Below are 57,671 nucleotides of genomic sequence, written 5' to 3' on the forward strand. Positions count from 1 at the left end.
CAGCACCAGGCATGCCGCATGCTGCTTGAACTCCGGGGAAAACGTACGTCTCTGCTTGCTCATCAAACACCTCTCCATGGCGAGCATTCTCGCCTAAATCAGTGTCCGGGTACATTAAACCACTACACTGGAATTAACATCGCCTATGTATCCTTTATCGGAGGGGTGGAGCACTGTTAACTTTGGCACTGCCGAAACCGGCGGATTCGGCTTTACGACCATTACACCAGTAGAAGCGGGCCAAAACGGATTTGGCGCTTTCTTTTTTCAAGGTCGCTTTGGTTTCTTTTTCTTTGTTAATAAGGAAAAAGGGATATGCGAAACACTAACTGCAAAGGCAGGTTCCGCTGAAAGCTTCATGGAGGTACTTGAGTTGGAAGTTGGCTTTAAGGTCGAACATTGCGGCTCTTTAGGCTAATGTCTTTAGCTGGACAGTCAAAGACGACATGCCCGACAGGCGGCTTAGGGGCGGGTTCCACATCGCAGTGACAAACCATGAACTTCTTATAAAAGCAATGGTGCTATCCTGACCATCTTCAGCGACTTCCGGCCAGCAGCAGACGGATACGTACATATTTGCATGGTTATAGAAATGCGCATACGCTTAAATAACGGATTTGATGCAGAAATTACTGGCGAAGGTACTCAGCTGGAACTTTTCTCACCCGATGGTAGCCATGTATTCACAGCCAAGCCTCCTGATTTCAGCACCTTCGTTGACTTTGCAGAGCACGCAATCAAGGGGATGTGTCCTCTCATTTCCTTTGCGCCAGGGCACCAAAAAAATGGATGGATTGGTTTTGTGAGATAGACTTTAAATCGCAATCTGCCAACTTGCTCAATCCATGGCGATAGAAGAATGTGCGGTGTGGCGCCGAATTTTGCAGTGCCTGACAGTAATCGGCCACAAGCCGCCGCTCGCAACTTTAGATGATTGACGATGATGAAAGTGCAGGTCAATAGCATCACTGTTTTGATTATTTCACTTGAATAGCTGGGAGCGCTGTTAAACGAGTGTGACCTTGAACCAGAATTTGAGCAGTGGGTAACGGCGGAGCCATTTCCCTCAATGTACATGCTCCGAAATAGAGAACATGCTTGGCTGATGCATATGCGGAATAAAGACGATTCAGCCCACTCAATTAGTAGGTACTCTGGAGACAGTGTTTTTAGCTTTAGATTGGCGAATGGACAGATGAATGAGTACCCGCTTTCCTGGTGCATCGAGGTCGAGCAATTCTACAAGGCTATCGCTTATTTTTATGTGAACCGGGAAGCTGCTCCCGGATGGATAATGGAATTAGTGGCACACCGAATTCGGCCATTAACAGCAATTTGCGAAATCCGCTTCTCGCTTTACATCTATTATTCTTAGTCGATGCTTCAGGTGAAATTTTGTTGGTCAACGTTTAATAATAAATAGATGAAATCACCGGTGCAGTCGACAGTAGCATCTTTACTCGGAATGAGAAAATACGCCCACGTTACAATAGCAATTATCCTAATTATTTTTGGGACAGTACTTATAGCTCAAGATTCAGCAACTGGCTTTTGGCCGTGTGGCGCTGCCTTAGTAGTTGCTCTTCACAGGAAAGTTACAGGACAACCCAAGGCGACAAACGGTTGGTGGCGGCAGTTCGGTTTTGCATTGTTGATGTTAATCTGCACTGCCGGGATTTGGTATGCTGTTGCAACGTCACCTAGTCAGTGCGGGTTTCAGCACCTACAGCTTCGTTTTTTCAGCTGCGCACTAACCTTTAGCGTAGGCTTTACAAGCGTCCTGACTATTTGGGTGGTCGGCATATGCATACTATGTAATTTTCCAAATTCAGAAGACACGAAGGATTTGTATCATTCGACACCATCTTGGGCCGCAATCAAGGAAAGCGGTTGCATATTCCCGACGGCTGATGGGCGAATCTATTTTCTCGACAGGGATGAGAAGCTTGGAAAAAAGGCAGCCGACGGCAAGGATATCAAACTGATTTTTAGCGCAGCTAAGGAAAAGGGTATAGCGAAAAAAGCAGGATTCGGCCCGTTTATGTATTTACGCTTTAAAACTGGTCGAGGAGAGTGGCTTGCTGATCCTTATCACTACTTAACTATTGATCGTTTTTTTGAATGCGTAAATTCAAGCAGCGTCATTATTGATGACTACACGTTGAAGAAGGCAACGGGAAGAGCGAGGTGGCTGTTGCAAATTCGACGATGGTCCGCTCTAATTTTCATTTCCCCGATATTCGTTTCATCATTAATAGGCGCCTTGATTTTTGAAAAAAATTTCGCTGGACGCTTGAATTGGTACAATTTATGGATGTTGTGGATTATTGTCATTGTTGTGTTTTTTGTTGTGGTTGCGTATTTTCTTCAAAACCTTTACAACAAAATTGTATTTAATTCATTAAAAATATAAATGGCGCACTCAAGGGGTGGGCTAAGCCACAACCACTAGGCTTGTGATTTCATTAAATAGTTACGATGCAATTGGCTAAGAATGAAGGTCCGTAACGGGGCGGTAGCGGCCTTTCAGAACTCGGACTCATCTGACAGTTCGTCAGATCAAGGCTGTTCAACGGCCGGCGAGGGCGTTTGCTTAGTCTTGCGCGGTCAATGCCTGAGTGGCGAAGTCGCGGTACTTTGAAATTGCGCCGCGGTACCTGACGCGCCTCCGCCAACAGCTGCCTTCGTCTCATTCACCCTTACCAGACCGTCTGGGATGTCGCCTCACGAGGACAAACTATGAATTGCCGTGCCGCAGATGGCCTGGAAATTGGATTGCACGTTTCTAGCCAAGGCCGAATTGCTTCCTCAAGCTCGCATCGACCGGTGCAGCAGGCAAGAACCGGCGCAAGCGACGCAACAGCGATGCTTGACCGGGAGGCGTTTTTCGCATTTGCCACTTGCCCAGCGCCGCTTCAACAATGGTTGCCGCCACACTGTCGGGAGAGGGGGCATTGTTGATATCACGCGCCACCGCTGCTGCCACTGCCTTGCGTTCACGGTCATAGGCAGCAAGCGTGGCTTTCGCCACCGGCGAATTGGCCTCCAGGCTGGTCTTGGCGTAAGCCGGCGCCACCAGCGTGACATGGACACCGAATTGACGCAATTCGTGGTCCAGCGATTCTGAAAGCCCCTCGATCGCGTGTTTCGATGCTGAATACAGCCCCATATAAGGAGCAGGAAGAAAACCGAGCACCGAGCTGACATTGACAATGCGACCGGAGCGCTGTTCCCGCATATGTGGCAACACCGCCTGGATGGTGCGCATCACGCCAAACACATTGGTTTCGAACAGCAATTGCGCTTCGGCGATGCTCGTCTCTTCCACCGCGCCGGTCAGGTTCACGCCGGCGTTGTTGACCAGCACGTCGATGCGGCCGGCACGACGGTGAACCTCGGCGACAGCGCGTTGCACCGAATCGCTGTCGCGCACATCCATCTCGATCAGCGTGACGCCAGGCAGCGGCGCTGCGGCAGCCACACGGCGGACGGTCCCAAACACCACGCATCCGCTGCGTGCGAATTGCTCGGCAGTGGTGCGGCCGATGCCCGATGAGACGCCGGTCACCAATACAATTTTTGCGCTAGTCATAGCACTCCCTTTCGTGGTTAATTTTTTCGTGCTTAACGCATCTGCACGACGACTTTGCCCTTGGCACGGCCTTGTTCCAGGTACGCCAGTGCCTCTTTTGCCTGCTCAAACGCAAATACCTGATCGATCACCGGCCGAATACGTTCAGCTTCGATCAATGTGGCGATCTCGGCGAGCCGAGCACCATCCGGGCGCATGAACAGGAACGAGTAGGCGGTGTCATGTTGCCTGGCGCGGCGGATGATTTTGGCGCTCAGTAAACCGAAGATGGTCTTCATGATGAAGTTCATGCCGCGCTTGCGGGCAAAAGCGGCGTCCGGTGGGCCGATCAGCGAGACGATCTTGCTGCCCGGCTTTAAGATTGCCAGCGATTTTTCGAGCGCATCGCCACGCAATGTTCCGAGGATCGCATCGTAGTCGTGGAATACGCGCTCCGGGTCCTGCTGTGTATAGTCCACCACCTCATCCGCGCCGAGGGAACGTACCAGGGCCACATTGCCGCTGCTGGTGCTGGTTCCGACGGTTGCGCCGAAATGTTTCGCCAACTGGATAGCGAAGCTGCCGATACCGCCGGAACCGGCCGGGATAAACACTTTCTGGCCGCGTTGCAGTTCCAGCCGCTCTTGCAATGCCTGCCACGAAGTCAGTCCGACCATCGGAATCGAGGCCGCCTGAACGAAGTCCAGATTGGCCGGCTTATGTGCGGCGGCGAATTCCGGCACCACCGCGAATTCCGCCAGGCTGCCGCCAGCCAGGTCAAAGATGCTGGCGAAGACCGCGTCGCCCGCTTTGAAGCGCGTCACGCTGCTGCCTGTTTCAAGCACGACACCGGCCAGGTCGCTCCCCACAATATGCGGCAATTGGAGTGGCATGATGGGCTTGAACATGCCCTTGGGGATCATGTAGTCGATCGGATTAAGGCCGGCAGCGTATACCTCCACCAGGATCTCGTCCGGCTTGAGCGTCGGACGTGGCAGCTCGGCAAACTCAACCTGGTCAAGGCCACCGTAACGCTTGAGTATCAGTGCTTTCATTTTATTTCCTTCGTATATGCAATGTGTGCTCGGCCTGCAATAGCGCCAGGCCCAGCGCGACTTCAATGATCACGGCCGGCAGAATGCCGGTCGTCACATGATGGGCCACCAGCTCGAAAATGCCCAATGCCGCGAGTGAGAAACACGCCAGCGCCAGGCCCCGGCTCATGGCGGTGCGCGCCGGCGATGCCACCGCGTTCCTGGCTAACCAGAACATCGCCGCGACGCCGGCATACAACGCCGCCGCACGGCGGCCGAGCACCTCCGCCGTGGGCGCTGACACCAGGCCCCAGGCTTCCAGCAATCTTTGCGGTGCAAACATCCACGTCAGCGCCAGCGCCAGGAAAAGTACGGCTGTCAGTATCGCCACGCGGCGGAAGCTGATCTTCATGGCGTCAGGCGGCCAGTGCCGGGTAATCGGTGTAGCCTTGCGCGCCGCCAGCGTACAGCGTGGCCGGGTCCATCGGATTCAACGGCGCGTCGCGACGCATGCGCTCGACCAGATCCGGATTCGCGAGGAACGGCCGGCCCATGGCGATCAGGTCGGCACGACCGTCGCGCAAGGCCTGCTCGGCGCTGGCTTTGTCGAATCCGCCAGTAAGGATGAACGGCCCCTCGAAGGCGGCGCGCAGCGCGGACTTGGTCGCCTCTGGCACCGGTGGCGTGCCGCTAGCCGAATGATCCAGCACATGCAGGTACAGCAAACCCAGGGACGACAATTGCTGAACCAGTGCCAGGTACTGCTGATCGACCTCGTCAAATGCAGCCGTGGCATTGACCACGCCGTAGGGCGACAAGCGTACACCGACCCGTTCGGCGCCTATTTCCTGCGCGCTTGCCTGAGCGATTTCCAGCAGCAAGCGGTTACGTCCCGCGATATCGCCGCCATAGCCATCGGTGCGGCGGTTGACGTGCGGATTAAGGAATTGCTCGATCAGATAGCCGTTCGCCCCATGCAGCTCGATCCCGTCGAAGCCGGCAGCCATCGCCAGCCGGGCGGTCTGCACATGCTCCTCGATAAGCTTGGCGATGTCGGCGGCGGTCATCGCACGCGGGGGCGTATGAGGCTGACTGCCCTGGGTATCGGTACGCATCTCTCCGGGGCAGGACTCGGCTGACGGTCCCCAAACTTCGGCGCCGGCTGGCATATTGGCAAGATGGCTGACCCGGCCGGTATGCATGATTTGCAGGACGATCTTGCCGCCTTGTCGATGGACTGCATCGGTTACCAGTTTCCAGCCGTCCCGCTGGGCCGCATTGAACAGGCCAGGCATGCGGGCATAGCCCAGCCCATTGGGCGACGGCGACGTGCCTTCCGTGATGATCAAGCCGGCCGAGGCCCGCTGGGCGTAGTAGCTGGCCATCATACTGTTAGGCGTGTTGTGTTCCAGGGCACGTTGGCGCGTCAGCGGCGCCATCACGGCGCGGTTGGCGAGCTGGACGCCACGCAAATCAAAGGGTGAAAATAACATGGTTTTCTTTCAGTGTCGGTGACGGGGGTTCAGGCTGGCAGCAAGCGAGGTGCGACCTTGCCGGTATTGGTGCTGGAAAAGAGCGCTGCCCGCGCTTCTTCAAAGCGCTCGATCAGCGCTGCGTCAGCCACCGACGGTAAAGTGATGCTTTCGCCTTGGTCCAGCGCGGCCAGTGCCGCATCGACCATGGCGTCGGTCGGCATTACGGTGTCCGGGTTAAGGGCTGCCAATGGCACGCCGGACTGATCCCAGATCTCGGTTGCTGTCGCCGCCGGGAGTACCGCTTGCACCCGCACCGCCGTTTCAGCCAACTCTTGCTGCAAGCCACGGCTGAAACTCAGTACGAAGGCCTTGGTGCCGCTATATACCGCACTGATCGGCAGGGTATGCAGCGCCAGTGCAGAGGAGACGTTAATGATCAGCCCTTCGTTACGTTCCTTCATCCCCGGCAGTACCGCGTGGGTCAAGCGCGTCAATGCGCTGATGTTCAGCGCAATCTGCGCTGTGGTGTCTTGCAGTGCAGCGCCGACCAGCGGCGCCAGTCGCGCAATACCGGCATTGTTGATCAGCACGCTTACACTCGGGTCGCTGGATAGCACTTGCGCTACCTTGGCCTGGCCCTCATCAGTCGCCAGGTCGGCGACCAATGGCGTCGCCTGGACTGGGTATCTGGCGCTAAGCGCAGAGGCGAGGGCCTGGAGGCGTTCGCCTCTGCGGGCAACCAGCAGCAAGTCATAGCCGCGTTGGGCGAAGCGCTCGGCGTAGACAGCGCCGATGCCCGACGAGGCGCCGGTGATCGCTGCGGTTTTGCGGGCAGCTTGGGACATGGTTGATCCTTTCAGTAGTAAAAATGGCGCAAAGGCCTGATAAGAATATGATGATCATCATATTTTGCTTTAAAAAAAACCGCCGGAGAGTTATCCGGCCGCAGGCGTGAACTGTTTCATGGTGGCGGCGCGCAAGGCCTCCGATAACGCTGGATCATCCACTGCGCGCGCAATCATGGTGGTACCTATGAGGGCGCACAGCAAGGCCATTGCCTGCTCATGCGCTTGCGGCTGCCCCCAGCCCGGCAACTGGCGCGCAATCAAATCGACCATTTCCTTAATATGCGAGGTGACCGCATGCCGCACCTCCGGCGTTTGACGTGGCATTTCCGACCCGAGTGCCGTCACTGGACACCCAGTCTCAATCGCACTCAGATGTTCCGGCGACAGATAGGCCTGCATGATTGCCTGCAACGCCAGTCCTGGCGGCGCTGCCGCTACCACCCGCGACGCCAGCGCGGCCGACTCGGCAAACGCGCGACTGCCAGCCTCGGCAAGCAAGGCATCGCGCGATGCGAAGTGCGCGTAAAAGCCGCCATGCGTCAAGCCGGCTTCCTTCATGATATCGGCCACGCCAGTCCCGTCGTAACCACTGCGACGGATAGCGCGGGCGGCAACCTCAAGGATACGGTCGTGCGAGATTTCTTTGCGACTTTTAGCGGCGGATGGTGTGGTGTTCTTTTGCATGATGCTCATCATATCTTATATTGGATTTGTCTGCACGTCCGGGTTTAAAAACTGATCGGCAATGGCCGGGCTGGTGGCAGTCCGCATAAAATCGACGAAGGCGCGCAGTTTTCCAGGCATGTGCTCGCGGTGCGGATAGTACAAGTGAAAAGCGTCATCCAAGCCCCAGTGCGGTGTCAAGATATGCCGCAACACACCGCTTGCCAGTTCTTGCTGAGCGAATTGTTCAAGGACGAATGCAATACCCCGGCCCTGTATCGCGGCGTCGAGAACGGCCCGCATCTCGTCGAACATCAGCCGCCCTTGTACATCAATGTGCACCGTCTGTCCCTGATCCTCAAACCGCCAGTCATACAAGCGCCCCCCAACCGAGTAGCGCTGGCGCAGGCAGTCGTGTGCTAGCAGTTCGGCAATGGTGGCGGGCTCGCTGCGGTCGCGGAAGTAAGCAGGTGCGGCCACCACAATCCTTTTTTGCACCGTGCCCAGTTGCACGGAAATCATGTCGTTTTGCAGTTTCCTGCCCATCCGAATGCCGGCATCGAAACCTGCGTTGACGGTATCGCTCAGCTGGTTATCGAGCGATACCTCCAGGTTGATCAGCGGATAGTGTTCGAGGAACGCCGATTTCCGCCGCCGCGCGCGCAAAGTTCAAATGTCTGGCGGCTGCCTCGAATGTCATCAGGCCGGGTAGATGCAGCGGTGGCGGCAGTGCATCGATTATGTCTTTTTTGTTCATACGCTATCTCTGTTAATGACTATTTACGTCATTATCGCCGATCCGCATAATCGTCAGATCTACCCATGACGAGCACAGCACAATGTACAAAATCTTTGAACCCCTCAGCTTGCGCGGCATCACCCTGCGCAACCGCTACGCCCTCAGCCCAATGTGCCAGTACACGGCCAAAGACGGTTATGCCAGCGACTACCATGCGGTCCATTATGGCCGGTTCGCCCTCGGCGGCTTCGGCTTGCTGATGGTTGAGGCGACGGCGGTTTCGCCAGAAGGCCGCATCACCCACGGCGACCTGGGCCTGTGGGATGACGCCCATATTTCCGGCTTGGCGAACATCGCCGCGTTTGCCAGGAGCTACGGCGCCACCCCTGGCATCCAGATCGCCCACGCCGGCCCAAAAGCGAGCATCCAGCGCGCCTTCGAAGGCAACGGTCCCCTCACTGAAGCCGATGCCGCGCGCGGCGAGCACCCATGGCCAGTGGTATCGCCCAGCGCCCGCCCGGTGGCAGACGGCTGGCTGACGCCAGACGCGCTCGATGCACAGGGCATCGCCAAAGTCCGGGCCGACTTCGTCGCCTCGGCACGGCGCGCCCTGCAAGCGGGCTTCGATGTGCTGGAGCTGCACTATGCGCATGGCTTCCTGCTCAATGCCTTTCTGTCACCGCTGAGCAATGACCGCAGCGACGAGTATGGCGGCAGCTTCGAGAATCGCATCCGCCTGCCACTGGCAATCGCCCGCGAGGTGCGGGCGGTATGGCCGCAGGACAAGCCGCTGTTCGTCCGTCTGTCGGCGGTCGATGGTAGCAGCAAGGGCTGGACCATCGCCGACAGCGTCGCGTTCGCCAAGATATTGAAAGAGGTTGGCGTGGACGTCATCGATTGTTCTTCGGGTGGCTTCAACGTCTATGAATACCCTAACGGCTACAGCTTCCAGGTGCCGTTTGCGGCACAAATTCGCCGCGAAGCGGAGATCGGCACCATGGCCGTGGGCATGATCGTCGATCCGCAGCAGGCAGCAGCCGTGATCGCTGCCGGCGAGGCCGACCTGGTCGCACTGGGACACGCGGCATTGCGCGATCCGCACTTCCCGCTGCATGCACAACAGCAGGCTTCGCACGCCGACTGGCACGTCCAGGCCGGCTGGTGGCTCGCGCACCGCCAAAACAAGTTGCAACAACTGGGACCATGGGTCCCGTAATCAACCAGGAGAGAGAGCATGAATAAACCGACCTATGTACACGATTACCAGACCATCGTCGCGGTACTGAACCAGTACAACGAAGGCTGCAAGCACGCCGACAGCAACATCATGAAGCCGGCATTCAATGCGCAGGCCACGATGTTCAGTGTTGATGGCGACGGCAAGCTGGCCGGCGGCGGCATCCAGACACTATTCGATGGCATTGACAGCGGCTTCAAGCCGTCGCCCGAAGCGCAGGGCGCGATCGTCAGGGTAGACATCGTCGGCACCGCCGCCAGTGCGCGCATTGATACCAACGATGTTTCCGGCTTCTGCTTCACTGACTTCTTCCACCTGTTAAAAGTCGAGGGCGAGTGGACCGTGGTCAGCAAGATCTTCCACACCCACCTGGCCCCCTGAGATCCCGGCGCTACACGAGCTACCTCGCGGAGAGGATGTGCGGCAGCTTCTGCACCCGGAATGCCTCGACGACAAAATCGATAAAGGCGCGGGTTTTCGCCGGCAGCAGTTTTTGGCTGGTGAAATACAAGGAGATCGCCCCAACATCGCCATACCAGTTTGGCAGTAGGCGTACCAGCGAACCACTTTCCAGATGAGGCGCAGCGTGTGGCGCTGGTATCAACCCGACGCCAAGGCCCAGCACCACGGCGCGGCTGAGTGCGTCGGGATCGTTGACCAGCATTACCGGCTGCTGTTTTGCAGTGACTTCGACGCCGGCATGATTGCGCATGACCTGCGTCCGCACGCGACCCGTCATCGGAGAGCGCATCACAACGCTGGGGAACGCGGCAAGGTCAGATGGATCCTTAGGACGACGCTTGCCCTGTAACACCGATGGCGAGGCCACCGCAATCAAATGTATGCGCGCCAGCTCGCGCGCCACCATACCTGGCGGCAGATCAAAGCCAGCACCGATCGCCGCATCAAAACCACCCGCGATCAGGTCCTGCGGACGGCTATCAAAAACCCAATCGGGAGTCACACCCGGATAACGTTCGAGAAACGCTGGCATGAGCGGCAAAAGAAAATCCATGCCAAAGCCCGGTGCCGCACTCAGCTTCAATACACCGGCCGGTTGCCCGGCATTGACCTTGATGTCGGCGATTGCTTGCTGAATGCTGTCGAGACCGCTCTGTACGGATAGCCGAAAACGTTCACCCGCTTCAGTGAGTGTCAAACCGCGCGTATTGCGAACGAAGAGCCGCACGCCAAGATTGCGTTCCAGAAGCGCGACGTTCCGACTTACTGCTGCCGGCGTCAAGCCGAGTCGACGTGCCGCAGCAGAAAAGCTCGCGCTCTCCGCACTGCGGATGAAAGATTCCAGATTGGCGAGAGTTTCCAAGGCTTGGCCTTCAAGTAAAAATTGAAAGTGATTATAGCTGTTTGCTACTAACGCTGGAAAACGCCAGGCCCTAGAATTCAACTCAGCAAACAGTCTATTCACCTCATTTCAAAGGAAATATCATGACTATCGGCATCATTGGCTCGGGCGCCCTCGGCGCCAACTTCGCCCGCATTCTCGCCAAAAAAGGGATCTCGGCCACCATTTCGAATAGCCGTGGACCGGCTTCGCTAACGGACCTGGTCAGAGAGCTAGGACCATCAATCAAGGCAGGCACAGTGGAACAGGCAGCAAGTGCCGACATGGTGCTGATTGCGGTTCGCTGGGTTGACGCGGAAAAAGTGCTGGGTAATCTGCCGGCGTGGAACGGTCGCATCGTGATCGACGGCACTAATCCGGTGGAGTTCTTCGATCCCGCAACGTCGCCGGATGCGCAAGACCCGAGCAATCCGCTCGCTGCTTATGGCATCAAGGCGGTCGATCTTGATGGCAAACATTCGAGTCAAATCATCCAGCAATTCGTTGCTGGCGCACGCGTCGTCAAAGCATTTAACCACAACGACGTCAATGTGCTGAAGGAGCCGGAAACGGCTGGTGGCAAGCGCGTACTGTTCTACTCGGGTGACGACGCTGCCGCAAAAGCTGAGGTGCGCCGCATCATGGAAGCGGCCGGATTCTTCCCGATCGACCTCGGCGCGCTGGACGTTGGCGGACCGCTTGCCTCGCTGCCTTTCGGCCCGCTGTCGACGCACAACTTCATTCGTATTTAATCGGCATACGCTTGCATTCCTGGCTGGCAACATTGGTCGAATGTCGAACCAGCCTGGTGCAGCGACCCGCCCATAAAAAATGCCTGCGCGAGGCAGGCATTTTGGCGGGTGCCGAGTAACAGCTTACGCCACTTTTTCGTCCGGGAAGGCGTTGGTGGCTTTGGCGCCCCAGATTGCGTAGAACAGCACATACAGTTCGCACGCCGCTGTCAGCAGGAAGGACAGTTGCAGGCCGACGGTGTCAGCCAGCCAGCCTTGCACCACCACCAGCGCGCCGCCGGCGATCGCCATGATCAGCAGGCCGGCGCCTTCTTCGGTCAGCGGGCCCAGGCCTTTGATGCCCAGCGTGAAGATGGTCGGGAACATCACCGAGTGGAACAGGCCGACCGAGATCAGCGCCCACATGGCAACGCTGCCAGTGCCCAGCGCGGCGATTATCATCACGATAAACGCGCCGATGGCGCAGAACGCCAGCACGCGCTCGGCGGTGGTTTTGTTCATCGCCCAGGCGCCGAGGAAGCGGCCAACCAGCATGCCGCCCCACAGCAGGAACAGGTAGTGCGCGCCTTGTTCGTGGCTGAGGCCGCCAATCTCAGGCTGCGCGGTGAAGTTGATGAACAGGTTGGCCACGCCAATTTCGGCGATCAGATAGATGAAGATGGCGGGGATGCCGAACACCAGGTTGCGGTGCTTCCACAGCGACAGTTTTTCACGCTCGGCGTCGGAGACGCGGCTGGTGGCGCTATGGTGCATGGCCGGCATTTTGAAGCGCGCGATCACCAGCGCCAGGATCACCAGCACGCAGGCGACGATCAGGTAAGGCAGCTGCACAGCCTGCGCGTCGGCCAGTTTTTCAGCCTGGGTCAGCACATGGCCGGCTTCGGCGGTTCCGGAAGCGGAGCGGCCCAGGATCAGATAGGCGCCGAACAGCGGGGCCAGCGTCGCGCCCAGTGAGTTGAACGCTTGTACCAGGTTCAGGCGCGAGGACGCGGTTTCCGGCGAGCCCAGCACTGCCACGTACGGATTGGCCGATACCTGCAGCAAGGTGATGCCGCAAGCGATGACGAACAGCGCCACCAGCGTCACGCCATACGACGGCATGCGCGCGGCAGGGATCATCATCAGCGCGCCGACCGCCATCATGCACAGGCCGAACACCATCGATTTCTGGTAGCCGATGCGCTCGATCAGGCGCGCCGACGGAATCGAGGCGAAGAAGTAGGCGATGAACCAGACCGATTCAATCAGCGTGGTTTGGGTGTAATTCAGGTCGAACACGCTGCGCAGATGCGGCAGCAGGGTGTTGTTGATGACGGTGATGAAGCCCCAGGTGAAGAATAGGCTGGTCAGCAGCGACAAGACGGCGCGCGAATTATTGGGCTGCGAGTGGACGGAACTGGTGCTGGTGGAGAGTGGAGCGGGCATTGGTGTCTCTAGAAGTTTTCTTAACCTCTTATGCTATCCCAGGGTTCATATGATCTCCAATGCCAAAAAAATCATTATCAATAACATTTGGGTATAGCTGGCATTTCGCTAGTCAATCTTTGACGGATTTGTTGCTCATGAGGAAATCCACGAAGGTCCGCACCCGCAACGACAGGTAGCGGGCGTGCGGATACAACAAGATGAACGGCCGCGATGCGCCGCCGTGCTGTGGCAGCAGTTCAATCAGCGCGCCGCTGGCCAGGTCTTGTTCGACGATGAAGCGGTAGGTCTGTACCAGCCCGGCGCCGCTGCGCGCCAGCGTGACGATGCCCAGCACGTCTTCCGAGCAGCACAATCCGCCCTCTGTGACCACATCCACTTGCTGGCCATCGCGCATGAAAGGCCAGGGGATGCGCTTGCCGGTGCTGGGCAGATCGAACTGGATGCATTCGTGCTTGCGCAGGTCGTCCAGCGATGTCGGCGTGCCGGCGCGTTTCAGGTAGGCAGGGGAGGCGACCAGCACCAGTTCGGCGTCCTCCAGTTTGCGGGCGATCAGGTTGGAGTCGGCGGGCGCGCGGCCGCGTATCGCCAGGTCGTAGCCTTCGTCGGCAAAGTCGATATTGCGGTTGCTGACGTGGATGTCGATGGTCACGTCCGGATATTGGCGGCGGAACTCGCCCAGCAGCGGCAGCAGGCGGTAGTGCGCGTAGGGCGTGGGCGCGCTGATCCGCAGCGGGCCGGATGGCTGGACTTGGGCGCCGGTGATCTGCCGTTCGGCTTCCGTCAATTGCGACAGTGCCTGGCGGCATTGCTCGAAATAGACGCGGCCGCCGTCGGTCAGGCGGATCTGGCGCGTGGTGCGGACGAACAGGCGCACGCCCAGCCGCTCTTCCAGCCGGGAGACGGAGCGGCTGACCGCTGCCGGGGTCACGCCCGCAGCCGTGGCGGCGGCGGTAAAACTGGAGAGTTCAGCTGCCAGGCAAAACAGTTCGATGCTGCCTAGCAGCACATCGTCAAATTGGCGTTTCATGGTGTTGATTGATTACGTGGTGTATCAATTGTCTTGCTTTTCGCTGTGTTTATCAATGGATCGCGCAAAAGTATAGTGGCTACACCGTAACCCACACCTGAAAGGAAGCACATCATGAGCAAGACAGTTATCGTTACCGGCGCATCGAGCGGCATCGGCTTTGCCGTCGCAGAGGCGTATCTGAAACGCGGCTACAACGTGGTCGGCAACGCGCGTACCATTGAGCGTCTGAAGGAGGCGGCGGACAAGCTGGGCAATCCGCCCAACTTCGTGCTGGTGCCGGGCGACATCTCCAGGGCGGCCACCGCGAAGGCGCTGTTTGCGCGCGCTGTAGAGGCGTTTGGCAAAGTGGATATTCTGATCAACAACGCCGGCATTTTCATCGCCAAGCCAGTCACCGACTATACCGAAGACGATCTGGAGCAACTGCTGGACACCAATCTGAAGGGCGTGTTCTTCCCGTCGCAGCAGGCGGCTGCGCACATGGGTGCCAACAAATCCGGCCATATCGTCAACATCACCGCCAGCATTGCGATGCAGCCAAATGTGAAAGTGCCGGCCTTGCTGCCGGTGCTGATCAAGGGCGGCCTGAATCACGCCACGCGCGGGCTGGCGATTGAACTGGCCGCGTCCAACGTCAAAGTCAATGCGGTGGCGCCGGGGATTATCGCCACGCCGATGCACAGCCAGGACGACGCGACGCAGGCCTTTTACCGCACGCTGTCACCAACCGGTACGACCGGTGTAACCGATGACATCGTCAACGCCGTGCTGTACCTGACCGAATCCAACTTCACCACCGGCACCATCCTGCCAGTCGACGGCGGCGGCTCCGCTGGCACCTGGTAATCAAAGGAGAACCACCATGCCATATGTAAATATCCGCGTCACCAACGAAGGCGTGACGGCTGAGCAGAAACAGGAACTGATTGAAGGTGCGACCGACTTGCTGCAACGCGTGCTGAACAAGAACCCAGCAACCACCTTCGTCATCATCGATGAAGTGGAAACGGATAACTGGGGCGTCAACCGCCAGAACATCACGTCAGTGCGTAAGCGCGACAAAGCGGTCGGCTAAGTAATATCAGGGTTACCGCTCGGAGGCGGGCGGCAACCGTAACCATATTATTTTTATTTTCTCCTCATAAATAAAGTATTGAAATGAATGGATCTGGCCTTGCCGCCTCAAGTATCTATTCAAGGCGCAAGCACATATGCTCCTCGTCGTAGAACCGTCCGTTGACTTGCATGCAGCGGGGTTCTACGCCGTAGGTGGTAAAGCCTAGCGAAGTGTAGAGGGCTTTTGCGCGGTGGTTTTCTGCGTTCACAGAGAGGTGGAGTTGCAGCACGCCGATGGACTCGGCGCGCTGTTTGATGTGCGTGAACAGTTGCCGTGCGAGGCCCTGGGCGCGCCATTCGGGATGGACGAACACGCCCCATAGTGTTGCTTTGTGGGCCAGCTGGCTTAAGGCCTCGCGCCGCAGACCGGCGATAGCGATCAGCTGGTCGTCGGCAAACGCGCCCAACACAATCTGCCCAGCGTTGGGCGCGATCTTTTTGCGTATCTCATCCGGCGTTTGCGCGGCTTCTTCTTGTGCGGTGGGCGACACGGCGAACGGCGCATCCGCTATCGCCAGCAGGCGTAGCGCTTTGAATGCTGCGATGTCGTCTTCACTGAGCGGCCGGATGTGCATAGTCGCCCAGAATAGCATAGTGTTATGCCAATGCCCGCTCCAGCAACTTGTGCATTTCAGCGGCAATTTCCGCGCCGTGCGTTTCCACCGCGAAGTGACCGGTGTCGAGGAATATCACCTCTGCGTTTGGATTGTCGCGCTTGAAGGCTTCCGCGCCGGGCGGGATGAAGAAGGGATCGTTCTTGCCCCAGATAACCAGCGTCGGCAGCTTGGTGTCGCGGAAGAATTTTTGGAACGCCGGATATTGCGTCAGGTTGTTGGCGTAGTCCAGGATCAGATCCAGCTGGATGTCGCGGTTGCCCGGCCGGTCCAGCAGCGCCGCGTCCAGATGGTAGGTTTCCGGCGCCACGCTATCAGGATAGGCAACGCCTTGCTGGTACTGCCATTTGGTCGCCTCCAGGCTCAGGAAGTTGCGCATGGTAGCGCGGTTTTCCTCTGTAGGCTCAGCCCAGAACTGGCGCGTTGGTCCCCAGGCTTCGCCCAGACCTTCCAGATACGCATTGCCATTTTGCGAGATCACCGCCGTGACGCGCTCCGGATGCGCGGCAGCCAGGCGGAAGCCGGTCGGCGCACCATAGTCGAAGGCGTACAGCGCGTATTTCTCCAGCTTGAGTTTTTGTACCAAGGCGTCCAGGGTCGCCGTCAGATTGTCGAAGGTGTAGACATAGTTGCGCCCGGCCGGTACGCTGGTGAAGCCGAAGCCCGGCAGGTCCGGCGCAATGACCTTGTATTTGGTGGCCAGCAACGGAATCAGGTTGCGATACATATGCGACGATGAAGGGAAGCCATGCAGCAGCAAGACTACGGGCGCATCGGCCGGACCGGCTTCGCGGTAGAACACGTTGACGCCGTCAGCTTCGATGGTATGGAAAGTCGTGGTCATGTATTTATCCTCAGGATAGTTGTAGCATTGCGCGAACATAGCGTTATCGCATGCATTACGCCATCTGGAATAGGGTGGAGGTGCGGTTTGCCACCAAGTTTGCCGGGTTTTTTGGATAAGCTGAGAATGTAATGATCAGTGGAGCGGGCAATGACTTTAGCAACAGATCAAAAGGAAGGCGAGGGCGGCCTGTCGGCAACGTCGAGGGCGATGCTCGCCCTGCGCCAGGAGGTGTTTGATCTGTGGGAGGCCAGCGTTCGCGATGATATCGACGAGGCGGAAGGCGTTTCCGGCCCCATCCTGATTAATACCTTGCCCGCCTTCTACGACAATATCGCCGAGGCACTGACGCTTGATTATCCCAGGGATCATGGCGCCAGCAATACTACTTCGATGTCTGCCCACGGTGGCGAACGGGCGCGCATGACGCCGTTCCGCGCCGATCAGATCATTCTCGAATACCAGCTGTTCCGTGATGCGATTGGCACGATCAGCCGTCGCAACGGCCTGCAGTTCAGCACAGAAGAATGGCGGGTGGTGGAAGTGTCCATCGATACCGCGGTGCGCGACGCCATCCGTGAATTTTCCGTGATTCAAGAGCGCATGCGCGAGCGCTTGGCTGCCACGCTGTCGCACGATATGCGCAATCCGCTGTCGCTGATACTGACCGCCACGCAACTGATCACGGGGAGCCAGGATCTCGACACGGCGCACCGCGTGGCGGCGAAGATCGAGGTCGGCGCCCAGCGCATGCAACTGATGCTGGCGGAGCTGGTGGATGCGCTGACCTTTGAACGTTCCACCAAGCTGCCGCTGGCCCTCTCGCAATTCGATATGCGTAGTTTGCTGGATGCGGTGGCGCAGCAGTTTAACGTCGGCGGGGATGAGCGGATTGAGGTACACGCCGCATCAATCATCGGTTACTGGTGCCGTAGCTCACTGCACCGCGCGCTGGACAATCTGATTACCAACGCGATCAAATATGGCGATGGCGGACGCATACGCATCAAGGCCGATAGTCAGGGCGGCAGGTTGATCATGAGCGTGCATAACCATGGCGAGCCGATCGCCGAGGAACAGCGTGAGCGTATCTTTGAATATCTGCGGCGCGAAGGTGAGGGCAGCATGGCCGAAGGCTGGGGTATCGGCTTGCCCTATGTGCGCAGTGTTGCTGAGGCGCATGGCGGTAGCGTGGCGGTGGATAGTTCCGCCGCCACTGGCACTACCTTTATCATCGACATTCCTGTCGATTGCCAGCCGTACGCCAGCGCCGCCGCACGCTAGCTTAGCTGGTCTTCTGCTCTGCCGCACGCTTGCGCAGCGTGGTGACGGCGGTGCCGCCGACACCCCAGTTATCGGTCTCCACTTCATCAATGATGACGAAGGTAGTAGCCGGATTTTTGTTCAGCACTTTTTGCAGCAGATCGGTCACGCCCTGAATCAGTTCCTGCTTTTGCTCGGCAGTAGCGCCTTCATTGGTGATGCGGATATTTACGAATGGCATAGCTTTTCTCCTTGGTTAAAATGGGTAAATGTCGCCAGCAGCGCGCCGGCCAGCAGCAGGGCGGTCGACAAGGCCAGCGCGATATGAATGCCCGACAGGATAGCAGCTGTGGCTGGTGCAGCGACTAAAGCGCCATAGATAGCCACGCCCATTGCGCCGCCGACCTGGCGGGCAGTGTTCAATACCGCCGATGCGGTGCCGCCCTGGCTGCGCTCGACCGAGGCCAGGATGGCGGTGGTCATGGCTGGCACGGCCAGGCCCATGCCGGCTGGAATCAGCGCCAGGCCGGGCAGCATGGCCCAGAAACTGGCTGTCTCCGAAATGCCGAACACGGCCAGCAGCGCATAACCGCTGGCGCCGATCAGGCCGCCGATAATCATCGGCCGGCGTGAACCAACGCGGGCTTGCAGCCAGCCGCTGGCGATATTGGCGAACAGGAAGGTGCCGGTCAGCGGCAGGAAAATCAGTCCGGCGTGCAGCACCGAGAAGCCGCGCACCTGTTGCAGATAAAAGCTGAGGATGAAGATCACGCCATAGTAGGCAAAGTTGACGAACACACCGAACAGCACCGCCGGCGTGAAGCCGGTCAGCCTGAACAGCTTCAGTGGCAACATGGGCGACTCGCTGCGCCGTTCGACTTGCAGGAACAACGCGCCGGCGACCAAGGCCACCACAAACGCGCCGATCACGGCGGCGTGCGTCAGGCCCAGCGCGTGGACTTCGATCACCGCACCGATGAACGCGGTCAGCGCGATTACCGCCAGCAGTTGGCCGGGAATGTCAAAGTGCCGCGCCGCGCCACCGTGGCGGATTGCCGGCACCACGCGCAGCGTCAGCCAGAAGCCGATCACGCAAATCGGGATATTCACCCAGAAGATGCTGCGCCAGCCGAACGCCGACATCAGCAGTCCGCCCAGTACCGGGCCGGCTGCGATCGAGACGCCGCCTGCGGCCGTCCACCAGGCGATGGCCTTGGCCAGCATCGGCCGGTCGTGCGCGTAGACGGCGTTGAGGATGGCAAGCGAACTCGGCACCAGCAGCGCCGCGCCGACGCCCTGGGTGGCGCGGGCCAGGTTGAGGGTGAGCGCATCCGGCGCCATGGCGCAGGCCAGTGAAGCCAGCGTGAACAGCGCGAAACCGGCGAGGAACACGGTGCGCGAGCCGAAGCGGTCGCCAATCGCACCGGCCGACAACAGGAATACGGCAAAGCCTAGCGTGTAAGCATCGACCACCCATTGCAGCTGGCTGACGCCGGCGTGCAGCTCGCGGCCTATCTCCGGCAGCGCCACATTGACGATGGTGACGTCCAGCTGGACGATGATGAAGGCGAAGCTGCAAGCCAGCAGTATCGCTAATGAGGGTGTGGTTTTCATGGTGTCAATATAGCCCGAATAACGCATCATGAAAAATGAATTATACTGAACTGGTGATTCTTTAATTGAGAACGATATGGAACTCTCAGCGTTGCGCATCTTTAAAACCGTGGCCGAGGAGGGCGGCGTGACGCAGGCTGCCGCCCGGCTCAACCGCGTGCAGTCGAATGTCTCCGCCCGGCTGACCCAGCTGGAGGAGTCGCTTGGCGTCAGCCTGTTCCACCGCTCTGGCCGGCGCATGCTGATCACTGAGGAGGGCGCGCGCCTGCTGGCCTACGCCGAGCGTTTGCTGCAACTGGCCGACGAGGCGCAGCAGGCCGTGCGCGGCGACCAGCAGCCATCCGGGCAATTGAAAATCGGTTCGATGGAAACCACGGCCGCCGCCCGCCTGCCGCTGGTGCTGGGACAGTTTCACAGGCAGTATCCGCAGGTGGATCTGGTGCTGGATACGGGGCCGACCGATTATCTGGTGCAGGCGGTGCTGAATCACCGGGTCGATATGGCGCTGGTGGCCGCGCCGGTGGAGCGTCCCGAACTGATGCAGGTGCCGGTGTTTGACGAGGAACTGGTGCTGCTGACCGACAGCCTGCACGGTCCGGTCAAGTCGCCGCACGACGTGGCGCGGCGCACCTTGTTGGGCTTCCGCAGCGGCTGTTCATACCGGCGGCGGCTGGAGCGCTGGTTTGCCGAAGGCGGCGTGTCGCCGGCGCGGATAGCGGAATTCGGAACGTTTGAAGCCATCATCGGCTGCGTGGCGGCCGGCATGGGCGTGGCGATGATGCCAAGGGAAGTGCTGAAGCAGCGCGAACTGGCAAAATCCGTCCGCGTCCACGCGCTGCCTGCGGATGTGGCGCGCGTGCAAACCATGCTGATCTGGCGGCGCGACATCACCCAGCATGCGGCGCGCGATGCATTTGCTGCGGCATTTTCATCAATTTGAGGGCGGCAATACCGAGCGCCAGCACAGAATAGCACAGCGCTTGCGTAATAAAAAAGGCGCATCCTATGACTGGATGCGCCTTTTTTATTTATATACCGCTTAGCGTGCTGGTGGCGGCGGTTCGGTGGTCGCTGGCGGCGTAGTGGCTGGCGGGGCGTTCGGGTCAGGCTGGGTGACTGCGCCGCCTTCGGTGGTCGGGGTATTGTTGACCGGTGGGGTAGCCGGGGCCGGCGTTACAGCAGGCGCTGGCGTGGCTTCCGGCACTGGTGCCGGGTCCACTTCTTTTTTCTGGCAGCCGCTGAGAACAGCTGCGGTAGCGATCAGGGCACAAGCAAACTTACCGGTCAGGTGAAACTGTTTCATGTTGGACTCCTTCAGTTGGATGGCTTGATTGGTCATCTTAGTCACTCCTGAGGTTGCGCCGTATCGGCGTGCTTGCACTCCGTTTGTAGGACTACTGCCCGTGTGATGATCTCCGCTACAATATTGGCATTCGATCAAACCGGAGGAGATTCCATGCGTCGTTATATCGCAGCCGCATTGCTGGCCTTTGTCGCGCTGCAATCCAGCGCCAGTGAGTCTGCCAGCGGCAACTTTGTCGCCAGCAAGCGTTGCGAAGCGTATTCGTCCTTCGCCAAGCGCGCTAATCCGGGCGAGGCCTACATCAGCGCCGGCACCTCCTACACCGTTCACGAAATCAACAAGACCGATTATGACTGGCTGCGCATCGATGTTCCGGGAGCGCAACCAAAGTTGCGCTGGGTGCAGCGAGATTGCGGCACACCTGCGCTGGAACAGCGTGAAGAACGCACGGCCGCCCGCGCAGGCGGAGGCGGCGAAGTCTGCACGTCGCCGAATCAGCAGGACAGCTATGTGCTGGCGATCACCTGGCAGCCGGGCTTCTGCGAACACGCCAACTACAAGGGCAAAAAGCCGGAATGCGACGCCATGAATGGCGGCACGCTGCCGGCAAAAAATCTCAGCCTGCACGGTCTGTGGCCGAACAAGAAGGAATGCGGCACCAACTATGGCAGTTGCAGCGGCCAGCCGTTTGCGCTGAGCAAGGACACTATCGAGAAAGTCGCGCCATGGATGCCCAACTTCTTCTATGAGCGCACGTTCGGCGCGTATGAGTGGAACAAGCACGGCAAGTGCCAGTCGCTGCCGCCGGATGAGTACTTCATCAAGGCCGTGTCGGCGGTGCGCGTGGTGAATGATTCGGAAGTGGGGAAGATCGTGCTGGGCAATACCGGCAAGAGCTTCCGCGTCAATGAGTTCTTTGACCGCGTGAAAGCGCGTTACGGCGACAAGGTCGCCAGCACCATCACGCTGGTCTGCACGCAGAAAAAATACCTGCAAGAGATCCGTGTATCGCTGGCGCTGGATTTCGCCACCGACCGCGACCTGCCGCAGATGGTAGCCAACGCCAAACCAGCCGCCAGCCGCACCGCCAACTGCGCCGACGAAATTTACGTCGAGGCAGCTGGCAGGTGAGCCGACTCAGGCTGCGAAGCCGCCGTCGATCAACAGGTCGGCACCGGTGACAAAGCCTGCTTCAGGGCCGGCCAGGTAAGCCACCATGGCGGCCACTTCATCGGCTTTGCCGTGGCGTTTCAGCGCCATCAGGCCGTGCATGAAGGCGGCGAAATCGCCTTCGGCCGGATTCATGTCGGTGTCCACCGGACCTGGCGCAATGTTGTTGACAGTGATGTTGCGCGGGCCCAAATCGCGCGCCATGCCTTTGACCAGGCCGATCAGCGCCGATTTGCTCATCGCATAAGCCGCGCCGCCTTCAAACGGCATACGCTGCGCATTGGTGCTGCCGATGTTGATGATGCGGCCGCCGTCCTTCATGTGTTTGGCCGCAGCTTGCGAGGCGACAAACACGCCGCGCACATTCACCGCCACGGTGCGGTCAAAGTCTTCCAGCGAGAACTGGTCGGTTGGGCCCAGCAGCAGCACGCCGGCGCTGTTGACCAGGATGTCCAGGCGGCCATAACGATCAGCCACGCTGTCGATCGCTTTGGTCAGCGACGCCGCGTCCGATGCATCCGCCTTGATGGCGATCGCTTCGCCGCCGGCTGCCTTGATTTCCTCGGCCAGCGCTTCAGCAGCGATGGCCGATGCGGCGTAGCCGATGGCGACTTTGGCGCCTTCGGCAGCCAGGCGGCGGGCAGAGGCTGCGCCAATACCACGCGAACCACCGTTGATGAAAGCGACTTTACCGTTGAGTTTGGTGTTCATGATTTATTTCCTTTCGGGTTGGTTGATGAACACAGTATGGCCTTCCTCAGTTGATCTTTGTAGTCATAAAATAACGTGTACAGTTTCAACCATTGGTATAAGATGGCCGCATGTTCACTGAATTAAGCAGTTATCTGGATGCGTTCATCGCCTCCGCCGATGAGGGCAGCTTCTCCGCAGCCGCGCGCCGCCTGGGGCTGACGCCGGCCGCCGTCAGCAAAAGCGTCAACCGGCTGGAGTTGCGGCTGGGCGTGCGTCTGTTCCAACGCAGCACCCGCAGCCTGGCGCTGACCACCGATGGCGAGCGGCTGTACGGGCAGGTGCGGCTGCCTTGGAGTGAGATCGGCGACGCGCTGACGGATCTGAGCCAGGGCGCCGGCAAGCCTGCCGGTACACTCAAGGTGGCGCTGGCGCACACCGTGGGCCGGACCTATTTTGTGCCGCTGCTGGAGGAATTTGTGCGCCGCTATCCGGACGTGGTGCCGGATCTGTACTTCGATAATCATCAGGTGGATCTGATCGCCGAAGGTTTCGACGTCGCCATCGGCGGCGGCATCGAGCTGACCGACGCGCTGATTGCGCGCGAGCTGGCGAACATGCATATCGTTCTGGTGGCGTCGCCCGCTTATCTGAAAGCGCAGCCGGCACCATCGCAGCCGCAGGAATTGACCCGTCATCGCGGCTTGCTGCGCCGCTCATTGAGCACTGGCCGGCTGGTGCCATGGACCTTGAAGAACCACGCTGGGCAGGAAGTGGTGGCCAGCGTGCGGCCGGTGGCGGTGATGGACGATCCGGAAGCGCTGGCGCGCGCCGCTGCCAACGGCATGGGCATCGCCATGCTGCCGCTGGCGCACGCCGCGCCGCTGCTGGACAGCGGCGAACTGGTACGTGTGCTGCCCGACTGGTATGCTGAAACGCGGCCGCTGTCGATCTATTATTCCAGCCGCAAGCTGGTGCCTGCCAAGGTGCGGGTATTTGTTGATTACATCGTGGAGCAGTTCCGCGCCAGCGGCCATGCCGAGCGGTTTCGAGCACATTAGGAGACATGTCGATGAAGTTCAAGCTGGGATTGATGGCGTTGCTGTTGGCAGGGCAGGCCTTGGCGGGTGTGGCGGTAGCTCCGGACAACGCGCAGTTGCAGTACACCGGCCGCATAGACTTTACGGACCGTGCGCGCCCGATGCTGTCCTGGCCCGGCAGCAGTATCGCCGGTAATTTCACCGGCTCCAGCCTGACCGTCAAGCTGGACGACCAGCAGGGCAAGAACTTCTTCAATGTGTTCATCGATGGCGAGTACACCAGGCCGGTGATTATCGAAGCGAAGCAGGGCGGCGCGAGCTATCCTGTCGCCAGCGGGCTGAAAGCGGGCGCGCACAGCTTCCTCATCACCAAGCGCACCGATGGCGAGGAAGGCGGCACATTCTTCCAGGGCCTGGAACTGGCGGACGGCGGCGCCTTGCTGCCGCCTCCTTCACGCAAGAAGCGGCATATCGAATTCTTCGGCGATTCCATCACCACCGGCATGGGCAACGAGTCGCCGGATGACGGCCCGGACCATCTGCTGAAGGACAAGAACAACTTCATGGCCTACTCGTCGATCACCGCGCGTGCGCTGGATGCGGAGGCGCATATCATTTCGCAGAGCGGCATCGGCGTGATGATCAGCTGGTTCCCGTTCACCATGCCGGATTTCTACGATCAACTGAGCGCGGTCGGCAATAACGCTACCCAATGGGACTTCACATCGTGGACGCCGGACGTGGTGGTGATCAATCTGTTCCAGAACGACCGCTGGCTGATCGATCGTGAAAAACGCCTGTCGCCGATGCCGAACGACGCGCAGCGCATCCAGGCGTATCGCCGTTTTGTGCAGCGTATCCGCGTACTCTATCCGAACGCTTATATTGTCTGCGCGCTGGGCAGCATGGACGCGGTGCAGGAAGGCTCGAAGTGGCCAGGCTATGTGCGCACGGCAGTGGATCAGATGCAGCAACTGGGTGATAAGCGCATCGACACCATCGTCTTTCCGTGGAATGGTTTCGGCGGCCACCCGCGCGTCAAGCAGCACCAGGCGAATGCGGCGCTTCTGACGGCGTTGATCCGCCAGAAAATGGGCTGGTAAGACATGTCTCGCATACTGCTGATGCTTTTGTTGGCCGCCGGCGCTAGCGCGCATGCCGCCGACTACTACGTTGCCGTCGACGGCAACGACAATGCCGATGGCACGCAAGCCGCGCCGTGGCAATCGGTCATGCGCGCGCAGCAAAGCGCCGTGGCTGGCGACACCGTGTATATTCGCGGCGGCCGCTATGTCTACACGGCGGGCATCAACAGCTGCGCCACGCGGACGGACACGGTGAACGCGGTCACACTGAACAAAGGCGGCAGCGCGGGACGGCCGATCCGCTACTGGGCTTATCCGGGTGAGACGCCGGTGTTCGACTTCTCCGCGATGAAGGACGATTGCCGCGTCAAAGGCTTCAACGTCACCGGCAGCTGGCTGCATCTGAAAGGGCTGGAAGTGACCGGCGTGCCGCAGCAGCCGCAAAACCGGCTCAATCACGAATCATGGGGTGTGTGGAATAGCGGCAGCCACAATGTCTTTGAGCAGCTCAACCTGCACCACAATATGGGGCCGGGCCTGTTCATCAAGGACGGTGCGTATAACCTGGTTTTGAATAGTGACTCGCACCATAACTACGATCCTTACACGTCGAACGGCGCAGGACAGAGCGCGGATGGCTTTGGCGCACACATCAAGGCCAACCAGCCGGGCAATGTGTTCCGCGGCTGCCGCGCGTGGGCGAATACCGACGACGGCTTTGACCTGATCAACGCCTATTCGCCGGTGACCATCGAGCATTCGTGGGCGTGGCAGCATGGCTATCTGCCGGGAACGCACACGCCGCTGGCGGCCGGTAATGGCAACGGCATCAAGGCCGGCGGTTATGGCGGCAAGTACGTGCCGAATGGCGTCAAGCACATCGTCCGCAATTCGGTCGCCTTCGATAACAAGGCGGCCGGTTTCTATGCCAACCATCATCCGCTGGCGCTGGACTTCACCAATAATACCGCCTTTGCCAATGGCGCGAACTACAACATGCTGGGCATCGCGCCGGACGGCACGCCGCTCAACCTCGGCAACCTGCGCAACAACATCGCCTACCAGGGCCGCCTGACGGTGCATGCAGAAGGATTGGACATGGCGCACAACTCGTGGACCTTGCCGGCGCCGGTAAGCGAGGCGGACTTTGACGATGTCTCTGCCGAGGGCTGGGATGCGCCACGCCAGGCTGATGGTAGTTTGCCGACGCTGCGTAGCTTCCACCTGCGGCCGGGCAGCCCACTGGCCGGTATGGGGGCGTTTAACTGAGAGGGAGGATTCAGTTGTGCGCACTGGAAACGGTGGTGATGTTATATTTTCCATCACACTTTTCGCGTGGGGATTCCAATGCACTTCAAAACGATCTATGCAGCATGCCTACTCGCCGTTGCCGGCGCCGTCAACGCAGCGGACGATTTTATGCCGCCACCCGGTCTTTATCGTGTCGACACCGATAGCCAGATGAATACCGCTGGCGGCACACCGGTATCGGTGCAGACGCGGGAGAACGGTGCCACCGGTGGCATCACCCGCAGCGGCAGCGTCAACGGCGGCCCATCAAGCACCCAGCAGTACCAGGGCGATGGTCCGGTGACGGTGTGCGTGAAAGCAGGGGCGAAAGAAGTGCCGGCGCAGATGGTGCAAGCAGGCTGCACCTCGGCACCCGCAGTGGTGAGTGGCGGCGTGGCCACGTTCAAGAGTAGTTGCGGGTTCGGAGATATCACCACCACCATGCGCAAGATCGACGCCAAGACCTGGGGATCGGAGACGCGGATCGCGCAGAAAAATGTTGGCGCCAGCCCGCAGGGAGCAGCTGGCACACTCAGTATCGTACGCGCAGGTCTGGAACGCGCCATGAAGGAAGGCACGCCGGAACAGCGTGCGGAGGCCAGACAGGCGCTGGCGCAGTTCGAGAAGAATAAAGATTCCTTCGCCAGAGATGTCGCCGCCAATGCGGCCGCGGCCAAAGCTGCGGGCATCAGCCCTAACGCCACCATGTTCGAGAACGTCACCACCAGCCGCATGACCCGCATTGCGGATTCCTGCGGCGCGCAGCGTTAGGCAGTTTGTGCAGAATTCGTCATTGTTTGTGAACCTGACAAACAAGACGTGAGAGACGGCAGGGCGTACATTATCGGGATATCGATACTTGAGGATAGCTATGCGACCGTCTCCGTCCTTCCAGCAACGCCGCTTGATTTTGCAGGGAGCAGCCAGCCTGGGGTTGGCTTCCGGCTTCAGTGTCCAGGCGGCGACGGCCACCGCCGGTGGTGCCGTACCCGCATCAGCCAAGGCGTTGCCGCTATCCTCGGTGCGGCTACTGCCATCGGTGTATGCAGACGCGGTGCAGGCCAATCAAGCCTATCTGCTGCGCTTGAGCGCTGATCGCTTCCTGCATAACTACCACCGCTTTGCCGATCTGCCGACCAAGGGGGCGATCTATGGCGGCTGGGAGTCCGACACCATCGCCGGCGAAGGCCTGGGTCACTACCTGTCTGCACTGGCCTTGATGCATGCGCAGACCGGCGCACCAGCGCTGAAGCCGCGCATCGACTACATCGTGGCCGAACTGGCGCGCGTGCAGCAGGCGCAGGGCGATGGCTATATCGCCGGCTTTATGCGCAAGCGCAAAGACGGCAAGGTGGTTGACGGCAAGGAGATCTTCCCCGAAATCATGCGCGGCGAGATCCGTTCGGCAGGCTTTGACCTGAATGGCTGCTGGGTGCCGCTATATAACTGGCACAAGGTATTTGCCGGTTTGTTCGATGCGCAAAGCTATGCCGGCAATGAACAGGCGCTGCAAGTGGCGATCGGCCTCGCGGGCTATATCGATAAGGTATTCGCCGCGCTGAATGACGAGCAAGTGCAGCAGGTGCTGAACTGCGAGCATGGCGGCATCAACGAAAGCTTCGCCGAACTGTATGCGCGCACGCAGGACAAGCGCTGGCTGGCGCTGGCGCAGCGGCTGTATCACACCAAGGTGCTGCTGCCGTTGACGCAAGGCCGCGACGAACTGGCCAACCTGCACTCCAACACGCAGATACCGAAACTGATCGGCCTCGCACGGCTGCACGAACTGACCGGCCGCGAAAGCGACGCCACCGCCGTGGACTTCTTCTGGAAGCGCGTCACCCGCCACCACAGCTACGTCATCGGCGGCAACGGCGACCGTGAATATTTTTCCGCGCCGGACACCATCGCCGCGCACATCACCGAGCAGACCTGCGAAGCCTGCTGTAGCTATAACATGCTGAAGATGACGCGGCACCTGTATAGCTGGGCGCCGGACGCTGCCTACTTTGACTACTACGAACGCACCCACCTGAATCACATCCTCGCGCACCAGAATCCGCGCACCGGCATGTTCACCTATATGACGCCGCTGATGTCCGGCGTAGCGCGTGAATATTCCAGCGAAGAGAACGACTTCTGGTGCTGCGTGTTGTCCGGCATGGAAAGCCATGCCAAGCATGGTGATTCGATCTATTGGGAGAATGGCGATACGCTGTTCGTCAATCTGTACATTCCATCGACGGTGGCGTGGAAAGCCACCGGCGCCAAGCTGGAGCTGACTACCCGCTATCCCTATGATGGCGATATCAATCTGAAGCTGCGAGGCCTTGCGGGACAGCGCCAGTTCACGGTGGCGCTGCGCGTTCCGGCGTGGGCAAGCAAGCACACGATACTGGTCAATGGCAAGCCGCACGCGGCCAGCAAGGAAAAGGGCTACGCATTGATACGCCGCCGCTGGAAGGCCGGCGACACGGTGCGCCTGTCGCTGCCGCTGGACCTGCGTCTGGAATCTGCCGCCGGCAATGACAAGGTGGTGGCGCTGCTGCGCGGCCCGATGGTGCTGGCGGCGGACCTGGGCGCATCGGATCAGCCATACGGCGGCGTGGCACCGGCGCTGGTGGGCGCCAATATCCTCGGCTCGTTCGCGGAATCGGACAAGGGCAGGGCGGTGTACCGCAGCGTTGGCAGCGGGCGGCCGGGCGATATGAAGTTCACGCCGTTCTTCTCGCAGTATGAACGCCGCGCGGCAGTCTACTTCAACGCCTACACGGAGGCGGAATGGGCGGCCTCGGAAGTCGCTTTCCGCAAGGAGGAGGCACGCCTGAAAGACCTGGCCGACCGTTCGGTGGACGTGATGCACCTCGGCGAAATGCAGCCCGAGCGCGATCACGACCTGCAATCGGATATCTCGTATCCAGTGTCCTACCGTGGCCGCAATGGCCGCGATGCACGCACCGGCGGCTTTTTCAGCTTCCGCATGAAGTGCGCCGATGGTCCCTTGGTGCTGCAAGCCAGCTACTGGGGCGAGGAGCGCAACCGCGATTTCCACATCAGCATTGACGGCGAACGGGTTGCGCGGGTCAAGCTGGATGGCAGTCATCCGGGCGTGTTTATCGACCGCGAATATCCGCTGCCGGAACGCTTCACCAGCGGCAAGAAAAGCGTGGTGGTGCGCTTCGATCCGGAGCCTGGCCACACCGCTGGACCGGTATTCGGCGTGCGCCTGTTCACCGCCACCGCAACATAGCTCGTCCAACTTTTCATACAAACCGCCATTCTGGCGTCTGGATAGTTGCGCTGCACTGATTGCTGTAGCGCAATTTCCCAAAAGAATCTCCTTCCAAGTCAAAGGCTTACGGCGCTTGCGGGCGCCGTTTTGCGCTGGCACAGCCATTGCTATTCAAAGCCCCAATCTCGGTGCTCGCCGGGAATACAACGACAAGAAAATTGGAGGAGACAGTGAAAAAAAACCGCCCCTTAACGCTTTATATCCTGATCGCGATGGTGCTCGGCGTGGCCGTCGGTTACGCCTGCCACGAAACCATCGCCGATAAAAAGCTCAGCGCCGACATCGCCGCGCATATTTCCATCGTCACCGATGTGTTCCTTCGCCTGATCAAGATGATCATTTCGCTGCTGGTCTTCTCCACGCTGGCTGTCGGCATCGCGCATATGGGCGATGGCAAGGCGGCCGGACGCGTCGGCCTGAAGGCCATGGCTTGGTTTGTGATTGCCTCTCTGGTGTCGCTGACGCTGGGCATGGTGCTGTCGAATATGCTGCAACTGGGTGCGCACCTTGGCTTGCCGCTGCCGCCGGCCGATGCCAGCACCGGACTGAAAACCGCCGCCTTCACGCTGAAGGACTTCATCGCCCACATGGTGCCGAAGTCGCCGATTGAAGCGATGGCCAACAACGAAATCCTGCAGGTGCTGGTGTTTGCCATCTTCTTCGGCGGCGCCTTGGGCGCGCTGGGCGAGTCCGCGCGCCAGTTGACCAATGTGGTTGATCAGCTGGCGCAAGTCATGTTGCGCATCACCGGCGTAATCATGAACCTGGCGCCGGTCGCGGTGTTTGCGGCGATGGCGTCGGTGATCACCACCAATGGACTGGCGATACTCGGCACTTTTGCGAAATTCATGGGTGGCTTCTATCTGGGGCTGGTGTGCCTGTGGGCGTTGCTGATCCTGGGCGGCTTTGCCTTCATCGGCAAACGCGTGTTCCGCCTGATCGCGCTGATCCGCGAACCGTTCCTGCTGGCCTTCTCCACCGCCAGTTCCGAGGCAGCCTATCCCAAGCTGCTGGTGGCGCTGGACCAGTTCGGCGTCAAGCGCAAGATCTCCAGCTTCGTCATGCCGATGGGGTATTCGTTCAACCTGGATGGTTCGATGATGTACTGCACCTTCGCCGTGCTGTTCATCACCCAGGCTTACGGGATTGAACTGTCGCTCGGCACGCAGATCACCATGCTGCTGCTGTTGATGGTCACCTCGAAAGGCATCGCCGGCGTGCCGCGCGCGTCGCTGGTGGTGATCGCCGCCACGCTGAACCAGTTCCACATTCCAGAGGCGGGCTTGCTGCTGTTGATGGGCATTGACCAGTTCCTCGACATGGGCCGTTCGGCCACCAACGCCGTCGGCAACGCGGTTGCCACTGCGGTCGTCGCCAAGTGGGAAGGCGCGTTGGAAGATGAAAAACCAGCGGCATAAAAACAATTAAAAGCGGAGACACAATGATGAAAAAGTATCTGATGAGCGCTATGGCGCTGGCGTCGCTGAGCGCGCACGCCCAATCGTCGCTGACCGTGTACGGCGTGGCCGATGCGGGCATGGTGCTGGAGCGCGGCGGCGACGCCGGTCCTGTCCAGAAAGTTGGAAGCGGCGTCGCCTCCAGCTCCCGCCTCGGCTTCAAGGGCAGGGAAGACCTGGGCGGCGGCACGGTGCTGACCTTTGTGCTGGAAAACGGCTATTCCATCGACACCGGCGCAGCCAAGCAAAACGGTGCGCTGTTTGGCCGCCAGGCCCTGATTTGCCTGACTGGCGACGCCGGTTCGCTGAGCATCGGCCACCAGTACACGCCGTTCTACAAGGTGCTGAACAACGTGGCCGACCCGTTCGCCACCGGCATGGCTGGCAATGCGCAGAATATCTTTGACGGCACGACGCGCGTCAGCAACACGGTGGAATACATCACGCCACGCGTGGCCGGCTTCTCGGCCGATGTCCAATATGGCTTGGGCGAAGTGGCTGGCGACACCAGCAAGTACCGCTACCTTGGCGCCAGCGGCACCTATGAAGAGGGCGCGTTGACCGTGGTGCTGGTGCACCAGCAGCGCAACAACACCGCCGCCAGCGCGAACAGCCGGAACACCATGCTGGCGGCACGCTACCGCTTTGGCGATATCACTGGCCATGCGGCGCATGTGCGCAACCGTGACCTGCTGGGTGTGGAAAGCCGCGACACGCTGCTGGGTTTTAGCGCGCAACTGGCCGGCGCGAACAAGCTGATTGCCTCTGTCATTGATCATCATGACAGCAGCGGGGTGGGGCAGCATGCGCGCCAGGCGGCGATAGGCATTGCGCATAGCCTGTCGCGCCGTACTGATGTCTACGCGGCCTATGGCCATATCAGCAACAGCAATGGCGCTGCTTTCCGTGTCGGCACGGCGGCGGACAGTGGTTCCGGCACTACCGGGCTTAACCTGGGTGTACGTCATGTGTTTTAATGCTAATCACAGATGACAATACGCAGGGGAGACTATGGCAACATCGCACACCGCGACATCCGCGCGGCCGGCAATCCGGCTATGGCGGCGGCTGACGCTGTGGGTGGTGGGACTGGCCATCGCCCTTGCCATCGCTGGATTGGCGGGCCGCTGGGCGCATGAGTCGGCGATCGACAAGCTGCGCGTGCAAGGCGCGCAGCGGCTTGATGGCTATGCGGTCAGCCTGGAGAATCTGCTGTCCAAGTATGACTTCCTGCCCGGCACGCTGGAGCTGAACAAGGATGTCATCGCGCTGCTGCAGCGTCCCGGCGACGAGGCCCTGCGCGGCGAGGTGAATGCCTACCTGGAGCAGCTGAACCGCCGCTCCGGCTCGACCACCATTTACATCGTCAATTTGAAAGGCGTAACACAGGCCGCCAGCAACTGGCGTTCGCGGCAAAGCTTTGTCGGCGACCACGTCGCTTTCCGCCCCTATGTGCGCGACGCCTTGCGCGGCGTGCCCGGCGGCTTTTACGGGGTGGGCACCACCAGCGGCGAGCCGGGATATTTTTTCGCACACGGGATTTATTACCAGGGGCGGATGCTGGGTGTCGCCACCGTCAAGGTAAATATCGAGCGGCTGGAGCAGGGCTGGGAGCAGGGCGCGGACAAGGTACTGCTAGCCGATGCCAGGGGTGTGGTGTTTCTCAGCTCCGTGCCCGAGTGGAAGTACCGCACCCTGAAGCCGCTGACGCCGGCGGCGATGCGCGAGATGGAGGAGTCGCGCCAGTATTTTTCCCACGCGCTGACGCCGTTGGGACAGCGCGAGTCGCGCCAGCTGGGTGGCGGCGCGGCGCTGGTTACGCTGCCGGAAAGCGGGCGCACACCCTTGCTTAGTCAGACACGCTCGCTGGCCCCGCGCCAGTGGCGCTTTGTCTATCTTTCCGACTTGGGCAGTGCCCGCGCCAGTGCCCGCAATGTGTTCCTGTTCGCCTTGCTGGTGCAGGCGCTGTTGCTGATGCTGGTGCTGTATGCACGTCAGCGGCAGCAGACGCGCGATCATCTTGAGGTGCTGGTTGTCGAACGCACCGCCAGCTTGCAGGAGATGACGCGCAACCTGAGCGAGGAAAACAGCGTGCGCCGCGCGGCCGAAGAGAAGCTTCGCCGCGCGCAAAGTGAGCTGGTGCAGGCCGGGAAGATGGCGGTGCTGGGACAGATGGCAGCGGGCATGACGCACGAATTGAATCAGCCGCTGACCGCGCTGCGGACCATGTCCGACAATGCGCAGGTATTGATCGAGCGCGGAAGGCTGGACGACGCAAAGAACAATCTGTCCACGATCTCGCAACTGGTGGCGCGCATGGGCGCGCTGACCGGCCAGCTACGCCAGTTCGCCCGCAAGTCGGACGCCAGCCTGGCTGCCGTGCCGGTAACCGCCGCAATCACCGCCGCGCTGTTTCTGGTGGAGCGGCGCGTGGAGCAGGAACGAGTGAACTTCCGCATGCAGGTGCGCGATCAGCAGGTGCACGCGCTGTGCGACAGCAACCGGCTGGAGCAGGTGCTGGTCAACCTGTTCAACAATGCGCTGGATGCGATGGCCGATTGCGACAACCGCCAGTTGACGGTGAACGTCGAGCGCGTGCATGGGCGGGCGCGGATCGTGGTCACCGATAGCGGGCCTGGCATACCGGAAGAAATACGTAGCCATTTGTTTGAACCATTTTTCACCACCAAACCGCAAGGCAAGGGACTGGGGCTGGGCCTGGCGATCTCCGAGCAGATCGTCCGCGAATTCGGCGGCGAGCTGCGCGCCGAAGCCGTTGAGGCAGTTGCATCAGGCGGGGCCCGCTTTGTGATTGACTTGCCCTTGGCGGAGCAGGAGACAGCATGAAAGTTTTATTGATCGAAGACGACGCCACCGTGCGTGCGGGCAGTGTCCAGGCACTGGACTTGGCGGGGTTTGATGTCGAGGCCTTCCACGCGGCGGAGCCGGCGCTGGCGCGCATCACTCCCGGTTTTGCCGGCGTGGTGGTCAGCGATGTCCGCCTGCCCGGCATGAGCGGGCTAGAATTCATGGCGGCCGCCAAGGCCATCGACGCGCAATTGCCGGTGGTGCTGGTGACTGGCCATGGCGACATCACCATGGCGGTCGGCGCAATGCGCAACGGCGCGTATGATTTCATCGCCAAGCCATATTCGTCAGAACAGCTGACCGATGTGGTGCAGCGCGCGCTGGAAACGCGGCGCTTGATGCTGGAGGTGGCGGCGCTGCGCCACCGCATCGCGCACGGCGAGGGCATCGAAGCCACGCTGCTGGGCGACTCCGCGCCGATGCGCGAATTGCGCAAGCTGATACTAGACCTGGCCGACGAACCGGCCGATGTGCTGATCTACGGCGAAACAGGCACCGGCAAGGAGATGGTGGCGCGCTGCCTGCACCAGTTCAGCCGCCGCAGCCAGCGTCATTTCGTCGCCCTCAATTGCGGTGCGATTCCGGAGACGATTTTCGAAAGCGAAGTCTTTGGCCATGAATCCGGATCCTTCACCGGCGCCGGCAAACGCCAGATCGGCAAGATTGAACATGCCGATGGCGGTTCATTGTTCCTCGACGAGATCGAGAGCTTGCCGATGGCCTTGCAGGTCAAGCTGCTGCGGGTGCTGCAGGAGCGCTATATCGAACGCCTCGGCTCGAATAATCCTGTGCCAGTCGATGTGCGCGTGATTGCCGCATCCAAGGTCGATCTGAAAGAATGGTCGGACCAGCAGAAATTCCGCAGCGACTTGTACTACCGCCTTAACCTGATCATCCTGAACCTGCCGCCTTTGCGCGAACGGCGCGAGGACATCCCGCTGCTGTTCGAGCACTTTCTGCTCGGTGCGGCGGCGCGCTACAAGCGCGAGGCGCCGCCCGCGCCCGGTCCGCTGATGCAGGCGCTGATGGCGCACAACTGGCCGGGCAATGTGCGCGAGCTGAGGAATATCGCCGAGCGCTATGTGCTCGGCTTGTCCAGCGGAGCGGATGGCCTGCTGTCCGAGCGCAGCCCGGAGCCGGTGCCGCTGGCCGACCAGGTGGGCGGCTTTGAGCGCGCCGTCATCGAGCAGGAATTGCGCAAGGCTGGCGGCAGCGTCACCGCAGTCAGCCTTGCGCTGGGCGTGCCAAAGCAGACGCTGTACTACAAGATGCAAAAGTATGGGCTGACAGCGGATGAATACAAGGCTTAGCGCTTCTTCACCGGCTGCGTTTTGGCTTCAAAGCGCGTCTTGTTGGCTTCCGCCAGCAGGGCTGCGCAATCCACAGAATCCACTTTGCCGGTATTAATCAGCGGGATCACGGCGGCCAGCGGATTGACTACGGTGGCCAGCGCCACGGCGGCCCCGGCCTTGAGCGCCAGCGGTCCCGCCTGCGGCCCGACTTTCGGATCGGTGAACGTGCCTTTGGCGTACAGCGGCGTGCGCAGCGAGACGATGCGCACGCCCTTGGTCTGCGGACGCACGTCGAGGTCCAGGGTTTCCTTGGCCAGATTGACATTGCCGCTGACGTTGATGACCGCTTCCTGCGTGTCCACCACGAAGCGGCGCGCTTCAGCTCGGCCATGTTCCACCACGAAGTCGCCGGCCAGGCAGTTCAACTGAATCTGCTTGTCGCCGAACAGTTTGACGAACACCAGGTTGGCGATATTGAGGCCCGCCGCTTCCAGGATGAATTTGCTGACCGAGCCTTCGCTGACGGTCGCGCCCAGCTCGCCGCTGGAGGAGGCCAGCATGGCGGATACCGAGTTGCCTTTGCCGGCCAGTGCGGCGTCGGCGCTGACTTCACCCACGCTGGCCTGCATCGACTCCAGTTTCGGGAACAGCTGGTTGATCTTCAGGTGGCGCGCGGCCATGCGGATTTCCGCGTCGATCTGTTTCTGGCGGCCATCCAGCTTGACATTGGAGGTGATGTCGCCGCCGGCCATGCCGAAGTTCAGCGGCGTCAGCGTCAGCACCTTGTTATTCATCTTGATATTGGCCTGGATGTCGTTCAGCGGAATGTCGTGGGTGCGCACCAGTTTTTTGCCGGTGAACTTGACGTCGGCGTCCAGCGCATCCCATTTGGCGGTGTTGAACTGCTCGACCGGCAGTGCCTTGTCTTCCGGCTGGTTTTGCGGTTTATTGCGCTTGGCCTTGCCGGCATTGCTCTCGGCACCGATGGTCGGACCCAGGTCTTCCAGGCGCAGCTGGCGCGAGGTAAGCTCGCCGGTCAGCAGTGGCCGTGGCTTGCGCGGGCTGTAGGCCAGCGTGCCTTCCAGGTCGCTGCCGCCGACGGTGCCGGTGAAGTTTTTATAGGTCCAGTTCCAGACGGCGCCGGACCTCTTGCCGATCAGGCGGCCGGTGGTGGCGTAGGGTGGCGTCTCTGGCAGCAGCACGCCGGTCAGCGGATACAGGTCGGCCATGCTGGCACCGCCGAGCGAAAGTTTCAGGTCCAGCCCTGCAGGCGAGCGTGGATCGGTAAGAAAGCCTTCGACGCCGATCTTGTTCTTGGCGAGGCTGGCGTTGGCCAGTACCGGGAAGTTGGTGTGTTCGTCGGTCAGCGCGAGCACTTTGCCGAGCTTGCCGCCGCCGGTGACCGGCGCATTGCGGTAGCTGCCGCTCAGGTCAAACTTGATGCCGTATTTTTGCGCATCCGGGCCTTGGTTGATGCCGGTGGCCTTGGCGCGCAAGTCCAGCTTGATGCCGTCGTCGATGTAGCGCAGGTCGCCTTCGCCCAGCGTCAGGCGCTGAATATCGACTTCCCATTCTGAGGGGCCGTTGTCCTTGAAGGTCCAGGTGTTGCTGCCATCGGCGCGGCGTTGCGCGGCCACGGTGATTTTCTCAACGGCGAGATCGGTGATCGCTACTTCCTTGTGCAGCAGCGGCAGCGGGTGCAGTGCGACGGTGATGTTGCCGGCGCTGGCCAGTCTGGGGCCGGCCGTGGTCCAGCCGGGATTGGCGACGTAGACATCATTGGCGCTGATGCGTGGACGCGGCACGTAGCGGCGCCAGCCTGCTTCGGCGGCGTCGCCTTGCTCCCAGTGCACGCGCAGATCGCCATTGATGGCGAACTCACGGCCGATGGTGTCGGAGACACGCTGGTTGATCCAGGGGCGGGCTCGGTTCCAGTCGAAGGTCAGCACGAAGATGACGATCGCTACCAGCACCAGTAGCAGCGTGGCGAGCAAGCCTGCGATAATTTTGATTGGGCGCGATTTTTTCATGCAACCGATGCTACGCTTCACGCGCGGAAGCTTATGTGCGGTACGCCACGGTAGACTAAAAGCTGGCTTGCTTGCCGACCAGCCAGGCATGCAGCAGCTCGCGGCTCCCGGCCTTGGCCTCATAGTGGAATTTGCCCCCGATTTGCGTCGCAACCGGCAGGCCATCCTGGAACAGCACGCGGTTGCCGGCCAGTGCAGGCACCTTATCGCCGGGGAGTAGCGTGCCGCACAGGTTGAGTGGATCGACAGCCGAGATGCAGACGTAGCCGCCGTCGTGCGGCCTGCGGCGCATCTCGCGCAGCAGCGGTATGGCTTCCGGCAGGGCGAATTGTTCGCCCGACAAGCCGGCGACAAAGCGGCCGCCGCGAATTTCACCGCGTGCTTCCAGCCGATGATATACCGGCAGCAGTTCGCGCCAGCTGGGCATCCAGCTGGCTTCGCGCTCCAGCAGACGCCAGAACATGACGCCGTAGCGGCGCAGCAGCGTCATGGCGATATGCTCCAGCGTTTCCGGATCGGTGCGTGGCCTGCGGCCAGGCGCCGTGCTTGCTGCCGGCTCGCTGGTGCGGACTTTGATCGTGACGTTGTCGCCGCGCCGCACCAGCGCCCAGCGGCCGGCTTCTTCCATGGTCGGGCCGGCGCCTCGGCGGCGCCGCTTGTCGATGCTGGCGCGCTTGCTGGCTGGTGCCAGCATCGCGCGCAGGCCCGCATAGCTGTCGGCGTTGACTAGGCCAGTCGCCACCAGTTCGCCCAGCGTGGTTTCCAGTTCCGCCGGCAGCAAGCGCGCATCGTGCGATAGCTCGTCGAAAAACATGGCACCGTGGCGTTGCAGGGTTTCCAGTACGCGCGCGGCGCGCGGCGATACCTCAACCTCGGCAGCCACGGCCGGTAGTGCATGCCATAGCCCCAGCTGGCGGCGCGGCAGCAGCACCAGCGGCGTGCTGCGCACCGGCCCGCCGGCTGCGCTGGCGGGCGCGCCCACGCGGGTCCAGACGACTTTACCGGCCCGGCACAGCTCATCCAGCCATAGCGCAGAATAATCGCGCACGCGCAATCCCAATACATCGCTTTCCCATGCGCCGGCCGCAGCTTCATAGCCCTCCAGCTGCGCCAGCACTTGCGGCAGCGCGTCCATGCCCTGCAACTGCGCATCCGCCGTCAGGTGCTGCCACTCGAACAGGAAGCGCATGAAGTCCTGGCGTTCGACCGGCTCGATTTCGCGGCGCAGATTGCGGATGGTATAGCGGTGGATGCGCGCCAGCAGATGCCGCTCGCACCATTCTTCCTCCGCGGCGCCAGGCGTAAAGCGGCCGCGCATCACATAGCCTTCGCTTTCCAGCTGCGTCAGCGCGATGGTGACGGTGGAGGCAGGCAGTGCAAGCGGCTGCGCGATCGCCGTCACGGTTTGAGGCCCAAAGCCGCTCAGGCGTGCGCGCAGTATCTCGACCAGCGCCGCGTCCCGCGTCCAGGCATCGTCATCGCCGGGGAGGTCCAGCGCCGGCGTGGCAAGGGCGGCCGGATAGGCGGCTTGCAGGCATGCCAGTCGTTCGCGTGCCACCCAAAGCTCCGCGCCGCTTGCGGCATCTTGCAGACGTGTGGCGCGGCCAGTGGCGGCAAGGCCGTCCAGCCACACTGGCCAGCTTTCCTGGCGCGCCGCCTCGGCGGGCGTGACGCCGGCCAGCGCCATCAGGGCTTCGTGCATTTCATCGCTGCTGCGTGCTGACGGCCAGGCCTCGTCCGCAACGGCGGCAATTGCGCCTGCGTCCAGCGCGCCCAGGTCATCGGTGGCGGCGGGATCGCTCCAGCGGCGGTTGAGCACCGCCTGTGTGCGGCGTTCCTCCAGCGGCGCATCGTCGAGGAAGGCGTAGGGGCGTGCATTCAGGATTTCCATTGCCAATGGCGACGGCGCTGGCAGGTCACGCGCCAGCAATCGTACCTCGCCGGCCTCCATGCGCCGCAGCAGCGCCAGCCAGCCTTCGCTGTCCATGGCGTCGTGCAGACAGTCGTCCAGCGTCTGGTCCACCAGCGGATGGCTGGGCAGTTCACGCTCGCCGACGATATTCTCCAGGCATGCCGCCTGGTCGGGGAACACGGCGGCCAGCAGGTCGTCGCTTTTCATGCGTTGCAGTTGCGGCGCGACTTTGCGGCCACCGGTAAAGCGCGGCAGGGCCAGCGCGGTGGTGGCGTTCCACCGCCAGCGCACATTGAACAGCGGCGCATCCAGCAAGGCCTGGATCAGAATATGTTCGGCGGTGGCGGAGCGCAGGTAGCGCCAGACTTCGTCCAGCGGAAAGCTATGGCTCTCGGACAGCGACAGCACGATCGCATCCTCCGTCGCCGCCGCTTGCAGCTCGAAGTTGAAGGTGCGGCAGAAGCGCTTGCGCAAGGCCAGGCCCCAGGCGCGATTCACGCGGCTGCCAAAGGGCGCATGCAGCACCAGCTGCATGCCGCCGGATTCGTCGAAGAAGCGCTCCATCACCAGCGTGTCGTGGGTAGGCAGGGCGCCCAGCGCGGCGCGGGAGCGGGTCATATAGCCGGCGATCTGCCGGGCCGCATCATCGCGCAGCGCCAGATGGGTGGACAGCCAGTTCACTACCCGTTCCAGTGCCGCCTCACCATCCTCACCGGCCAGCAGCTGATCGATTTCACCGCGCAGGCGTGCCACACCGGCCGACAGTTCGTCCGAGCGGCCTGGCGCCTCGCCGATCCAGAACGGGATGTTGGGCGCGGCGCCATGCGCATCTTCCACGCGCACCTTGCCTGCCTCGATGCGCTGGATGCGGTAGGAGGTATTCCCGAGTTGGAAAACATCGCCGGCCAGGCTCTCCACCGCGAAATCCTCATGCACGGTGCCGATGTTCTGGCCTTGCGGCTCCAGCAGCACCGTGTAGTCGGCGTTGTCCGGTATGGTCCCGCCGGACATTACCGCCGTCATCTTGCCGCCGCGCCGGCCGCGCAAGGTGCCGCTTACCGTGTCGCGGTGCAGGTAGGCGCCGCGCACGCCCTGGCGGCTGGTATAGCCTTCGGTCAGCATGCGTAGTACCTGGTCGTAGCGCTGGCGTTCCAGCCGGGCGTACGGCGAGGCGCGCCGCACCAGTGCAAACAGCTCGTCCTCGCGCCATTCGCGGCAGGCTACCTCCGCGACGATCTGCTGCGCCAGCACATCCAGCGGCGCGGGCGGAATGCGCAACGCATCAAGCTCATTGCGGCGCACGCAGTCCAGCAGCGCTGCGCATTCGATCAGGTCATCGCGGGATGTGGGAAACAGCCGGCCCTTGGGCATGCCGCCGACGTGGTGGCCGGAACGGCCGACGCGCTGCAGGAAGGAGGCGATGCTGCGCGGGGAGCCGATCTGGCACACCAGGTCCACATCGCCGATGTCGATGCCCAGCTCCAGCGAGGCAGTCGCGATCAGCACCTGCAATTCGCCGCGCTTCAGGCGCTGTTCTGCATCCTGCCGGGATTCTTTTGCCAGGCTGCCGTGGTGCGCGGCCACATGCTCTGTGCCCAGCCGGTCGGCAAGATGGCGCGCCATGCGCTCGGCCATGCGCCGCGTGTTCACGAAGATCAGCGTGGTGCTGTGCATCACGGTCAGTTCGGCCAGCCGGTCGTAGACGCGCTCCCACACATCGTTGGCCATCACCGCGTCCAACGGCACCGGCGGCAGTTCCAGGTTCAGGTCGCGCGCCCGTACATGGCCGACATCGACCACCGCGCAAGTGCGCCCGTTCCCGGCCAGGAATTCGGCCACCACCGCGATCGGCTTCTGCGTGGCGGATAGCCCGATCCGCACTGGCGGCCGCTCGCACAAGGCGTCCAGCCGCTCCAGGCTCAGGGACAGGTGGCTGCCACGCTTGCTGCCCGCCACCGCGTGGATCTCGTCAACGATCACGGTGCGCACGCCGGCCAGCATGGCGCGGCCGCTATCCGACCCCAGCATCACGTACAGCGATTCAGGCGTCGAGACCAGGATATGCGGCGCGCGGCGGCGCATGGCGTTGCGTTCGGCCTGCGTGGTGTCACCGGTGCGCACCGCGCTGCGGATGCCGTGCGGCGCCTGGCCGATGGCCTGAAGTTGGCCGTCGATGCCTTCCAGCGGCGACAGCAGGTTGACGCGGATATCGTTGGACAGGGCCTTCAACGGCGATACGTACAGCACCCGCGTCTGGTCAGGCAATGGCGCCTCGCGGCTGTCGCGCACCAGCGCGTCGATGGCGGCAAGGAAGGCGGTCAGAGTCTTGCCAGAGCCGGTGGGGGCGGCGATCAGCGTGTTGCGGCCCGACTGGATCAGCGGCCACGCCTGGCGTTGCGCCTCGGTGGCGCTGGCAAAGGCCGCGTCGAACCATGCCGTCACGGCCGGATGGAACTGATGCTGCTGGGCGGGCAAGTCGTCGGTCATAAGCGCTATGTGAGGGCGGGGCGGGGGATATCAACCAGACGCCACCGGCAGTGACGAGCATGATAAGCTAGAAAACATTGTAAATAATGAACCGTTAAGCGTCATGACTACCCAGGTCCCCAAAGGTTTACCACTGTTTTTGAGCGCTCCCGGCGAGCTGGGAACGCGTATTTGGGCGCATGACTGGGAGAATACGCCACTGGGGCCGATCGCCAATTGGCCGCACAGCCTGAAGACGGTCATCAACCTGATGCTCAATTCGCCGCAGCCGATGTGGATAGGCTGGGGCGAGCAGGTGACGTTTTTATACAACGACGCGTACATCGATGTGCTTAGCATGGCCAAGCATCCGTGGGCGCTGGGCCGGCCGGCCATCGAGGTGTGGTCGGAAATCTGGGAATACTGCGGCCCGCTGATCGACAAGGTGTTCGCCCATGGCGAATCCACCATGGCCGACCAGGTGCGCCTGTTCATGCGGCGCGGCGAATCGCTGGAGGAGACCTTCTACGCCTTCTCCTATAGCCCGGTGCGCGATGAATCGGGCGCAGTGGCTGGCCTGTTCTGCGCCAATCTGGATGTCACCGGCCGCCATCTGAACGAGCGCCGCATGCACACCTTGTCGGACCTGAACAGCCGCACCTTGCAGGAAAAGACCGTGCATGGCGCCTGCGCCATCGCGCTGGCCACGATCGCCGATAATCCGGATGACATTCCGTTCGCCCAGCTGTACCTGGCGGATGTAGGCAAGCCCGCGCGGCGGCTGCACGCCACGCACGCCGACATCGCCGATGCACATGCGCTGTTCGCGGTGGATCAGGTGATTGCCGGCGGCGTCGCGCAGCTGGTGGCGCTGGATGGGCGCTCACCGCCATCCGGACTGCCGCTGGGATTGGCGCAGCAGCCTTTGCGCGAAGCGCTGGTGCTGCCCTTGCAGGGCAGCGGACCAGGACTATCGATTGGTGCGCTGGTGCTGGGCGTGAGTTCTGCGCGCAAGCTGGACGCCGATTATCGCGGCTTCCTGGAGCTGATCGCCAACCAGGCCAGCAACGCCATCCGCCACGCGCGCGCGGCCGAGGATGAGCGGCTGCGCGCCGACAAGCTGGCCGAGCTGGATCAGGCCAAGACCCAGTTCTTCAGCAATGTCAGCCACGAATTCCGCACCCCGCTGACGCTGTTGCTGGGCCCTGCCAACGACGCGCTGGCGGATGACGCTGCGCCGCTGCCGCCGCCGCAGCGGGAGCGCGTGCTGCTGATGCAGCGTAACGCGCTGCGGCTGCAAAAACTGGTCAACACGCTGCTGGAGTTCTCGCGCGTGCAGGCTGGCCGCGCGCACGCCAGCTTCGCGCCGGTCGACCTGGCGGCGCTGACCGGCGACCTGGCCAGCAGCTTCCGTTCGGCCATCGAAGGGGCGGGCATGCGGCTTGAAGTCGAGTGCGTACCGTTGCCGGCGCAGGTGTATGTGGACGCGGAGATGTGGGAGAAAATTGTCCTGAACCTGATGTCGAACGCCTTCAAGTTCACCTTCGAGGGTGAGATCAGGGTGCGGCAGCGGGTGCTTGGCGACCAGTTGCGGCTGGAGGTGTCCGACACCGGCGCAGGCATACCGCACGACCAATTGCCGCATTTGTTCGAGCGCTTCCATCGTGTAGAGGGCGCGCGCTCGCGCACCCATGAGGGATCGGGCATCGGCCTGGCGCTGGTGCATGACCTGGTGCAGCTGCATGGCGGCCAGATCGGTGTCGAGAGTGTGCTGGGACGCGGCAGTGTGTTCAGCGTCGCCATCCCGCTCGGCTGCGCGCACCTGCCGCCGTTGCAGGTTAATAGCGCGGCGCCGGCCGGAACGTCGCTGTCCGCCGTGGCCGAAGTCTATGTGGCCGAGGCGGAGGGATGGGTACAGCGGCAAGCCACGCACGAGCAGGACAGCGCCATGCATGGACGGCTGCTGGTGGTGGACGACAACGCCGACATGCGCGACTACCTGCAACGGCTGTTGCAGCCGCAATGGCAGGTGCAGGTCTGTAACAACGGCGTGGAGGCGCTGGCCATCATCGAACGCGATCCGCCGGACCTGATCCTGTCCGACGTCATGATGCCGCAGCTGGACGGTTTTGGCCTGCTGGCGGCCTTGCGCGCGCATCCGGCCACGCGGGATATTCCCTTCATGCTGCTGTCCGCGCGCGCCGGCGAAGAGGCGCGGCTGGAAGGCTTGCAGGCTGGCGCGGACGATTACCTGGTCAAGCCGTTCTCCGCCCGCGAGCTGGCGGCGCGCATCGAAGTGCTGCGGCTGCGCCAGCGCATGCGCGTGGTGGAAGGCGCTGCGGCGCGCCGGCTGCAATCGGTGTTCAGCCAGGCACCGGTGGCGATCTGCATCCTGAACGGACCGGAACATGTGTTTGAGCAGGCCAATGATTATTATCAGATCCTGGTCGGGCCGCGCCCCCTGCTTGGACTGACCATGCGCCAGGCCTTCCCGGAGCTGGAGTCGCAAGGCATCTATGAATTGCTGGACGGCGTACTGGAGACCGGTCAGCCCTACGTGGGCCGCTCGGTGCAGCTGCGCCTGCAGCGCGCGCCGGATCAGGAGCTGAGCGAATGCTGGTTCGATTTCGTGTATCAGCCCTTGCTGGACGATGCGGGCAAGCCGCAAGGTGTGGCGGTGGTGGCGTTCGAGGTCACCGAGCTGGCCAACGCCAAGCGGGAGGCGGAAGCGGCCAGCCGCGCCAAGGACGAATTCCTCGCCATGCTGGGCCACGAGCTGCGCAATCCACTGGCGCCTATCGTCACCGCGCTGCAACTGATGCGCATGCGCGGCGTCGACTTCGCGGTCAAGGAGCGTGCTGTCATCGAACGGCAAACCAGGCACCTGGTGGCGCTGGTGGACGACTTGCTCGACGTGTCGCGCGTGGCCGAGGGCAAGGTGCAACTAAGCCGGAAAGTGGTGGAGATGGCCGAGGTGATCTCGCGTGCCATTGAAATCGCCAGCCCGCTGATCGAACAAAAACGCCATGAAGTAGTGTTGCAGGCGCCCGCCACCGGCATGCTGGTGCTGGCCGACCCGGTGCGCTGCGCGCAGGTGGTGGCCAATCTGCTGACCAACGCCGCCAAGTACACCGAGCCGGGTGGACGACTGATCGTCGCCGCGCGGCGTGAGGCGGATCAGGTGCTGGTCGAGGTGCAGGACAACGGCATCGGCATCGCCCCGGACATGATCGGGCCCGTGTTTGAGCGCTTCACGCAGGCGCGCCAGGCATTGAACCGCTCGCAGGGCGGCCTCGGACTGGGGCTGGCGATTGCGCGCAGCATGATGGCGCTGCACGGTGGCAGTGTGGAAGCGCGCAGCGATGGACTTGGCTGCGGCAGTACCTTTACCGTGCGCATGCCGCTATGGCAGGGACAGGACGATGCGCCAGTCGCTGCACAGTCGCCGGTGCCGGTACGCTCGGTACACGGCGGTCTGTCGATACTGGTGGTGGATGACAACGAGGATGCGGCGCGCGCGCTGGGCGAGGGACTGGAGCTGCTGGGGCATACCGTCAAGGTGGTGTTCAGTGCACCGGCCGCGCTGGCGGTGGCGCCGGTGCTTCAGCCGCAGATCGCGCTGCTTGACATCGGCTTGCCGGGGATGGATGGCTATGAATTGGCGGTGCGCCTGCGCGAGTTGCCGGGTAAAGAAGACCTGTGCCTGTTCGCAGTGACTGGCTACGGCCAGGAAGCGGATCGCCAGCGGGCGCGCGAAGCCGGCTTCGAGCAGCATCTGACCAAGCCGGTCGACCTTGGCCGGCTGGAAGCCTTGCTACAGACGGCCCGCGAACACCAGACGCATCCACGCGGATGCGCTGCACCAACTCCGCCGGCTTGACACCCATCTCTTTGACGAACTGGGGCGCGAAATTACGGTTGCTCATGCCTGCCACCTCTGCCAGGTTTTCCACCGATGCGTGATGCTGGAGCCCAGGGATCAGCGCCGTTGCGTTCTACGCAAAGGTGTTGACGCGTAGCGCTGTCTTATCAGCGCGTGGCGTGGGCGATACAGTGGTTCATCTTTTACCCACAGGAGTTTCGACCATGACCAAGCTGCTGCAACCGATACAGATCGGCGACCTGACCTTTAACAACCGTGTCGCCATGGCGCCGCTGACCCGCGCACGCTCCGGCGAGGATGGTGTGCCGGTTGCGCTGAACGCCGAATACTATGCGCAGCGCGCCACGGCGGGCCTGATTATCAGCGAGGCTACCAATGTCTCGCCCAACTCTGCTGCGTTTGAACTGGCGCCCGGCATTCACAGCGATGCACAGGTAGCGGGCTGGCGCCACGTGACGGAACAGGTGCACGCCGCCGGCGGCAAGATGTTCATGCAATTGTGGCACAGCGGCCGTGTCAGCTCGTACGCGCTGCTCAAGGGCGCCGAGCCGCTGTCGCCATCGGGCGTGAATGATGATCTCGGTCTGTTGCAGGTGTATGGCGCGCTGCGCAACGGCTACTACACCCGCATTTACGCCTCGCCATCGCGTGCCATGCGCAACGAGGAGGTGTACGCAGCCATCGCCGAATTCCGCACCGGTGCGCAGAACGCGCTGCGCGCAGGACTGGACGGCGTGGAAATCCATGCGGCCAATGGCTATCTGGTGCAGCAATTCCTGTCGCCGAGGGTGAATCGCCGCGACGACGAATTCGGCGGCAGCGTTGAGAACCGCGCGCGCTTCCTGCGCCTGGTGATCGAAGCAGTGCTGGAGGTATTCCCGAAAGAGCGCATCGGTGTCCGTATCTCGCCCTATGCGGCATATAACAATGCTGCCGATCCTAATGTGGCCGAGACCTATGGCTATGTCGCCCGCATGCTGAACGCATACGGCATCGCCTACATCCACGGCGCCGACACCAATGCCTGGGGCGGTGTGCCGGATATGCCGAAGATCCTGGCGCTGGTGCGCGCCAACTATGGCGGCGTATTGATGGCCAACGCTGGCCTGACGCCGCAAGCTGCGCAGTGGCTGGTGGAGGATGGCAAGGCGGACATGGTGGCGTTCGGCCGCCAGTATGTGGCGAATCCGGACCTGGTGGCGCGCATTGCCGCCGGCGGCCCGTACAACGAGCCTGAACCGTTCTCGTTCTACGGTGGCATGCAGCGCGGCTATACCGACTATCCAGCGCTGGGCTGAGGCCATGGATCGCTGGCAGGCGATGGAAACGCTGGTACACGTGGTGGAGGCGGGCTCATTTTCGGGCGCGGCCCGCCGCCTGAATGTTGGCCAGCCTTACGTTTCCAAGATGGTGGCACAGCTGGAGGCCGATCTCGGCGTCCAGCTGCTGTTGCGTTCCAATCGCGGCCTGACGCCGACCGAGTCGGGGCTGGCCTATTATCAGGGAGCGCGGCGCGCGTTGGAAGCTGCTGCGGATGCCGACAGCAGCGCGCGCGGCGCCAGCGCTGGCATGGGTGGACGGCTGGTGGTATCGGCGCCGGTGACCTTCGCGCGCCTGCATGTGATGCCGCTGGTACAGCGCTTTCTCGACCAGCATCCGCAACTGAAACTGGATGTGGTGCTGGACGACCGCAATATCGATCTGCTGGAGGAAGGCGTGGATGTGGCGCTGCGGCTGGGCGCGCTGAGCGATTCGGCGATGACAGCGCGCCGCATCGGTCGCAGCCCGCGCGCAGTGCTGGCCACGCCGGCCTATCTGGCGCGGCATGGCGCACCGCATCATCCGGCCGAGCTGATCGCCCATCAGGTCATCATCTATCCCCGCGCTGGCAGCGGCGCCGCCTGCATGTTCCAGTGCGGCGAGATGCAGGAACCGGTGACGCTGGACGGGCGCGTGCGCGTGTCGGCGGCGGAAGGCGTGCGTGCGGCAGTGCTGGCGGACATGGGCATCGCTGTCGCCTCGGAATGGATGTTTGCGCCGGAGCTGGCCAGCGGTCAAGTGCAGCGCTTGCTGCTCGATTGGCGTTTGCCGGCGATGGATCTGTGGGCGGTATTCCCATCCGGCCGCAAGGCCAGCGCCAAGGCGCGGGCGTTTGCGGCCTTCGTCGAGCAACTGCTAGCCGATTAACTGCGGTCCTGCCAGAGGCAGGTCAAACCAGCGCTTGCCGGTGGCATCGGCAAGCGCGTTACCCAAGGCGCCAGCCATCGGGCCTTGCGCTGCCTCGGCCACGCCCAGCAAAGGCGCACCGGGGCGGTCGATCAGGATCACATCCACTTTTCCCGGCACATTCGAATAGCGCATGATCGGGTAGCTGGCCCAGTCCACGCTGGTGATGGCGTCAGGTGTGAATTGCAGCTTCTCGTACAACGTCCAGCTGGCGGATTGCAGGATGCCGCCTTCCACCTGGTTGCGGATGCCGTCCGGGCTCACGCCCTGACCGCAATCGACAGCCGCCGTCACGCGCACGATGTGCACCGCGCCGGTGCTGCGTTCAACGCGGATCTCCACCGCCAACGCCACGTAGGCCATGATGTTCTTGTACTGGCCAAACGCAAAGCCGAAACCATGGTCGCGGCGGCGCTTGCGCTGGTTCCAGCCAAACTGTCTGGCGCTGCGCTCGATCACCTCGCGCGCGCGCGGATCGTCCATGTGGCGTAGGCGGAACGCCACCGGGTCGGTGCGCGCCGCCGCCGCCAGTTCATCCATCATGCCCTCGATGGCGAACAGGTTGATGTGTGCGCCCAGCGAGCGCATGGCCGAGGTGCGCAGCGGCGTTACCGGCAGAAAGTGGTTGACCACCTTGGCCTGCGGCAGCGTGTACAGCGGGATGGCATTGCGGTCACCGCCGCCTTCCGGCATCGGCATCGGCTGCGAAGGGCTGGGCACAAAGGGTCTGGCCAACAGTTGCGCCGGTATCAGCTTGCCGGCGTTGCCGGGACGTTCGTTGTGCGAGCCGCTCCATAATTCGTACTGCCAGTCGCAGATCTTGCCGTCGGCGTCGAGCGATGCCGCCAGCTGCGTGCTCATGGCCGGCGCATATGGCTCCCATTGATTTTCCTGGTCGCGCATCAATTGCACCCGTACCGGACGGCCGGGCAGCACGCGCGCCAGCAGGGCGGCATCGGCCGCCACATCGTCGGCGCCGTTCTGGCCGTAGCAGCCGGCGCTTTCAGTGTGAATGCAGCGCACATCATCCAGCGGCATCGACAGCAGCTCGGCCAGCGCTGCGCGCAGCGGATAGACGCCTTGGGTGTGGGTCCACACGGTCATGCCGCCTTGCGCCAGCAGCGCCACCGAGCACGACGGGCCGATCGAACCATGCATCACATATTGCTTGGTGTACCGGCGCTTGAGCGTGAAGACGGCGCTGTCGGCCTTGCTTTTCTTGTCCTCGACGACGATATCCTGCGAGGCTAAGGCGCGCAGCGTGGCGTGAATATTAGCGGGCGACGGCAAGGCTGGTCCCCGCTGCCAGCGGGCGCTGGCCGATAAGGCGCGCATTGCCTGCACCGCCTGCCATTCGTCGCTGGCGATGACCGCCAGGTAGTTGCCATCCATATGGACTTTCAGCACGCCGGGCATGCGTTCCACCGCTTGGGCATTGGCCGACAGCAGGCGGGCGCCGTAGGCGGGCGGGCGCACCACGCGCGCATGCACCATGCCGGGCAAGCGCATATCCTGCACGTAGGCTGCGCCGCCGGTCAGCTTGGCCGGGATGTCGACGCGCGGCAGTGAATGGCCGATCACCGTATAGTCACGTGGCTGTTTCAGAGGCGAATTGACCCGCGCCGCCTGGTGCAGGTCAATGGTGCGTACGGCCAGGCCGTAGTGCATCTGACGGCCATCTGGCGCGATGATCATGCCGTTGACAGTCCTGAGTGCTGCGGCGTCCAGTTTGAATTGGGCGGCGGCGCCTTCGACCACCAGCGCGCGAACCTGCGCGGCGGCGTTCAATAGCGCGGTACCGCTGTCCGCCATGGTGTGGCTGCCGGCGGTGAAGCCTTCGTTTGGCGTCAGGCCGGTATCGGCAGTGATGAAATGGATGGTGGCCGGCGCGACATCCAGTTGTTCGGCCGCCACTTGTAATAGCGCGGTGCGCACACCCGTGCCCAGTTCCGCCTTGCCGGTGAAGACGGTGACTTTGCCGTCGGCGGCTATTTTGATCCAGGCGTCCAGCATCGGCGTGCGTTGCAGGCTGCCAGCCAGGTGTTTGTCGGCGATAGGCGGCACGCCCATGCCGTTGAATTCGGCCAGCGCACGGCGCGGCAGCAGGGTAAAGCCGAGTACCAGCGCGCCAGCGCTCAGCACTGCACGGCGGCGCGGGTCGATGGTGTCGGCGCTCATGCCTTGCTCACTTCGGCGACTTCCTTGATGGCGGCGATGATGCGCATATGCGTGCCGCAGCGGCAAAGATTGGGCTCCATATGGGTGCGGATCTGCGCTTCGCTGGGATGTGGATGCCGTTCCAGCAGCGCCTGCGCGCGCATCACCATGCCGGCGATGCAATAACCGCACTGCGCCGCCTGGTGTCTGATGAAGGATGCCTGCAGTTTCCCCGGCTTGCTGGCGCTGCCCAGGCCTTCGATGGTGCGTACCTGCCGTCCTTCGCAGGCGGCCAGCGGCGTCAGGCAGCTGAACACCGGCTGGCCGTCCAGCATGACGGTGCAGGCGCCGCACTGGCCCATGCCACAGCCGAATTTGGCGCCGTTCAGTTCCAGCTGGTTGCGCAGCGCATAGAGCAGCGGCGTGGAGGGATCGATGTCCAGTATGTGGCGGACGCCGTTGACAGTGAGGGTACTCATTGCTGGTTCTCCTTGCGGATGTCGTTGACGCGTTGTTCAACGCTGTTCCATGCAGGACGCTTGCCGATGTCGGCGCGTACATAGGCGGCGATGCTGGCGATCTGCGCATCGGTCAGCGTTGCCGCGAATGGTGGCATGAAGGTGGATTGCTGTGCGTGGCTCCAGGGCACGCCGTTTAGCACAATCTGTATCAGGTTGTCCGCGCGTTCGCTGTTGACGGCGGTGCTTAACGCCAGCGAGGGGCGTCCGCCGGCCGCCATCATCGGTGCGGTGGCGCCATGGCAGCTGGCGCAGGCGCCGGCAAACAGTGTGGCGCCTTGTGCAACGCGCGCGTGGTCGTCGCTGGCGACAGGCTTAGGAACGCTGGCAGGTGGCTTTTGCAGCGACATGATGTAGGTGGCGATGGCGTCAGTGTCCGCTTCCGGTACCCGCGACAGGCTGTGCGCCACAGGCCCCATCGGGCCGGCGGCGGCGCCATGCTCCGTCGACCAGCCGTGGCGCAGGTAGATCGCTAGCTGTTCACGCGTCCATGGCTTGGGCGCCTGTATCAGTGCGGTGAGTGCCGGCGCGTCCCAGCCGTCGATATTGCCGCCGCTGAATGCCGGGCTGCGTTCGCCGCCGATCGGGCCCAGCGCACTGTGGCAGGAAGCACAGTGGCCGGCGCCATCGACCAGGTAACGGCCACGATTCCATGCATAGGATTGTGACGGATCCTCGGGGACAGGGCCGGGGCGCAGGTAGAGCAGGTTCCATCCGGCCAGGAAGGGGCGGAAGCGCAGCGGCAGCAGCAGGTCGTTGTCTGGCGCCTGGTACACCACCGGTGTACGCGTCATCAGATAGGCGTAGGCATCGTTGATGTCGGCGGTCGACATTTTGGTGTAGTGGATGTAAGGGAAGGCCGGATACAGCAGGTGGCCATCGCGCGCCACGCCGTGCCGCAGTGCGCGCGTGAACGCCGCCAACGACCAGTTGCCGATGCCGGTGGCCGGATCAGGGGTGATATTGGTGGTGTAGATGGTGCCGAAAGGCGTGCGTAGCGGAAGACCGCCAGCGTATGGCGACCCGCCGGCAGCCGTGTGACACACCATGCAGTCGCCCTGTGCGGTGACCCGTGCGCCGCGCGCGATGCTGGCGCTGTCAAAGTCATTGGGGCCTGGTGCTTGGACCGGGGCCAGCGCCGGCTGTATTACCCAGGCGGTCGCTGCTGCAGCACTCGCTGCTAATGTCGCGCCTATCCAGACCCAGTATCTCGTTTTCATGCATGCTCCCGGTAGCGTAAGCGTGCACTTTGCCACCACTGGCGGGCGTTGGTAACCACCCAGATGGCATGGCTACTATTCCAGCGCGGAATAGCCCGACGTATTGTAAGTAATCGATCGATCAATTAAAGTTGGCGGACTGTATTTTCCGAAACGGAGAACCTCGTGCCCAAGCTGACCTTTAGACAAAAACTGTGGCTGCCGCTAATCTGCAGCCTGTTGTGCCTCACCGGCGTTGCGCTGCTCGATGCGCTGCAGTTGCGCACCTTGCGCTTCGAGGAACGCCAGCGCGCGCTGACCGATATGAATGACGCCGCGCTAAATGTCGTGCAGCGCTACGCTGCCGAGGCGAACAGCGGCAAGGCCGATCTGGCCAGCGCCCAGAAGCGCGCCATGACCACGCTGGACAGCATGCGCTACGGTGAGGATAGCTATGTCTCAGTGATCAGTGCTGATGGCCGCATCATCCAGAATCCCGGCAATCCTGCATCCAATGGCAAGAATATGATGGATTTCCGCGATGCCAATGGGGTTTACATTTTCCGCGAATTTGCGCGCCTCGCCAACACGGCCGAGGGTAGCGGTTTTGTGCATTTCCTCTGGCAGCGCCCCGGACAGAAGCAAGCATCGCCCAAGCTGGCGCGCATCAGCACCTACAAGCCTTGGGGCTGGGTTTTCCTGACCGGGGTTTATACCGACGACATCGAGGCCGACTTCTATCGCTCGCTGCTGACGTCAGCGTTTGGCTTGCTGGCTGCGGGCACGGTGCTGCTGCTGGTATCCGGTGCCATCAACCGTAGCCTGAGCCGCGTGCTGGGCGGTGCGCCCGAGTATGCGGTGGAGGTGACCAACCGCATCGCCGCCAATGACCTGAGTGTACCGGTGGTGCTGCGTGCCGGCGATGACAGCAGCTTGCTGTATGCGATACACACCATGCAGCATAAGCTGGTTGGCACTATTGGCGAGATACGCGGCAGCGCCGAGACCATCGCCAGCGCTTCCAGCCAGATCGCGGTCGGCAATCTGGACCTGTCAGCGCGTACTGAAACCCAGGCCAGCTCGCTTGAAGAGACGGCGGCGTCAATGGAGCAATTGACTTCTGCGGTTCGCCAGAATGCGGAAAACGCGCATCAGGCGAATGAACTGGTGCAGGCCACGGCGCAGTTGGCGCAGCAGGGCGGTCAGGTGATCGGGCGCGTGATCCAGACCATGGGCGACATCAATGCCGCCTCCAGCCGTGTGGTGGACATCATCGGCGTGATCGACGGTATCGCCTTCCAGACCAATATCCTGGCACTCAATGCCGCTGTCGAAGCGGCGCGCGCCGGGGATCAGGGGCGCGGCTTTGCGGTGGTAGCGACCGAAGTGCGCAATCTGGCGCAGCGCAGCGCGGCCGCCGCGCGCGAGGTCAAGCAGCTGATCGACAATTCAGTAGACAGCATCGCCGCCGGGCAGGCTCTGGTTGAACAGGCTGGCAGCACCATGCAGCAGGTAGTCGGCAGTGTGTCGCGCGTGACCGCGATCATGGCCGCCATCAGCGATGCTTCGCGCGAGCAGAGCACCGGCATTGGTCACGTCAATCAGGCGATTACCGAGATGGATACTGTGACGCAGCAGAACGCCGCGCTGGTGGAGCAGGCGGCGGCCGCCGCCGATAGCATGCAGGATCAGGCCAGCCATCTGACCAGCTGTGTCGGCGTGTTCCGCTTGTCCCTCTGCGGCGCCACGCCATTGCGGCCCTTGCTGTTGAGTTGAGGCGAGCCTAGTTGCGGATCTGCCGGTACTGCGCAAGCAGTGCCGGCATTTGTTTTTTTCGTTGCAACTGCAGGCATGCTTGTTGCAGGCGCGCTGCCATGGCTGGCGTCACATTCTGATCAGCCAGGTAGAGCGAGAGATTAGCCTTGCCCACTACCAGCGGCACGCCGTAATCGGATGGCTGGTAGCCGAGGTGATGGATGGCGTAATCCATGGAGGTGCGCACGCCCGCGACACCGTCCAGCCGTCCCTGATGCAGCATGCGCAAGCCTTGTTCATAACTATTGGTTTCGTAGCGTGCAATGCAGGCATGCAGGGAATCGGCGAAGCTGGCGCGTCGCAGGAGGGCAACCCTGTGTCCACACAGTTGGTCGGCGCTGCTGAAGTGCGTACCGCGACGGCCAACGACGATCACGTCTTCCGTGCCCAGTGTGGCGAGTGGCGGCTGGGTGTGGGCGGGACTGGCGGCGATGGCCAGCATCAGGTCTGCGCCGTCTCCTCTCAGCATGGCGATGGCGCGTGCATATGGAACAGCATCGATCACGAGCGGAAGGCCGCTCAGTGATGATAACTGCGACGCCAGGTCGACGGAAACGCCTTCCAATTGTCCGTCGGCATTGCGTCCGGCCCACGGCATCAGGTCAACTACCACCATGCGCAGCGGCGTGGCGCTGGCCAAGGCGGGCAGCGCTGCAAGCAATGGCGTGCACAAAAGTTGGCGGCGGCTGAGGCTCATGGACGTCCCCTGAAGTTGAAGCTTCAGTGTAAATAATCGACTGATAAATTAAAAGAAGATATACTCAAAGAATGACTACCAAGACCAAACCTGTGGTAAAACGCCTGTCGCCGGAGGAGCGCGAGCAACAGATTGTCGCCAAGGCGATTAGCTATTTTTCCACACACGGCTTCAACGCCAGCACGCGCGAGCTGGCGAAACAGATTGGCATCACGCAGCCGCTGCTGTACCGCTACTTCCCCAGCAAGGACGCGCTGGTTGACCGCGTGTTCCAGATCATTTACCTGTCGCGCTGGAATCCGGAGTGGGACGGCTTGCTGCGCGACCGCAGCAAGCCGCTGCCAAAACGCCTGCATCTGTTCTACAAGCAGTACGCAGGAATGATCCTGCAAAGCGAATGGATACGCATCTTCATTTTCGCAGGGCTGACGCGTCAGGGCATCAATGACCGGTACCTGGCCGGCCTGCGCGAGCGCGTGTTCGACGTGGTGCTGGCGGAGTTGCGCTTTGAATACGGCCTGGACGCGCCGACGCCACAGCAGTACGAGGACGAAATTGAGTTCATCTGGGGGTTGCACGCCGCAGTTTTCTACGTCGGCGTGCGCAAGTATGTATACGGCCTGCCAGTGCCAGATGATCTGGAACGGCTGGTGCAACAGAAGCTGGACGTGTTTCTGGCCAGCGCGCCCAGAGCGTTGAGAAACTTGCGGATGACAAGCTAAACCTTGGTATGAGTTTGCATACGAAGGTGCAATTTCACACAACCCTTCCTGATTTTATATTGGCGCATGTGCCGATCAGGGAGGGTTTATGTTTTTCAAACATTACAAGAAGCTGCCCGGTTTTCGTACCGTAGCTGCCGAATGGCTGATGCTGGGATTCGTGCTGGTGCTCAGTGGTTTGCTGATTACCTACTTTGTGTGGAACGAGCGCGAGCTGCTGATGGCGTCCAATATCGAGCGCATGCGCTTGCAAACGCTGATCATCGACGAGAACCTGAGCCACCAGCTGGAAGGCGTGCGCAGCGCGCTTGACAGCGTGCGGGATGCGCTGCGGCCAGCCAGTGATTGCGGCCCCGAATGCCGGCGCACCCTGCTGCAATCGTTGAAGCGCGCCATGCCGGGAGTGCGCGCCTTGCTGGTGCTGGACCGCAAGGGTGCAATCGTGATGTCCGACGATGACCTGCGCGACATCCGCCTGGACGATCACTTTTATACCAGCCGCGTCGAGCGCATGCGCGATGCGGACACGCTGTACCTGTCGCAGCCATACGAAAACACGCCCGGCGTATTCAATATCAAGCTGTCGATGGCGATCATCGGCGCGGATGGCGCCAACAATGGCGCGGTCAGCGCCATTCTCAATCCGGAATACTTTGATGCGGTGATGCGCTCGGCCCTGTATGCGCCGGACATGAATAGTGCCATCACCGAAGACAGCGGCCGCCGCATCCTGTTTGTACCAGCCGATCCGGCAGCCATGCGCGACATCAACGCCGCACCCGATCCCTTCTTTGTGCGTCACCAGAACAGCCGACGTTCCGAGACGGTGCTGGACGGCGCTGCTGCCAACGGCGAGCGGCGGCTGGTGGTCCAGCGCACCATGCAGTTGCGCGGACTGGGAATGGACAAGACGCTGGTGATTAGCCTGGGCCGGAATCAGGCCTTGATCGCCGCCAGCTGGCACGGTATGGCCTGGACTTGCGGCATAGCCTGGCTGGTGTTCGGCCTGATGTCTGGCGGCGCGCTGATGCTGGTGCAGCGCCGCCGCAAGGTGCTGGAAGACCTGGCGGCCGCGCGCGCGGACGAGCAGGCCGCGGCCGCTGAAAAAGTCGAGCTGGCGCTGAATGGCGCCAATCTTGGCTTGTGGGAGTGGGACATGGTCAGCGACCACTTGACCGTCGATGGGCGCGGCGCCGCCATGCTGGGTTATACCGAGGACGAATTGAACGGCGGCGCCATCGACTGGCGCAGCATGGCCAGGACCGACGACATTCCTGGCATGGAGGCCGCGCTGGCCGCCCACCTGGCCGACAGCGCGCGCTCCTTCGAGGCTGAATACCGCGTGCGGCACCGCGCTGGCCACTGGGTGTGGGTGCAAAGCCGGGGCAGGGTGGTGGAGCGCACCGCCGATGGCAAGCCGCTGCGCATGCTGGGCACGCGCATGGACATCAGCGCCCGCAAGCTGGCGGAGGCGGAGATCGCGCATCTGGCTTTCTACGACGGCCTGACCAACTTGCCGAATCGCCGCCTGTTGCTGGACCGGCTGCATCACGCCATCGCCAAGGCGGCGCGCGGCGGCAGCCATGGCGCCGTGCTGTTTGTCGATCTGGATAACTTCAAGTCGCTGAACGACACCATGGGCCACGATATGGGCGACCGGCTGCTGGAGATGGTGGCGTTCCGCCTGAGCGAAGTCACACGCGAGACGGACACGGTGGCGCGGCTGGGCGGCGACGAATTCGTGATCCTGCTGGAAGAGCTGGGCACCGACCAGCAACAGGCCATGGGCAACGCGGCCGCTGTCGCCGGCAAAGTGCTGGATACGCTGAGCCGTGGCTACACGCTGGACGCGCACGAGCTGCGCAGCACGCCCAGCATCGGCGTGGTGCTGTTCGGCGCCGAGCACCACACCATCAATGACCTGTTGCGGCAGGCGGATATGGCGATGTACGAAGCCAAGGCCGCCGGCCGCGCCACCTTCCGCTTCTTTGATCCACACATGCAGGTGGCGCTGGATGCCTCGGCCACGCTGGAGGCGGACCTGCGCTTCGCCTTGGGACGTGATGAGCTGCGCCTTTACTATCAGCCGGTGGTGGACAACGCCGGCCGCGTCACCGGTGTCGAAGCGCTGCTGCGCTGGCAGCATCCGCAGCGTGGCCTGATCGGGCCTGGCGAGTTTATTCCGCAGGCGGAAAAGTCCGGCCTGATCGTCGAACTGGGCGAATGGGTGCTGGAAGCGGCTTGCCGACAGCTGGTGTGCTGGGATGCTTCGCCGGACAGCGCGCACCTGACCATGGCGGTCAATGTCAGCGCACGCCAGTTCCGTCAGCCGGCCTTTGTCGATCAGGTGCTGGCGGTGCTGGACCGCACCGGTGCCGATCCGCGCCTGCTCAAGCTGGAGCTCACGGAAAGCATGCTGCTGACCGATATGGATGACGTTATCGCAAAGATGACAACCTTGAAAGCACACGGTGTCGGATTTGCGCTGGATGATTTCGGCACCGGCTATTCATCGCTCAGCTACCTGAAGCTGCTGCCCATCGATCAGCTGAAAATAGACCGCTCGTTCGTGCACGACATGCTGCACACCCGCCATGCATCCAGCATTGTGCGCGCCATTATTACGCTGGCGTACAGCATGGACCTGGCAGTGGTGGCGGAGGGCGTGGAGACGCGCGAGCAATGGTCGGCGCTGGAAGCCTTTGGCTGCAATGCCTTCCAGGGCTATCTGTTCGGCCGCGCTGTGCCGCTGTGTGAGCTGGCTGTACTCCCCGGCGCCGACGCCTACTGTGCTCCTTCGGTCGGTCGGGCGGACGCTATGCTGGATATGTCAATTTAAGGAGTGTCAGCATGGCAGAAACCAAAGGACGTATCGAGGCTTATCACCATCCCGCAGCGGGCTGGGGCGCGTTGAAGTATGTGGCGATCAACCTGTTCAAAGAACGCGTCAGCGGCGCCAACTACAAGTCGCTGTTGGCGCAAAATCAGC

48 protein-coding genes (1 of these 48 running past the window's edge) are annotated in these 57,671 nt (G+C 61.8%); 26 read left to right on the plus strand and 22 right to left on the minus strand.

Annotation, left to right across the window (positions count from 1 at the left end):
- The first annotated feature begins 145 nt into the window (after positions 1–145).
- Entirely contained in the window at positions 146–418 is a 273-nt protein-coding gene (locus KW842_RS00005; RefSeq protein ID WP_218302047.1) for a hypothetical protein, read from the plus strand.
- A 1,005-nt stretch (positions 419–1,423) separates the two neighbouring features.
- A complete protein-coding gene (locus KW842_RS00010) occupies positions 1,424–2,413 on the plus strand; it encodes a hypothetical protein (RefSeq protein WP_218302048.1) in 990 nt (329 codons plus the stop codon).
- Between the two features lie 372 nt (positions 2,414–2,785).
- Here KW842_RS00010 and KW842_RS00015 read toward each other — a convergent pair whose 3' ends face one another.
- The 7 genes from KW842_RS00015 to KW842_RS00045 all read right to left on the minus strand — a co-directional run bounded on the left by KW842_RS00015 (position 2,786) and on the right by KW842_RS00045 (position 8,257).
- Complete coding sequence (locus tag KW842_RS00015; protein ID WP_218302049.1) at positions 2,786–3,592, minus strand: oxidoreductase; 807 nt, start codon at positions 3,590–3,592, stop codon at positions 2,786–2,788.
- 32 nt (positions 3,593–3,624) lie between these two features.
- On the minus strand, positions 3,625–4,626 hold the full coding sequence (locus tag KW842_RS00020) for an NADP-dependent oxidoreductase (protein ID WP_218302050.1): 1,002 nt from the start codon (positions 4,624–4,626) through the stop codon (positions 3,625–3,627).
- 1 nt (position 4,627) lies between these two features.
- Positions 4,628–5,017, minus strand: coding sequence for a hypothetical protein (locus KW842_RS00025; RefSeq protein WP_218302051.1), 390 nt, complete (start codon positions 5,015–5,017; stop codon positions 4,628–4,630).
- A 4-nt stretch (positions 5,018–5,021) separates the two neighbouring features.
- Positions 5,022–6,098, minus strand: a complete 1,077-nt coding sequence (locus KW842_RS00030) for an alkene reductase (protein ID WP_218302052.1) — start codon at positions 6,096–6,098, stop codon at positions 5,022–5,024.
- 29 nt (positions 6,099–6,127) lie between these two features.
- Entirely contained in the window at positions 6,128–6,925 is a 798-nt protein-coding gene (locus tag KW842_RS00035) for an SDR family oxidoreductase (RefSeq protein ID WP_218302053.1), read from the minus strand.
- Between the two features lie 90 nt (positions 6,926–7,015).
- Complete coding sequence (locus KW842_RS00040) at positions 7,016–7,624, minus strand: TetR/AcrR family transcriptional regulator (protein ID WP_218302054.1); 609 nt, start codon at positions 7,622–7,624, stop codon at positions 7,016–7,018.
- A gap of 3 nt (positions 7,625–7,627) precedes the next feature.
- A complete protein-coding gene (locus KW842_RS00045) occupies positions 7,628–8,257 on the minus strand; it encodes a LysR substrate-binding domain-containing protein (RefSeq protein ID WP_229223404.1) in 630 nt (209 codons plus the stop codon).
- A gap of 173 nt (positions 8,258–8,430) precedes the next feature.
- On the opposite strand from KW842_RS00045, the gene KW842_RS00050 reads away from it, so the two are divergent.
- A complete protein-coding gene (locus KW842_RS00050; protein ID WP_218302055.1) occupies positions 8,431–9,546 on the plus strand; it encodes an NADH:flavin oxidoreductase/NADH oxidase in 1,116 nt (371 codons plus the stop codon).
- An 18-nt stretch (positions 9,547–9,564) separates the two neighbouring features.
- Complete coding sequence (locus KW842_RS00055; protein WP_218302056.1) at positions 9,565–9,948, plus strand: nuclear transport factor 2 family protein; 384 nt, start codon at positions 9,565–9,567, stop codon at positions 9,946–9,948.
- A gap of 19 nt (positions 9,949–9,967) precedes the next feature.
- On the opposite strand, the gene KW842_RS00060 is transcribed toward KW842_RS00055, so the two are convergent.
- The gene (locus KW842_RS00060; protein ID WP_218302057.1) at positions 9,968–10,891 is read right to left on the minus strand and encodes a LysR family transcriptional regulator; all 924 of its coding nucleotides are present in this window, start codon (positions 10,889–10,891) and stop codon (positions 9,968–9,970) included.
- A 122-nt stretch (positions 10,892–11,013) separates the two neighbouring features.
- Here KW842_RS00060 and KW842_RS00065 point away from each other — a divergent pair, with 122 nt between their 5' ends.
- On the plus strand, positions 11,014–11,661 hold the full coding sequence (locus KW842_RS00065) for an NADPH-dependent F420 reductase (protein ID WP_218302058.1): 648 nt from the start codon (positions 11,014–11,016) through the stop codon (positions 11,659–11,661).
- A 123-nt stretch (positions 11,662–11,784) separates the two neighbouring features.
- On the opposite strand, the gene KW842_RS00070 is transcribed toward KW842_RS00065, so the two are convergent.
- Positions 11,785–13,086, minus strand: coding sequence for a sugar MFS transporter (locus tag KW842_RS00070; RefSeq protein WP_229223405.1), 1,302 nt, complete (start codon positions 13,084–13,086; stop codon positions 11,785–11,787).
- Between the two features lie 112 nt (positions 13,087–13,198).
- Positions 13,199–14,116, minus strand: coding sequence for a LysR family transcriptional regulator (locus tag KW842_RS00075; protein ID WP_218302059.1), 918 nt, complete (start codon positions 14,114–14,116; stop codon positions 13,199–13,201).
- Positions 14,117–14,230: 114 nt separating this feature from the next.
- On the opposite strand from KW842_RS00075, the gene KW842_RS00080 reads away from it, so the two are divergent.
- Entirely contained in the window at positions 14,231–14,965 is a 735-nt protein-coding gene (locus KW842_RS00080; protein WP_218302060.1) for an SDR family NAD(P)-dependent oxidoreductase, read from the plus strand.
- 16 nt (positions 14,966–14,981) lie between these two features.
- A complete protein-coding gene (locus tag KW842_RS00085; RefSeq protein ID WP_218302061.1) occupies positions 14,982–15,194 on the plus strand; it encodes a 4-oxalocrotonate tautomerase family protein in 213 nt (70 codons plus the stop codon).
- 115 nt (positions 15,195–15,309) lie between these two features.
- Here the strand turns inward: KW842_RS00085 and KW842_RS00090 are convergent, their stop codons facing one another.
- Both KW842_RS00090 and KW842_RS00095 read right to left on the minus strand, forming a co-directional pair.
- Positions 15,310–15,810 (minus strand): GNAT family N-acetyltransferase, encoded by a 501-nt coding sequence (locus KW842_RS00090; protein WP_229223406.1) that lies wholly within the window; start codon positions 15,808–15,810, stop codon positions 15,310–15,312.
- 22 nt (positions 15,811–15,832) lie between these two features.
- Positions 15,833–16,693, minus strand: coding sequence for an alpha/beta fold hydrolase (locus KW842_RS00095; RefSeq protein ID WP_218302063.1), 861 nt, complete (start codon positions 16,691–16,693; stop codon positions 15,833–15,835).
- Positions 16,694–16,843: 150 nt separating this feature from the next.
- On the opposite strand from KW842_RS00095, the gene KW842_RS00100 reads away from it, so the two are divergent.
- Positions 16,844–17,977, plus strand: coding sequence for a sensor histidine kinase KdpD (locus KW842_RS00100; protein ID WP_218302064.1), 1,134 nt, complete (start codon positions 16,844–16,846; stop codon positions 17,975–17,977).
- Position 17,978: 1 nt separating this feature from the next.
- Here KW842_RS00100 and KW842_RS00105 read toward each other — a convergent pair whose 3' ends face one another.
- Together KW842_RS00105 and KW842_RS00110 are read right to left on the minus strand one after the other, a co-directional pair.
- Entirely contained in the window at positions 17,979–18,197 is a 219-nt protein-coding gene (locus KW842_RS00105) for a 2-hydroxymuconate tautomerase family protein (protein ID WP_218302065.1), read from the minus strand.
- Positions 18,185–19,570: an MFS transporter gene (locus tag KW842_RS00110; RefSeq protein WP_218302066.1), complete on the minus strand. Its 1,386-nt coding sequence runs from the start codon at positions 19,568–19,570 to the stop codon at positions 18,185–18,187. Before KW842_RS00110 ends, KW842_RS00105 begins: the two co-directional genes overlap by 13 nt.
- A gap of 76 nt (positions 19,571–19,646) precedes the next feature.
- On the opposite strand from KW842_RS00110, the gene KW842_RS00115 reads away from it, so the two are divergent.
- A complete protein-coding gene (locus KW842_RS00115; protein WP_218302067.1) occupies positions 19,647–20,510 on the plus strand; it encodes a LysR family transcriptional regulator in 864 nt (287 codons plus the stop codon).
- 99 nt (positions 20,511–20,609) lie between these two features.
- Here KW842_RS00115 and KW842_RS00120 read toward each other — a convergent pair whose 3' ends face one another.
- Positions 20,610–20,873, minus strand: a complete 264-nt coding sequence (locus KW842_RS00120) for a hypothetical protein (protein ID WP_218302068.1) — start codon at positions 20,871–20,873, stop codon at positions 20,610–20,612.
- Positions 20,874–21,026: 153 nt separating this feature from the next.
- Here KW842_RS00120 and KW842_RS00125 point away from each other — a divergent pair, with 153 nt between their 5' ends.
- On the plus strand, positions 21,027–22,004 hold the full coding sequence (locus KW842_RS00125; RefSeq protein WP_218302069.1) for a ribonuclease I: 978 nt from the start codon (positions 21,027–21,029) through the stop codon (positions 22,002–22,004).
- A gap of 6 nt (positions 22,005–22,010) precedes the next feature.
- Here the strand turns inward: KW842_RS00125 and KW842_RS00130 are convergent, their stop codons facing one another.
- Complete coding sequence (locus KW842_RS00130) at positions 22,011–22,754, minus strand: SDR family oxidoreductase (protein WP_218302070.1); 744 nt, start codon at positions 22,752–22,754, stop codon at positions 22,011–22,013.
- Positions 22,755–22,864: 110 nt separating this feature from the next.
- On the opposite strand from KW842_RS00130, the gene KW842_RS00135 reads away from it, so the two are divergent.
- From KW842_RS00135 to KW842_RS00175, 9 genes are all read left to right on the plus strand, one after another.
- Positions 22,865–23,794, plus strand: coding sequence for a LysR family transcriptional regulator (locus KW842_RS00135; RefSeq protein WP_218302071.1), 930 nt, complete (start codon positions 22,865–22,867; stop codon positions 23,792–23,794).
- Positions 23,795–23,805: 11 nt separating this feature from the next.
- A complete protein-coding gene (locus tag KW842_RS00140; protein WP_218302072.1) occupies positions 23,806–24,876 on the plus strand; it encodes an SGNH/GDSL hydrolase family protein in 1,071 nt (356 codons plus the stop codon).
- 3 nt (positions 24,877–24,879) lie between these two features.
- A complete protein-coding gene (locus KW842_RS00145) occupies positions 24,880–26,127 on the plus strand; it encodes a right-handed parallel beta-helix repeat-containing protein (protein WP_229223407.1) in 1,248 nt (415 codons plus the stop codon).
- A 78-nt stretch (positions 26,128–26,205) separates the two neighbouring features.
- Positions 26,206–26,919 carry a hypothetical protein gene (locus KW842_RS00150; protein ID WP_218302073.1) on the plus strand — a complete coding sequence of 238 codons (714 nt, stop codon included), beginning with the start codon at positions 26,206–26,208 and terminating at the stop codon, positions 26,917–26,919.
- A gap of 100 nt (positions 26,920–27,019) precedes the next feature.
- A complete protein-coding gene (locus tag KW842_RS00155) occupies positions 27,020–29,398 on the plus strand; it encodes a glycoside hydrolase family 127 protein (RefSeq protein WP_229223408.1) in 2,379 nt (792 codons plus the stop codon).
- Between the two features lie 212 nt (positions 29,399–29,610).
- Positions 29,611–30,858: a dicarboxylate/amino acid:cation symporter gene (locus KW842_RS00160; protein WP_218302074.1), complete on the plus strand. Its 1,248-nt coding sequence runs from the start codon at positions 29,611–29,613 to the stop codon at positions 30,856–30,858.
- A gap of 23 nt (positions 30,859–30,881) precedes the next feature.
- The gene (locus tag KW842_RS00165) at positions 30,882–31,874 is read left to right on the plus strand and encodes a porin (RefSeq protein ID WP_229223409.1); all 993 of its coding nucleotides are present in this window, start codon (positions 30,882–30,884) and stop codon (positions 31,872–31,874) included.
- 34 nt (positions 31,875–31,908) lie between these two features.
- The gene (locus KW842_RS00170; protein WP_218302075.1) at positions 31,909–33,744 is read left to right on the plus strand and encodes an ATP-binding protein; all 1,836 of its coding nucleotides are present in this window, start codon (positions 31,909–31,911) and stop codon (positions 33,742–33,744) included.
- On the plus strand, positions 33,741–35,075 hold the full coding sequence (locus tag KW842_RS00175) for a sigma-54 dependent transcriptional regulator (RefSeq protein ID WP_218302076.1): 1,335 nt from the start codon (positions 33,741–33,743) through the stop codon (positions 35,073–35,075). The genes KW842_RS00170 and KW842_RS00175 overlap by 4 nt, the downstream gene beginning before the upstream one ends.
- Here KW842_RS00175 and KW842_RS00180 read toward each other — a convergent pair.
- Together KW842_RS00180 and KW842_RS00185 are read right to left on the minus strand one after the other, a co-directional pair.
- Positions 35,072–37,087, minus strand: a complete 2,016-nt coding sequence (locus tag KW842_RS00180; RefSeq protein ID WP_218302077.1) for an AsmA family protein — start codon at positions 37,085–37,087, stop codon at positions 35,072–35,074. The two genes, KW842_RS00175 and KW842_RS00180, sit on opposite strands and share 4 nt — an antisense overlap.
- 55 nt (positions 37,088–37,142) lie before the next feature.
- Positions 37,143–41,486 (minus strand): DEAD/DEAH box helicase, encoded by a 4,344-nt coding sequence (locus KW842_RS00185; RefSeq protein ID WP_218302078.1) that lies wholly within the window; start codon positions 41,484–41,486, stop codon positions 37,143–37,145.
- Positions 41,487–41,589: 103 nt separating this feature from the next.
- On the opposite strand from KW842_RS00185, the gene KW842_RS00190 reads away from it, so the two are divergent.
- The 3 genes from KW842_RS00190 (at position 41,590) to KW842_RS00200 (ending at position 47,535) form a co-directional block, all read left to right on the plus strand.
- Entirely contained in the window at positions 41,590–45,345 is a 3,756-nt protein-coding gene (locus KW842_RS00190; protein WP_218302079.1) for an ATP-binding protein, read from the plus strand.
- 206 nt (positions 45,346–45,551) lie between these two features.
- On the plus strand, positions 45,552–46,646 hold the full coding sequence (locus KW842_RS00195; protein ID WP_218302080.1) for an alkene reductase: 1,095 nt from the start codon (positions 45,552–45,554) through the stop codon (positions 46,644–46,646).
- 4 nt (positions 46,647–46,650) lie between these two features.
- Positions 46,651–47,535 (plus strand): LysR family transcriptional regulator, encoded by an 885-nt coding sequence (locus tag KW842_RS00200; RefSeq protein WP_218302081.1) that lies wholly within the window; start codon positions 46,651–46,653, stop codon positions 47,533–47,535.
- Here KW842_RS00200 and KW842_RS00205 read toward each other — a convergent pair.
- Genes KW842_RS00205 through KW842_RS00215 form a run of 3 tightly spaced genes read right to left on the minus strand, consistent with a single transcriptional unit; the run spans position 47,524 to position 51,469 of the window.
- A complete protein-coding gene (locus KW842_RS00205; protein WP_218302082.1) occupies positions 47,524–49,752 on the minus strand; it encodes a molybdopterin cofactor-binding domain-containing protein in 2,229 nt (742 codons plus the stop codon). The genes KW842_RS00200 and KW842_RS00205 overlap by 12 nt on opposite strands.
- Positions 49,749–50,210, minus strand: coding sequence for a (2Fe-2S)-binding protein (locus KW842_RS00210; protein WP_218302083.1), 462 nt, complete (start codon positions 50,208–50,210; stop codon positions 49,749–49,751). Before KW842_RS00210 ends, KW842_RS00205 begins: the two co-directional genes overlap by 4 nt.
- On the minus strand, positions 50,207–51,469 hold the full coding sequence (locus KW842_RS00215) for a c-type cytochrome (protein WP_218302084.1): 1,263 nt from the start codon (positions 51,467–51,469) through the stop codon (positions 50,207–50,209). The genes KW842_RS00210 and KW842_RS00215 overlap by 4 nt, the downstream gene beginning before the upstream one ends.
- Before the next feature lie 165 nt (positions 51,470–51,634).
- On the opposite strand from KW842_RS00215, the gene KW842_RS27675 reads away from it, so the two are divergent.
- The gene (locus tag KW842_RS27675) at positions 51,635–53,224 is read left to right on the plus strand and encodes a methyl-accepting chemotaxis protein (RefSeq protein ID WP_218302085.1); all 1,590 of its coding nucleotides are present in this window, start codon (positions 51,635–51,637) and stop codon (positions 53,222–53,224) included.
- Between the two features lie 7 nt (positions 53,225–53,231).
- On the opposite strand, the gene KW842_RS00225 is transcribed toward KW842_RS27675, so the two are convergent.
- Positions 53,232–53,960 carry an ABC transporter substrate-binding protein gene (locus KW842_RS00225; protein ID WP_218302086.1) on the minus strand — a complete coding sequence of 243 codons (729 nt, stop codon included), beginning with the start codon at positions 53,958–53,960 and terminating at the stop codon, positions 53,232–53,234.
- A gap of 71 nt (positions 53,961–54,031) precedes the next feature.
- Between KW842_RS00225 and KW842_RS00230 the strand changes: the two genes are divergently transcribed.
- The 3 genes from KW842_RS00230 to KW842_RS00240 form a co-directional block, all read left to right on the plus strand.
- A complete protein-coding gene (locus KW842_RS00230) occupies positions 54,032–54,682 on the plus strand; it encodes a TetR/AcrR family transcriptional regulator (protein ID WP_218302087.1) in 651 nt (216 codons plus the stop codon).
- Between the two features lie 88 nt (positions 54,683–54,770).
- Entirely contained in the window at positions 54,771–57,521 is a 2,751-nt protein-coding gene (locus KW842_RS00235; RefSeq protein WP_229223410.1) for an EAL domain-containing protein, read from the plus strand.
- An 11-nt stretch (positions 57,522–57,532) separates the two neighbouring features.
- On the plus strand, positions 57,533–57,671 hold the 5' end (the start) of the coding sequence (locus tag KW842_RS00240) for an FdhF/YdeP family oxidoreductase (protein WP_218302088.1). The gene runs 2,168 nt beyond the window's last position; the window shows 139 of its 2,307 coding nt (coding positions 1–139); its start codon is at positions 57,533–57,535; the stop codon falls past the right edge of the window.

The organism is Duganella sp. sic0402 (assembly GCF_019219065.1).
Classification (GTDB): domain Bacteria; phylum Pseudomonadota; class Gammaproteobacteria; order Burkholderiales; family Burkholderiaceae_D; genus Rugamonas.

What these genes read in the sequence shown, in the direction of transcription:
- KW842_RS00140 (WP_218302072.1), top strand. Translation starts at nt 23,806, where the DNA reads ATGAAGTTCAAGCTGGGATTGATGGCGTTGCTGTTGGCAGGGCAGGCC.
- KW842_RS00200 (WP_218302081.1), top strand. Translation starts at nt 46,651, where the DNA reads ATGGATCGCTGGCAGGCGATGGAAACGCTGGTACACGTGGTGGAGGCG.
- KW842_RS00050 (WP_218302055.1), top strand. Translation starts at nt 8,431, where the DNA reads ATGTACAAAATCTTTGAACCCCTCAGCTTGCGCGGCATCACCCTGCGC.
- KW842_RS00210 (WP_218302083.1), bottom strand. Translation starts at nt 50,210, where the DNA reads ATGAGTACCCTCACTGTCAACGGCGTCCGCCACATACTGGACATCGAT.
- KW842_RS00070 (WP_229223405.1), bottom strand. Translation starts at nt 13,086, where the DNA reads ATGCCCGCTCCACTCTCCACCAGCACCAGTTCCGTCCACTCGCAGCCC.
- KW842_RS00025 (WP_218302051.1), bottom strand. Translation starts at nt 5,017, where the DNA reads ATGAAGATCAGCTTCCGCCGCGTGGCGATACTGACAGCCGTACTTTTC.
- KW842_RS00150 (WP_218302073.1), top strand. Translation starts at nt 26,206, where the DNA reads ATGCACTTCAAAACGATCTATGCAGCATGCCTACTCGCCGTTGCCGGC.
- KW842_RS00230 (WP_218302087.1), top strand. Translation starts at nt 54,032, where the DNA reads ATGACTACCAAGACCAAACCTGTGGTAAAACGCCTGTCGCCGGAGGAG.
- KW842_RS00175 (WP_218302076.1), top strand. Translation starts at nt 33,741, where the DNA reads ATGAAAGTTTTATTGATCGAAGACGACGCCACCGTGCGTGCGGGCAGT.
- KW842_RS00010 (WP_218302048.1), top strand. Translation starts at nt 1,424, where the DNA reads ATGAAATCACCGGTGCAGTCGACAGTAGCATCTTTACTCGGAATGAGA.
- KW842_RS00055 (WP_218302056.1), top strand. Translation starts at nt 9,565, where the DNA reads ATGAATAAACCGACCTATGTACACGATTACCAGACCATCGTCGCGGTA.
- KW842_RS00015 (WP_218302049.1), bottom strand. Translation starts at nt 3,592, where the DNA reads ATGACTAGCGCAAAAATTGTATTGGTGACCGGCGTCTCATCGGGCATC.
- KW842_RS00165 (WP_229223409.1), top strand. Translation starts at nt 30,882, where the DNA reads ATGATGAAAAAGTATCTGATGAGCGCTATGGCGCTGGCGTCGCTGAGC.
- KW842_RS00030 (WP_218302052.1), bottom strand. Translation starts at nt 6,098, where the DNA reads ATGTTATTTTCACCCTTTGATTTGCGTGGCGTCCAGCTCGCCAACCGC.
- KW842_RS00080 (WP_218302060.1), top strand. Translation starts at nt 14,231, where the DNA reads ATGAGCAAGACAGTTATCGTTACCGGCGCATCGAGCGGCATCGGCTTT.
- KW842_RS00075 (WP_218302059.1), bottom strand. Translation starts at nt 14,116, where the DNA reads ATGAAACGCCAATTTGACGATGTGCTGCTAGGCAGCATCGAACTGTTT.
- KW842_RS00065 (WP_218302058.1), top strand. Translation starts at nt 11,014, where the DNA reads ATGACTATCGGCATCATTGGCTCGGGCGCCCTCGGCGCCAACTTCGCC.
- KW842_RS00185 (WP_218302078.1), bottom strand. Translation starts at nt 41,486, where the DNA reads ATGACCGACGACTTGCCCGCCCAGCAGCATCAGTTCCATCCGGCCGTG.
- KW842_RS00125 (WP_218302069.1), top strand. Translation starts at nt 21,027, where the DNA reads ATGCGTCGTTATATCGCAGCCGCATTGCTGGCCTTTGTCGCGCTGCAA.
- KW842_RS00135 (WP_218302071.1), top strand. Translation starts at nt 22,865, where the DNA reads ATGTTCACTGAATTAAGCAGTTATCTGGATGCGTTCATCGCCTCCGCC.
- KW842_RS00130 (WP_218302070.1), bottom strand. Translation starts at nt 22,754, where the DNA reads ATGAACACCAAACTCAACGGTAAAGTCGCTTTCATCAACGGTGGTTCG.
- KW842_RS00035 (WP_218302053.1), bottom strand. Translation starts at nt 6,925, where the DNA reads ATGTCCCAAGCTGCCCGCAAAACCGCAGCGATCACCGGCGCCTCGTCG.
- KW842_RS00090 (WP_229223406.1), bottom strand. Translation starts at nt 15,810, where the DNA reads ATGCACATCCGGCCGCTCAGTGAAGACGACATCGCAGCATTCAAAGCG.
- KW842_RS00155 (WP_229223408.1), top strand. Translation starts at nt 27,020, where the DNA reads ATGCGACCGTCTCCGTCCTTCCAGCAACGCCGCTTGATTTTGCAGGGA.
- KW842_RS00110 (WP_218302066.1), bottom strand. Translation starts at nt 19,570, where the DNA reads ATGAAAACCACACCCTCATTAGCGATACTGCTGGCTTGCAGCTTCGCC.
- KW842_RS00040 (WP_218302054.1), bottom strand. Translation starts at nt 7,624, where the DNA reads ATGATGAGCATCATGCAAAAGAACACCACACCATCCGCCGCTAAAAGT.
- KW842_RS00100 (WP_218302064.1), top strand. Translation starts at nt 16,844, where the DNA reads ATGACTTTAGCAACAGATCAAAAGGAAGGCGAGGGCGGCCTGTCGGCA.
- KW842_RS00105 (WP_218302065.1), bottom strand. Translation starts at nt 18,197, where the DNA reads ATGCCATTCGTAAATATCCGCATCACCAATGAAGGCGCTACTGCCGAG.
- KW842_RS00205 (WP_218302082.1), bottom strand. Translation starts at nt 49,752, where the DNA reads ATGAGCGCCGACACCATCGACCCGCGCCGCCGTGCAGTGCTGAGCGCT.
- KW842_RS00225 (WP_218302086.1), bottom strand. Translation starts at nt 53,960, where the DNA reads ATGAGCCTCAGCCGCCGCCAACTTTTGTGCACGCCATTGCTTGCAGCG.
- KW842_RS00215 (WP_218302084.1), bottom strand. Translation starts at nt 51,469, where the DNA reads ATGAAAACGAGATACTGGGTCTGGATAGGCGCGACATTAGCAGCGAGT.
- KW842_RS00170 (WP_218302075.1), top strand. Translation starts at nt 31,909, where the DNA reads ATGGCAACATCGCACACCGCGACATCCGCGCGGCCGGCAATCCGGCTA.
- KW842_RS00145 (WP_229223407.1), top strand. Translation starts at nt 24,880, where the DNA reads ATGTCTCGCATACTGCTGATGCTTTTGTTGGCCGCCGGCGCTAGCGCG.
- KW842_RS00195 (WP_218302080.1), top strand. Translation starts at nt 45,552, where the DNA reads ATGACCAAGCTGCTGCAACCGATACAGATCGGCGACCTGACCTTTAAC.
- KW842_RS00115 (WP_218302067.1), top strand. Translation starts at nt 19,647, where the DNA reads ATGGAACTCTCAGCGTTGCGCATCTTTAAAACCGTGGCCGAGGAGGGC.
- KW842_RS00120 (WP_218302068.1), bottom strand. Translation starts at nt 20,873, where the DNA reads ATGAAACAGTTTCACCTGACCGGTAAGTTTGCTTGTGCCCTGATCGCT.
- KW842_RS00095 (WP_218302063.1), bottom strand. Translation starts at nt 16,693, where the DNA reads ATGACCACGACTTTCCATACCATCGAAGCTGACGGCGTCAACGTGTTC.
- KW842_RS00020 (WP_218302050.1), bottom strand. Translation starts at nt 4,626, where the DNA reads ATGAAAGCACTGATACTCAAGCGTTACGGTGGCCTTGACCAGGTTGAG.
- KW842_RS00085 (WP_218302061.1), top strand. Translation starts at nt 14,982, where the DNA reads ATGCCATATGTAAATATCCGCGTCACCAACGAAGGCGTGACGGCTGAG.
- KW842_RS00005 (WP_218302047.1), top strand. Translation starts at nt 146, where the DNA reads ATGTATCCTTTATCGGAGGGGTGGAGCACTGTTAACTTTGGCACTGCC.
- KW842_RS00235 (WP_229223410.1), top strand. Translation starts at nt 54,771, where the DNA reads ATGTTTTTCAAACATTACAAGAAGCTGCCCGGTTTTCGTACCGTAGCT.
- KW842_RS00180 (WP_218302077.1), bottom strand. Translation starts at nt 37,087, where the DNA reads ATGAAAAAATCGCGCCCAATCAAAATTATCGCAGGCTTGCTCGCCACG.
- KW842_RS00190 (WP_218302079.1), top strand. Translation starts at nt 41,590, where the DNA reads ATGACTACCCAGGTCCCCAAAGGTTTACCACTGTTTTTGAGCGCTCCC.